At 58.7% G+C, this 57671-nt stretch carries 44 protein-coding genes (1 of these 44 running past the window's edge); 29 read left to right on the top strand and 15 right to left on the bottom strand.

Going from position 1 to position 57671, the window contains the following annotated elements:
* The 8 genes from QZT71_RS02435 to QZT71_RS02400 form a co-directional block, all read left to right on the top strand.
* Positions 1 to 1797, top strand: partial view of a PCMD domain-containing protein gene (locus QZT71_RS02435; RefSeq protein WP_295911933.1) — the 3' portion only. 636 nt of this gene lie to the left of the window's left edge; the window shows 1797 of its 2433 coding nt (coding positions 637-2433); its start codon lies beyond the left edge, outside the window; its stop codon occupies positions 1795 to 1797.
* A 264-nt stretch (positions 1798 to 2061) separates the two neighbouring features.
* On the top strand, positions 2062 to 2232 hold the full coding sequence (locus QZT71_RS02430; protein WP_295911931.1) for a hypothetical protein: 171 nt from the start codon (positions 2062 to 2064) through the stop codon (positions 2230 to 2232).
* Between the two features lie 12 nt (positions 2233 to 2244).
* The gene (locus QZT71_RS02425) at positions 2245 to 4689 is read left to right on the top strand and encodes a PCMD domain-containing protein (RefSeq protein ID WP_295911929.1); all 2445 of its coding nucleotides are present in this window, start codon (positions 2245 to 2247) and stop codon (positions 4687 to 4689) included.
* A gap of 300 nt (positions 4690 to 4989) precedes the next feature.
* Positions 4990 to 6159 (top strand): DUF4493 domain-containing protein, encoded by a 1170-nt coding sequence (locus QZT71_RS02420; protein ID WP_295911927.1) that lies wholly within the window; start codon positions 4990 to 4992, stop codon positions 6157 to 6159.
* Between the two features lie 26 nt (positions 6160 to 6185).
* Positions 6186 to 8603, top strand: a complete 2418-nt coding sequence (locus QZT71_RS02415) for a PCMD domain-containing protein (RefSeq protein ID WP_295911923.1) — start codon at positions 6186 to 6188, stop codon at positions 8601 to 8603.
* Between the two features lie 23 nt (positions 8604 to 8626).
* Positions 8627 to 9430 (top strand): hypothetical protein, encoded by an 804-nt coding sequence (locus QZT71_RS02410; protein ID WP_295911920.1) that lies wholly within the window; start codon positions 8627 to 8629, stop codon positions 9428 to 9430.
* A gap of 14 nt (positions 9431 to 9444) precedes the next feature.
* A complete protein-coding gene (locus QZT71_RS02405) occupies positions 9445 to 10446 on the top strand; it encodes a hypothetical protein (protein WP_295911918.1) in 1002 nt (333 codons plus the stop codon).
* A 3-nt stretch (positions 10447 to 10449) separates the two neighbouring features.
* Positions 10450 to 12138, top strand: coding sequence for a PCMD domain-containing protein (locus QZT71_RS02400; RefSeq protein ID WP_295911916.1), 1689 nt, complete (start codon positions 10450 to 10452; stop codon positions 12136 to 12138).
* Positions 12139 to 12349: 211 nt separating this feature from the next.
* On the opposite strand, the gene QZT71_RS02395 is transcribed toward QZT71_RS02400, so the two are convergent.
* The 3 genes from QZT71_RS02395 to QZT71_RS02385 all read right to left on the bottom strand — a co-directional run bounded on the left by QZT71_RS02395 (position 12350) and on the right by QZT71_RS02385 (position 16020).
* Complete coding sequence (locus QZT71_RS02395) at positions 12350 to 13045, bottom strand: transglycosylase SLT domain-containing protein (protein WP_295911913.1); 696 nt, start codon at positions 13043 to 13045, stop codon at positions 12350 to 12352.
* Between the two features lie 44 nt (positions 13046 to 13089).
* Complete coding sequence (locus QZT71_RS02390; protein ID WP_363150320.1) at positions 13090 to 15201, bottom strand: putative porin; 2112 nt, start codon at positions 15199 to 15201, stop codon at positions 13090 to 13092.
* An 84-nt stretch (positions 15202 to 15285) separates the two neighbouring features.
* The gene (locus tag QZT71_RS02385; RefSeq protein WP_295911908.1) at positions 15286 to 16020 is read right to left on the bottom strand and encodes a CDP-alcohol phosphatidyltransferase family protein; all 735 of its coding nucleotides are present in this window, start codon (positions 16018 to 16020) and stop codon (positions 15286 to 15288) included.
* A gap of 89 nt (positions 16021 to 16109) precedes the next feature.
* Here QZT71_RS02385 and QZT71_RS02380 point away from each other — a divergent pair, with 89 nt between their 5' ends.
* The 12 genes from QZT71_RS02380 (at position 16110) to gdhA (ending at position 31675) form a co-directional block, all read left to right on the top strand.
* Positions 16110 to 17183 carry a mannose-1-phosphate guanylyltransferase gene (locus QZT71_RS02380; protein WP_295911904.1) on the top strand — a complete coding sequence of 358 codons (1074 nt, stop codon included), beginning with the start codon at positions 16110 to 16112 and terminating at the stop codon, positions 17181 to 17183.
* A gap of 7 nt (positions 17184 to 17190) precedes the next feature.
* Entirely contained in the window at positions 17191 to 18252 is a 1062-nt protein-coding gene (locus QZT71_RS02375; RefSeq protein WP_295911901.1) for a glycoside hydrolase family 43 protein, read from the top strand.
* Position 18253: 1 nt separating this feature from the next.
* Positions 18254 to 19498, top strand: a complete 1245-nt coding sequence (gene murF, locus QZT71_RS02370) for a UDP-N-acetylmuramoyl-tripeptide--D-alanyl-D-alanine ligase (protein WP_295911899.1) — start codon at positions 18254 to 18256, stop codon at positions 19496 to 19498.
* A gap of 18 nt (positions 19499 to 19516) precedes the next feature.
* The gene (locus tag QZT71_RS02365; RefSeq protein WP_295911897.1) at positions 19517 to 20446 is read left to right on the top strand and encodes an alpha/beta fold hydrolase; all 930 of its coding nucleotides are present in this window, start codon (positions 19517 to 19519) and stop codon (positions 20444 to 20446) included.
* Positions 20447 to 20450: 4 nt separating this feature from the next.
* A complete protein-coding gene (locus tag QZT71_RS02360; protein ID WP_295911894.1) occupies positions 20451 to 23066 on the top strand; it encodes a 4-alpha-glucanotransferase in 2616 nt (871 codons plus the stop codon).
* Positions 23067 to 23233: 167 nt separating this feature from the next.
* On the top strand, positions 23234 to 23560 hold the full coding sequence (locus QZT71_RS02355; protein WP_117506443.1) for a nucleoside triphosphate pyrophosphohydrolase family protein: 327 nt from the start codon (positions 23234 to 23236) through the stop codon (positions 23558 to 23560).
* An 81-nt stretch (positions 23561 to 23641) separates the two neighbouring features.
* Positions 23642 to 24046 (top strand): hypothetical protein, encoded by a 405-nt coding sequence (locus tag QZT71_RS02350; protein ID WP_295911885.1) that lies wholly within the window; start codon positions 23642 to 23644, stop codon positions 24044 to 24046.
* A 4-nt stretch (positions 24047 to 24050) separates the two neighbouring features.
* Positions 24051 to 26057 carry an OPT family oligopeptide transporter gene (locus QZT71_RS02345; RefSeq protein ID WP_295911882.1) on the top strand — a complete coding sequence of 669 codons (2007 nt, stop codon included), beginning with the start codon at positions 24051 to 24053 and terminating at the stop codon, positions 26055 to 26057.
* 19 nt (positions 26058 to 26076) lie between these two features.
* The gene (pepT, locus tag QZT71_RS02340; RefSeq protein WP_295911879.1) at positions 26077 to 27294 is read left to right on the top strand and encodes a peptidase T; all 1218 of its coding nucleotides are present in this window, start codon (positions 26077 to 26079) and stop codon (positions 27292 to 27294) included.
* Between the two features lie 215 nt (positions 27295 to 27509).
* Positions 27510 to 29435 carry an NAD(+) synthase gene (locus QZT71_RS02335; RefSeq protein ID WP_295911878.1) on the top strand — a complete coding sequence of 642 codons (1926 nt, stop codon included), beginning with the start codon at positions 27510 to 27512 and terminating at the stop codon, positions 29433 to 29435.
* 10 nt (positions 29436 to 29445) lie between these two features.
* On the top strand, positions 29446 to 30081 hold the full coding sequence (locus QZT71_RS02330) for a DUF4923 family protein (RefSeq protein WP_295911874.1): 636 nt from the start codon (positions 29446 to 29448) through the stop codon (positions 30079 to 30081).
* A gap of 238 nt (positions 30082 to 30319) precedes the next feature.
* The gene (gene gdhA, locus QZT71_RS02325) at positions 30320 to 31675 is read left to right on the top strand and encodes an NADP-specific glutamate dehydrogenase (RefSeq protein WP_295911871.1); all 1356 of its coding nucleotides are present in this window, start codon (positions 30320 to 30322) and stop codon (positions 31673 to 31675) included.
* A 76-nt stretch (positions 31676 to 31751) separates the two neighbouring features.
* Here the strand turns inward: gdhA and QZT71_RS02320 are convergent, their stop codons facing one another.
* The 3 genes from QZT71_RS02320 to asnS all read right to left on the bottom strand — a co-directional run bounded on the left by QZT71_RS02320 (position 31752) and on the right by asnS (position 35482).
* Entirely contained in the window at positions 31752 to 32360 is a 609-nt protein-coding gene (locus QZT71_RS02320; protein ID WP_295943552.1) for a hypothetical protein, read from the bottom strand.
* A gap of 119 nt (positions 32361 to 32479) precedes the next feature.
* Entirely contained in the window at positions 32480 to 33901 is a 1422-nt protein-coding gene (rpoN, locus tag QZT71_RS02315) for an RNA polymerase factor sigma-54 (protein WP_295911869.1), read from the bottom strand.
* Between the two features lie 192 nt (positions 33902 to 34093).
* Positions 34094 to 35482 (bottom strand): asparagine--tRNA ligase, encoded by a 1389-nt coding sequence (gene asnS, locus QZT71_RS02310; RefSeq protein WP_295911865.1) that lies wholly within the window; start codon positions 35480 to 35482, stop codon positions 34094 to 34096.
* 114 nt (positions 35483 to 35596) lie between these two features.
* Between asnS and QZT71_RS02305 the strand changes: the two genes are divergently transcribed.
* From QZT71_RS02305 to QZT71_RS02265, 9 genes are all read left to right on the top strand, one after another.
* The gene (locus tag QZT71_RS02305; protein WP_295911862.1) at positions 35597 to 36955 is read left to right on the top strand and encodes a glycoside hydrolase family 2 TIM barrel-domain containing protein; all 1359 of its coding nucleotides are present in this window, start codon (positions 35597 to 35599) and stop codon (positions 36953 to 36955) included.
* Positions 36956 to 37031: 76 nt separating this feature from the next.
* Complete coding sequence (rlmH, locus tag QZT71_RS02300) at positions 37032 to 37505, top strand: 23S rRNA (pseudouridine(1915)-N(3))-methyltransferase RlmH (RefSeq protein ID WP_295911859.1); 474 nt, start codon at positions 37032 to 37034, stop codon at positions 37503 to 37505.
* Between the two features lie 4 nt (positions 37506 to 37509).
* A complete protein-coding gene (locus tag QZT71_RS02295) occupies positions 37510 to 38100 on the top strand; it encodes a helix-turn-helix transcriptional regulator (protein WP_295911856.1) in 591 nt (196 codons plus the stop codon).
* A gap of 74 nt (positions 38101 to 38174) precedes the next feature.
* Positions 38175 to 40493 (top strand): TonB-dependent receptor, encoded by a 2319-nt coding sequence (locus QZT71_RS02290; protein ID WP_295911854.1) that lies wholly within the window; start codon positions 38175 to 38177, stop codon positions 40491 to 40493.
* A gap of 11 nt (positions 40494 to 40504) precedes the next feature.
* Positions 40505 to 40999, top strand: coding sequence for a hypothetical protein (locus QZT71_RS02285; protein ID WP_295911851.1), 495 nt, complete (start codon positions 40505 to 40507; stop codon positions 40997 to 40999).
* A gap of 24 nt (positions 41000 to 41023) precedes the next feature.
* Complete coding sequence (nadC, locus tag QZT71_RS02280; RefSeq protein ID WP_295911849.1) at positions 41024 to 41878, top strand: carboxylating nicotinate-nucleotide diphosphorylase; 855 nt, start codon at positions 41024 to 41026, stop codon at positions 41876 to 41878.
* Positions 41879 to 42030: 152 nt separating this feature from the next.
* Complete coding sequence (locus tag QZT71_RS02275; RefSeq protein WP_295911845.1) at positions 42031 to 43950, top strand: LTA synthase family protein; 1920 nt, start codon at positions 42031 to 42033, stop codon at positions 43948 to 43950.
* Complete coding sequence (locus tag QZT71_RS02270; RefSeq protein ID WP_295911842.1) at positions 43943 to 45328, top strand: GNAT family N-acetyltransferase; 1386 nt, start codon at positions 43943 to 43945, stop codon at positions 45326 to 45328. The genes QZT71_RS02275 and QZT71_RS02270 overlap by 8 nt, the downstream gene beginning before the upstream one ends.
* 445 nt (positions 45329 to 45773) lie before the next feature.
* Positions 45774 to 46364 (top strand): outer membrane beta-barrel protein, encoded by a 591-nt coding sequence (locus QZT71_RS02265; RefSeq protein ID WP_295911839.1) that lies wholly within the window; start codon positions 45774 to 45776, stop codon positions 46362 to 46364.
* A gap of 70 nt (positions 46365 to 46434) precedes the next feature.
* Here the strand turns inward: QZT71_RS02265 and folD are convergent, their stop codons facing one another.
* The 9 genes from folD to QZT71_RS02220 all read right to left on the bottom strand — a co-directional run.
* Positions 46435 to 47283 (bottom strand): bifunctional methylenetetrahydrofolate dehydrogenase/methenyltetrahydrofolate cyclohydrolase FolD, encoded by an 849-nt coding sequence (gene folD, locus QZT71_RS02260; RefSeq protein ID WP_295911835.1) that lies wholly within the window; start codon positions 47281 to 47283, stop codon positions 46435 to 46437.
* 12 nt (positions 47284 to 47295) lie between these two features.
* On the bottom strand, positions 47296 to 48543 hold the full coding sequence (gene purD, locus QZT71_RS02255; protein ID WP_295911832.1) for a phosphoribosylamine--glycine ligase: 1248 nt from the start codon (positions 48541 to 48543) through the stop codon (positions 47296 to 47298).
* A 105-nt stretch (positions 48544 to 48648) separates the two neighbouring features.
* Positions 48649 to 50178 (bottom strand): bifunctional phosphoribosylaminoimidazolecarboxamide formyltransferase/IMP cyclohydrolase, encoded by a 1530-nt coding sequence (gene purH, locus QZT71_RS02250; protein ID WP_295911828.1) that lies wholly within the window; start codon positions 50176 to 50178, stop codon positions 48649 to 48651.
* 4 nt (positions 50179 to 50182) lie between these two features.
* Positions 50183 to 50749 (bottom strand): phosphoribosylglycinamide formyltransferase, encoded by a 567-nt coding sequence (gene purN / locus QZT71_RS02245; RefSeq protein WP_295911826.1) that lies wholly within the window; start codon positions 50747 to 50749, stop codon positions 50183 to 50185.
* 4 nt (positions 50750 to 50753) lie between these two features.
* Positions 50754 to 51779 (bottom strand): phosphoribosylformylglycinamidine cyclo-ligase, encoded by a 1026-nt coding sequence (purM, locus tag QZT71_RS02240; protein WP_295911823.1) that lies wholly within the window; start codon positions 51777 to 51779, stop codon positions 50754 to 50756.
* Positions 51780 to 51801: 22 nt separating this feature from the next.
* Positions 51802 to 53220 (bottom strand): amidophosphoribosyltransferase, encoded by a 1419-nt coding sequence (gene purF / locus QZT71_RS02235; protein WP_295911821.1) that lies wholly within the window; start codon positions 53218 to 53220, stop codon positions 51802 to 51804.
* Between the two features lie 2 nt (positions 53221 to 53222).
* Positions 53223 to 53939 (bottom strand): phosphoribosylaminoimidazolesuccinocarboxamide synthase, encoded by a 717-nt coding sequence (gene purC / locus QZT71_RS02230; protein WP_295911818.1) that lies wholly within the window; start codon positions 53937 to 53939, stop codon positions 53223 to 53225.
* A 37-nt stretch (positions 53940 to 53976) separates the two neighbouring features.
* Complete coding sequence (locus tag QZT71_RS02225) at positions 53977 to 54939, bottom strand: endonuclease/exonuclease/phosphatase family protein (protein WP_295911815.1); 963 nt, start codon at positions 54937 to 54939, stop codon at positions 53977 to 53979.
* 24 nt (positions 54940 to 54963) lie between these two features.
* Positions 54964 to 57671, bottom strand: a 2708-nt coding sequence (locus QZT71_RS02220; protein WP_295911812.1) for a phosphoribosylformylglycinamidine synthase, incomplete at its 5' end; no start/stop codon positions are given.

The raw sequence follows: 57671 nt of genomic DNA, 5'->3' as shown, positions 1-57671 counted from the left end.
GATTTCGACCTGCTGCAGGCCGGTGCGGACGCAGCCCTCACCACGACGGACGCCACGAACGTCATCGCACTCGGATTCGAATCCGGCAGCGCACCGGCAGCCAATGCCCTCGACGCATTCTTCAACATCATGCCGGGCAATTACGACAAACTGACGTTCGACGTAATCACCGAGGCCAAACAGATCGGCACGGCATCCTTTACGCGCAACGACCCCGACCGGAAGCTCGTTGCAGGCAAACTCTACCAGCTGTCGACCGGGCTGCAATTCTCCGATATCGCGCAACCGACGTTCGTATGGCCCGGCGAGGACGGTAAAGCCATCGACGAAGTACACGAAATCACCACCGACGAGAGCGGGACGAGCCTCGACTACTCCGCCGCCGTCACCATCGACGTGCCGGGCGGCATCGCCGGGCTCGAAGTGCGGATTACATCGGCGGCACTGAATGGGAACGGACTCGACCTCGAGCTGCTCAACCTGTTCAACGACGAATTGGAACTGCCCGGCATGAGCAGCGGCAAAGCCATTCAGTACCAGAAGAGCACGGTCTTCGACATCACGCAGCTCGTTCCCCTTATCATGATTCTCCCGGGAGCCGACCCCGGCAGCGACCACATTTTCGAGGTCACCGTGACCGACCTGGCGGGAAACACCGCACTGACGACGCTGACATTCCGCGTTCCCGGGGGCACACCGTCCGCGCCTGCCGCAACCTATAACAACGACGCAAACCTGTGGAAGAATACGGCATCGCTGACAATCACCAACGTTACCGCCGGTACGCAGCCGGTACTGGAGTACCGAATCGACGGGACGCAAGCGTGGAAAGAGGCAACCGTCACGGCAGGGAGCGACGACAGCCATACGGCCACGATAGCCCCGGACTGGACGGAAGACGTAAATCCGAGCGGACTGACGATTCACACGGTCGATCCGACGACGGGCATCTTCGCCAAAAACACCTATGAGTACCGGCTCAAGGTAAACGACGAAGTAGTGGATTCAGGAAAATTCACACCCGCGGACAACAGCGGGGATTCGATTGAAAACGGCGACATGGAAGGATGGGGCACCAAAGCGGCCCCGGACAACGCATCCAAGACGATTCCCGATCCGAACGCAGCGGGCAACACGTTCTGGGCCAGCGGCAACAACACGTACATGGCGACACTCACAGGCGGCAAAGCGGCGAAATTATGCCTGCAGAATACGGACAAAGCGGGCCGGGGCAGCACTTCCTGCGCCGAGCTCTCCGCACAGAACGTATTCTCCGTATTCGCTGCGGGCAACCTGTTCACGGGAGATTTCACCATGGACGGTTCGGTAGGCTATGCCCAGTTCGGCCAGAAATACGATTATTCCGCCCGACCGACCGGACTGAAACTGAAATATGCGGCGACCATCAACAAAATCGACAAGGTAGCCAACAGTGCACCGGCGACCAAGGATGACATCGACAAAGCCCGCATTTTCGTCTGCATCATCGACTGGAGCGCCCGGCATTCGGTAAAATCAGGTACTTCAATCGATGTGAACACGTTCTGGGACCCGGAAACAGCAAGCAGCCAGCCCGAAGGCGAAATCATCGGCTACGGCTCCTATTACGTGACCGAAAGCACGGGCGACAGCATGGAGGAACTCCATATCCCGATTCAGTACTACCAACGCACGGACGCACCCCCGACAGGCAACTACACGATGATTATCTCCTGTGCCACCAGCTACCTCGGGGATTACCTGACGGGCTCCTATACGAATAAACTCTGGGTCGACGATTTCGAATGGGTATATTAGCCTTATTCCGACATCCGTTACAAAAAATCTATACGTTATCCCGAACCTCCCTGCAACTGCGGGAGGTTTTTTTGTCGTATCCGGCAAACGCACAGGTGATTGTACACGATTGACAATCCATTCCGGAACCGGCCGGCACACCGGTACGGAAAATGATAAAAACCGGGGTTTTCGTGATTGAAATACCGGAGTTTATTGAATTTATTTTCACGTCGGCCCCTTCCCGCTTACATTTGTATTGTCACTTTTAAACTTTTGCATACCATGGGAATTGTATCAACCACGAAAGGGGGGGGGAAATTTTATGTATCGCCCCACATTGAAGTAATTTTAGTTCAGGCTGAAAAGGGATTTGCAGTAACAGGCGATAATTCCAATCCAGGGGGGCCGGTATCACCGATGAGTTACGACGAAATTTATTCGGACGAATATTAAAACCTGCCTGCCATGAAAAAACTCCTCCACTTTTTTCTATTCTACTCAGTAGCCTTCACGGCACTGACCGGTTGCAGCAAGTTCGATGAAACGGACACCACACCGGAACCCGGAAACGAATCATTCATCAAGGTTTACGCTGCCAACCCCAAAGACAAAGGTACCCGGGCAAATATCAATGTCGGTCAAAATGTTTTCACCGCCGAATGGGAAGCCGGAGATGCACTGGGCATCCTACCTGTCAAAGACGGCGGCACGGCAACGGTTCAAGCCACAGCCTTTTCCTATAACACGACCGATGCCGCATTCGAAAATACGACAATCGACGGTTTCGAACCCGGCAGCGGCAAGTACCATGCATTTTATCCCCATGCAAAGGTAACCGGCACCACGGCAAACATTCCATTCGGGAACCTGCGTACCCAGACCGGCAACATTTTTAACAGCGAATTCGACGCCTTGGTTGCCGAACCGGTCGCATATACCGCCAGCGACACCGAAGCGGGCAAAATCGACAACATACCCGTTACCTTCACCTTGCACCGGCTCACTTCGATCCTTAATTTTTCAGTTACAACACCCGCAGACAAAGTAAAATATCTGCTGCTGACCTCGGGAAAAACGGAGCAGCGACTCTCGGCGTCCAGCCTCGATTTCAGCCTCGAAGACGGTAGCAGCGCTACAGTACCAGCGCTCAACGAAAATGCGTCATCGAACGTCATCGCGCTGCAATATACATCCGGCACAGGCGCTGCCAACACCGTGGAGGCTTTCTTCAATGTTCCTGCCGGCAACTACGACAACCTGACATTCGACGTAATCACCAGCGACAAGCAGATTGGATCCGTCACCGTACGGCGCAACGACGACGCCAATCCGTTCAGGGCAGGCACGCTTTATAAAAAGGAGATTGCCGACATGACATTCTCTGCCATCACCGCCCCATCGCTCATATGGCCGAAAGAAGACGGAAAGGAAATCGGCGACATACACGACATCACATTGGATGAAACAGGCTCGAGCCTTAATTATTCCGCCGCTGTCAATATTGTAGTCCCGGGTGGTATTGGAGAACTGAAAGTCGACATCGACTCGCCGGCCTTAAACGAAATAGGTATTACGACATTGGATATTTTCAACGACACGGAAATTCCTGGCCTGGGTATTTTATATAAAGATTTAGAATTGAGTTGCGCAACAGATGTCCAATACCAGAAGACTTGTATATTCAATATCACGAATCTCGTTCCGCTGATTCTCGTACTCGATCAGATGGGCATCGAGAGCAGTAAAATCTATTGCCAGCATACGTTCAAGGTAACCGTCACCGATCTTGCGGGACAATCCACAAAGCAATCGCTGATTTTCGATGCATCCAAAATCGCTTTGACATCCGCAGACCCATGGGCCAACACGGCGACGTTCACATTGAAGAATATTCCCGCCGATGCCGCGTCAGTAAATGTATATTACAAAAAATCGACATCCACCACATGGCAGACCGCAACCGTCAATGCAGCCAAGACAGCAGCAACGATAGAACCGGAATGGGAAACAGTAGCCGACGCCTCGGTTACGCCGTGTTATCAAATCAATCCGGAGAAAGGCGTGTTCGCAAGCAACACATACGACTATAAATTATCTGTTGACGGCTCTGACTATACAGGGCAATTTACCATGAAACCCGGAATGACGATTGCCAATGGGAATATGGACACGTGGTATTTTAATACTAAAAATGCTTGGTATCCCCATTCAGATGACTCTACAGGCAACCTTTGGGCAACAGGCAATCCGGGAACATCTTTGATTACAGATAATGCGACAAAAACTAAAGTCAACTTAACCGTTCCTATAGATAATGGCACTGGTAAAGCTGCATATCTGAAATCACAACAAATTGACGGTAAATATATTGTATCTATAAATAAATTTGGTGCCGGAAATTTATTTGTAGGCGATTTTGGAAAAATCGTAGTAGTAGGAGGTCAAGGCGCTCAAGTCAAATTCGGAAAAGAATATGAATTTACCGCTCGCCCAACCGGCCTTAAGTTGAAATATAAAAACACGGTCGGCAATATTAATTATATCGGCAGTAAGACCGGTGTAACGGAATCGGACATCGATAAAGCCCGCATTTTCGTCTGCCTGTGCAACTGGTCGGGACAGCACACCGTCGATACAACCAAAGAATCGACCTATTTCGACCCGACAGATCCCGACAGGCAAGCCAGCGAAGGAGAAGTCATCGGGTACGGCGACCTGCAAATCGGCGAAACCCACGCAGAATGGACTGAAGTAACGATTCCTATCGTTTATAACGATAAAGTAAATAAACCGGGACACGATAAGAAATCATATCTGGTTATTTCCTGTGCTGCCAGCATCTATGGTGATTATCTTTGCGGAAGTACAAGCAACGATCTGACCGTAGACGACTTCGAATGGGTTTATTAATCACCTATCGACACCCGTTACACAAAATCTATACGTTATCCCGAACCTCCCTGCGACCGCGGGGAGGCTTTTTTGTCATATGCGCCGGCCGGCCGCATCAAAAACGGAACGGAATCGGACATATCGGAGAGGCAATCGGAGTTTTCATGATGAAATTCCGGTAGTTCGTTGAATTTATTTCTACCTTTTAGGAACTGTCGTTATTTTTGCACAATATTATGGCTATGTACTTTCCCCCAAAAGTCACGGCCAGAAATACCGTTGCGAAAGTAAATTCAAAACATCACTTTAATTATCGATATGAAATTATCCCCCACCCTCTTGGCGGTTCTCCTTGCGGCAAGCCTCCTCCTGACAGGCTGCAAGGACGAAGAACCCAATTACAAAAAGGATAACGGCGAGACTCCCGAACCGCCCCGGACAAGCGGATATGTGGATGTATCGAGCCTGGCCCTGCATATCGTCACCGACACGGAAACGATAACCTCGCAGACCCGCGCGGAGGAGGAAGCCCCGGATACGAATGATTTCTCCATCGCCATCTACGACGCCGCGGACACCAAAGTTCGGGAATTCAGGTACGCTGAAAAGCCCGCAACGGCCATCGAACTGCCGGCCGGCAGCTATACGCTCAAAGCCATCTCCGGCGAGATTCCCGAAGCAGGCTGGGATACGCCCGCCTATGCAGGGGAGCGGTTTGTTGCCATCGAGCGGGAGAAAACGGTATCGGTAACCGACCTCACCTGCACGCTCGCGAACATCAAGGTTTCGGTGGAATACCCCGCGGAGATCTCCGGCCAGCTCGGTGAAGACACCAAAGCCGAAGTCACCATCGGGGCGAACACGCTGACCATCGCCAAAGACGAAACGCGCGCCGCCTATTTCAAGGCACCGGCCCTTACCAACTCCCTGTCCCTGAAAATCACCGGCTCTTTAGGCCAGACCCCTATCGACATACAGGAAACGATCGAAGGGGTCAAAGCGGGCCAATGGCGAAAAATATGCCCGGACATCGTCATCGAGTCCCAGCCCGAAATCGTATGGAAAGACTATGACATCGACCAGCGTTACGACGTCGTCGAGAACATGGTAATCGAGGTTTCCATCACGGCCGGCAGCGGCATCAGCGGCCTGACCGTGGACATTACCGGCACCCCCGAATTCATCCAGGCCCTGGAAGATATGCAGCTCGGACAGCACCTCGATCTGGTCAATCCCGGAACTACGGAGGAGATGCTGAAAACCCTGGGCTTCCCCACCGGCGAGGATGCCAAACAGAAGAGCGTATCTTTCGATATCTCCGAATTCATTCCGCTGTTGAGCATGTTCGGCGACGGCGACTATGATTTCAAAATCACCGTCACCGACAACAGCAACAACACGACAATCAAAACACTGATGTTCCGCGTAGGCGCCACGCCTCCCGATCCGGGCACCGATTTCCCCGGCGGCGACATCGAAGATTTTTAAGTTATTAAGCACAAAACCACGCTACTATGAATTATCTCCATAAGGCAACCCTGCTCATCGCCGCCTCTGCATCAGCGTTCGTGAGCTGTACGGACGACGTCGAAGGGCCCACGACCTGCCCCGCCGACAAAACCCGGGTATCGTTCTATGCCGAAATCCCGGACGAAGAACTGACCCGTTCGAGCATTGAAATCGGAATCGACAAATTTACGGGCAAGTGGGATACGTCGGACAATATCGGCGTCAATGCGACCGCCCCGGACAAGGAGGAGGGACTTCTGAAATTCGCCTATGACGGCAATGCATTTTCCGGCAGCCTGACCTCGTCGGCCAAAGGCGCATGGAAATACCGGGCGTTCTACCCCTATTTCGACGGTACGGAAAGCGGCACAACAATGGCCTACGTTCCTTTCGGCGGCGCACGCACCCAAAACGGCAACGACTTCAACGGAGCCTACGATGCGATGGTAGCCGACATGCTCGAATACACCGACGCCGAGCCGGGCATGGACAACGCCGGCAACGCGGTACGGTTCTCCATGCACCGCCTGACTTCGATCGTCTACCTGGACCTGTCGACGGAAGATGCGGCTGTCAAATCGGAGAAAGTCACTTCGGTAACCCTCTCTGCGGACAGGAGTATCGCCGCGAGCAGCCTTATGTTCAAATACAACCTCGAGGGTAAGTTCGACCCGGCAGAAGCCGGCGCGAAACTTTCGGACGCCTCGGACGCATGGCCGTCGAATACGATCACCACGAGCTACGAAGCCGGGAGCGAACCTTCGGCCGCCGATTTCAAAGCGTTTTTCAACATCCTCCCCGGCGAATACGGCGTATTTACGGTTACGGCAAGAACCGAAAACCACAAGGCGTCGTTCACGGTAGACCGTACGGGCAAACCGCTCGAAACCGGTAAACTGTATAAAAAGGAGAATGCCCTGACCGGATGGGAAGAGCTGGCCGGGCCGTCGGCGCTGTGGATCGGCGACGACATCGACAAAGTGCATGAGATCAAAGACCAGATGGACGTACGTATCAGGATACTCGCTGACCGGGGCATCAAGCAATTCAAGGTCAAAATCGAATCGGCAGCCCTGACCGAGCCTATCGGGGGGGGGAAGAGTTTGCTGGAAGAAGTCGGATTGGCTGCTGAAATGGATTTGGTTAATCCCGCAACCGAGCAGATGGCATCGGTATTATCCGGTTTCGGATTTCCGGTCGGCGACAGGGTCGTCAACCAGCCGGAGGCCACGGTCGACATTTCGACGCTGGTTCCGCTGATTCTGCTGGTGTCCGAGAAGCCGTCCGAGAACCACACGTTCACACTCGAGGTGACGGACAACGCCGACAATGTGGTTACGCAGCCGATAAGATTCCACAGTTCACGCCTGAACGCGATTGCCTACAACGAGGACGCCGACCTGTGGAAAAACACGGCGACGCTGACCGCCGCCGTGGCCGCTTCGGATTTCGCCGATACGAAAGTGCAATACCGCATAAAAGGCAGCGCCGGCTGGAAAGACGCCGATTTGAGCGCACCGGATGCCGACGGCATGTTTACCGCGACCATCAACCCGGCTTGGACTGCCGGCCAGAATGCCGCCGGTATCGCAATCCACAACGTCGACCCGGCAACGGGAGTTTTCGCACGGAAAACCTACGAGTACCAACTCCTGATAAATTCGGGCACCGTGGCCTCGGGCGAATTCAGCACCGGCGAAGGGGATATTATCCCGAACGGCGATATGGAAGATGCGGCCCTGCCCTGTTTCACAGAAAACGGCAGCAAAACGACGACCTTCTGGGGCAGCGGCAATAACTCGCTGACCAAATCCCTTTGCACACAAGGTGCGGCCGGTGACAACCACTATGCCCTGATGCAGTCGTCGAAGCAGTTCGTGACAATCGCAGCAGGCAACCTGTTTACCGGAACTTTCAACTATGCAAGTATGACGGGTACGGTAAAATTCGGACAGAATTACACATATACCGCCCGTCCGCGCATGATGCGTGTGAAATACCATGCAAAAGTTGGAACTGTCGATTACAACAATGCAGGCGGGCCGCTGCAAAAGGGGGAACAGGATAAAGCGCGTATATTCGTAGCCATCGTCGATTGGGACAGCCAACATACGGTAGCGTCCAAATTCGGTTTCTCCGGCTCGAGTTGCACCGGCTCGTGGGATCCCGAGCAAGGGCCCGACGTCGTAACCGAAGGAAAAATACTCGGTTATGCATCGATGTGGCTCACGGAAACGACTGCGGGCGATGAGTTGGTTTCGTCGGACGACGCACTGGAAATCCATTGGTACGATACGGAAGCCCCGGCTCCCACCGGCAGCTACACAATCGTAATTTCCTGCGCGGCGAACGCCTACGGAGATTTCTTCAACGGATGCACGACCAATCATCTCTACGCCGATGATTTCGAATGGGTTTATTAATGATTAAACGAAAAGCATATCTTATGCACAAACTCAAACTATCGATGTTGTTCCTGACGTTGTGGGCAGCCATTCCGGTCTGCGCACAGCAGGCGGAAACGACAGTCCAGAATGCGGATACGCTCGTCCGTGCGAAAACTATCAACGAAATGCGGCAGGAACGCGGCCTGACCGATACGCACAACCTCTTCGTGCCGCGCGGACAGTGGATTTTCGGAGGTACGGCCTCCTATTCGACCCACTCGAACGAAACCTACCGGTTCCTCGTGGTCGAGGGAATCGACTCCAAAGGCTACACGTTCCGCGTCAGCCCGATGATCGCCTATGCTTTCCGCGACAACATGGCGCTCGGAGGACGTTTCATCTATTCGCGCTCGCTGCTCAAGCTCGACAAGGCAGACCTGAACCTCGGCGGCGAGGATTCCGACCTCAACTTCGCGGTGAACGACTATTACTCGCTGCGCCACAGCTACTCGGTGGCCGTTATCTGGCGGCAATACATTCCGCTGGGCCGCAACAAACGTTTCGCGCTCTTCAACGAGATGCAGCTGGCGGGCGGAGGCACGCAGGCCAGCTTCGCCAAGGATTCCCCGGTGAAAGGCACCTATGAAACAGGGTATACCCTGTCGCTGGGCATTTCGCCCGGCATCATCGCCTTCGCGACGAACAACATGGCCGTCGAGGTCAACGTCGGCGTAATGGGCATCACGTACACCCATACCAAACAGGTGCACAACCAGGTGATTGTCGGCAAACGCGACGTCAGCATGATGAACTTCAAGGTCAATATCTTCTCGATAGGCCTCGGCATGGCATTCTATCTCTAAAAAACGGCACGCACATGAAACGAATTATACTTCCCATCTTATCGGTATTCATCACGCTCGGTGCCGCTGCGGAAACCGGACACGCCCTTCCCGCCGCACGGCAGGCCGGAACGGCGGCCAGCGAAGAAATACGGCCTGCGGCGGACGAAACCGCAGCCGCACGACAGGAACAGGCCGCAAAGGACGACGAAACCGCGGCTGAAAAAAGCAGGCCGGCCAACGAAGCGTATATGATTCCCGCTTCGGCGAGCGTCACCCCGAAAAAGCAGAAGCAGCCCCGTGTGGAGCGCTTCCTGCCTACGCGCAAACGCATGGACCGTGAAATCAACAAGCTCAAGTTCGCCTACAAGGGCGAAGTAATGGTCGGACTGACCGCCTCGTACGGCACGCTTTCGAGCGACGACACGGACATCATGCTCATCCTGGACAATATCAACGCCGACGGCAGCGTCGCTACGGTCAAGCCCTTCATCGGCTATTTCTACCGCGACAACAACTGCATCGGCGTCCGCTTCGGCTACCGCCACATGGGCGGAACGCTCGACAACTCCTATTTCGACGCAGGCGAGGGCAACGACCTCTCGGGGCAGCTGCCCTACATCGACCTTTCGAGCGACAACTACTCGTTCGGCATCTTCCACCGCTCGTATGCGGGACTCGACCCCAAGGGGCGTTTCGGGCTCTTCGCCGAATTCGAACTAGCCCTCTCGACAGGTACCTCGAACTTCGCCTACGACCCCGACCACAAAGAGGGCGGAGCGCCGAATCGTACGTACAGTGACAATACGCAGGTAAAACTTTCGTTTAATCCGGGAGCAGCCGTCTATATCTTCCCCAACGTGTGCGCGACGATTTCGTTCGGGTTGGGAGGCATACAGTACAGCAGCGTAACGCAGAAAGACGCCGACGGCAACAAGGTCGGCTCGCGCAAAGCCTCGAACATGCGTTTCCGGCTCAACGTCGCAGCCATCAATTTCGGCATGACGATACATTTGTGGGACAAGAAAAAGCAGTAAACCATGAGATACTTACGCATACTCTTTTCAGCCGCAGCGCTTCTTTTCGCCGCTTCGTGCATCGAAAACGACGTACCGTACCCTACCGTCGAGCTTAAAATCGCGAACGTCGAGGGACAGGGTTTCACCGTGTCGGGCATCAGCCTCGTCAACCGCACCGTCACGCTCGCGCTGGACGAAAAGACCGATATCCGCAAGGTCAGCATCGACAAGGTGACTTTCGACACCGACACCTCCAATCCGATGATGAACGACCGGGAAAAATTCACCGACCAAATCCGGACTTCACAGCCGCTGACCGGCGAGTTCGATTTGCGCTCCCCGCTCTACGTCACGCTCTCGCTCTACCAGGATTACCAATGGACAATCCGGGCCGAACAGCAAATCGAACGGTCGTTCACGGTCGTAGGACAGATCGGCTCGACAGAAATCGACACCGAAAACCGCACGGCCACGGTACTCGTAGCCGAGGGCACCGACCTGAAAGCCATTACGGTCAGCAGCCTCAAGCTGGGGCCTGCCGACATCACCGACTATTCGCCCACGGCCGAGGAGCTCTCCGCGACAGGTTTCGAAACGGTACGCCTGGTCGACGTCACCTGCCACGGCATCACGGAACGCTGGATGCTCCACGTCGAAACGACGAATGAGAAAATCGGCATCCGGGAAATCGACCTCTGGCACAACACCGCAGTCATTACGGCCGTAGTGACCCCGGAGGAGTACCGCGACGCCGAAATCCAGTACCGCCTGAAAGGCACGGACGAATGGCTGGCAACGCAAAAGGGCGCGCTGAACGAAAGCAACATCTTTACGGCCGCAGTCGCCCCCGAATGGACGAGCCTGACCAACGAGGCGGGCATACCCGTCAAGCGTCTGGTAAACACCAAAGGCATCTACGCCGGCAAGACCTACGAAATCCGCCTGCTCATCGCAGGCGAGCAGAGTAGCATCACCGAATACCAGATTCCCGCGGGCGACACCATTCCGGACAGCGGCATGGAAGACCCTGCACTCTCGTGTTTCACGATGAGAAATGAGAATGCGGAATTCTGGGCCAGCGGCAACAACACATTCGCGGAAAAACTCTGCACACAAGGGACTTTCAACGGAATGGGCGGCAGCCACTGCGCCATGCTGAAAGCCGCAAGCCCCGCTATCGTCGACCTTGCCGCAGGCAACCTGATGTCGGGCATATTTTACAAGGACGGCCTGACGACGGGCGTCGTGGAGTTCGGACAGCCTTACAACTGGACGGCACGCCCCACGGGCATGAAAGTGAAATACCACGCAACGCTCGGCATCGTCAATGCCAGCAAGCATGCCGGGGCTCCTATCGGCAAAGGTGACCCGGACAAAGCCCGCATTTTCGTCGCCATCATCGACTGGAACGCCCGGCACCGGGTCGCTTCGGGCACCAAAGCCCCCACGGGCACCTGGGATCCGGCCGCAACCACGGCGACCGACGAGGGCAAACTCATCGCCTACGGTTCGCTGTTCATCGACAAGTCGACCGAGGGCGACCGGATGACGGAAGTTACGCTGCCGCTCAATTTCTACGATTCCGATGCGGCGCGTCCCACGGGTAAATACGGCATTATCATCTCCTGCTCCACGAGCGCCTACGGGGACTTCATGGTCGGATGTACGACCAACGTGCTGTACGTGGACGATTTCGAATGGGTCTACTAAACCGCATTGCGGCGGGCTGCGCACCGGGTTTCGCTCCGGCAGCCGTAGATTACTGGCGGGCAAGGCGAAACAGTCGCCGCAAAGCGCCCCGGAACGCCGCTAAACCCGACCGACCGGCAGGATGCCCGACCGGTATAAACAGAAAAGGCTGAACCCGACGGGGGTTCAGCCTTTTCTGTTTTCGAATTCTTATTTTTCCTGCCGACAGGGATTACCTCACGGCAATCCGGCAGTATTTGTCGTAGCGTCCTATCACGTCGTTCACATAGGCCAGCGTCTGCCGGCTGCCGGTGAAGCGTCCGCATTTGACCACTTCGCTTTCGTAGTATTCGGGGTCGGCCTTGAGTTGCAGGTAACGGGCGACCACCTCCCACGAGTTAGGGTTCTCACCATTGAGCCGCGCCAGGCGACGTGCATCGTTCACATGGCCGATACCGCTGTTATACGAGGCCAGGATGATACTCATGCGATCTTTGTCGGAAGTTCCGGCAGGGAACCGGAGCGTGCTCATAATCTTCGACATCAATTTGTTGGCCAGCCAGATATTGGTTTCCGGATTGGCAATCCGTTCGGCGGGAACGTCGAACTGGCGTGCTACCGAGGGCATGATCTGCATCAGTCCGCGTGCCCCGCTGCGCGAGGTGATGTCGGGCGTGAAGCGCGATTCATGATAGGCGATGGCACTCATCAGGCGCCAGTCGTGCCCCTCCTTTTCGCTGATGTTGCGAATGATGTTGTCGTAGGCCGAAATCACGTAATCGCCGTCGCGAAGCAGCGAATTGGCGTAACCGGCCGAATTGTCCAGCAGCATGTCGTCCGTCACGGGTGCGCTGAACTGGGCGTTAAAGCCGTAGAAAGTCGTCAGAATTGTTAAGAACGCAAAAGTTAAAACTGTCTTTTTTAACATAAACGGTTGTTTTGCGGGCAGTTCACACCGCGCAGAACAGGACGCTAATCATAGAAACCCCATGAGATACCGATCTTAAACATGCCCGGATTGAGCGGATAGTCCGCCACGGAGAAATACTCCCCGTTGCCGAGCAGGCCCTTGTTTACATGCTGATATTTCAGGAATATCCGCATTCTCTTCCACTTTCCCATAACGAAAGCATCCATGTAGGGGTAATTCCCCACTTCGATCTCACGCTGGTTGTAATAGGCCGACAGTGCGGGATTGTAACCGGGCGCATAATAACGCGAGTTATAACGTCCGTCCAATCCGATCTGAAGGCGAAGCACATTGCGCACGACCCAGAATTCGTAATAATACGAGAGGAAGGCGCTAAAAAGCGGAACGGGTGCAACTTCTTGATTCGTACTCCACTGCAACAATACCCTGTTGTCCAAATGAAGTCCGCCGAGGCGGAAATCTTTGCGAGCGTACACACTCGTGAGGCTTACGCTTCCGTTGTGCTGGGCGATGTTGCTGTCCGAACCGTAATAAATCTTGTCGTTGACAATGCCCTGCCATGCTCCCGCTTCAAATGCATAATCGGGAACCGAAAACTTCGCCTCGAAGCGAGTTTCATTCTCCTTACTCAAAGGAGTGGACCACACAAAGTGGTTCGAGAAAAGATTCTCCTGCCAGTAGTTGGGCGAACGCCGGTCCATCGAGAACCGGCCTTCGAGAATCAGGGGGTGTCCGCGGAGATAGCCCGTCAGCGCCAGATGGGCGCCTATGGTGAGATCCCCGCCTCTGTATCCCGACGGGTAGAACTTGAGGTTCGCATCCCAGTCGACATATTTTTTTATTTTGCCTCCGACGGAGCCGTATGCGAAGTAACTGGTTTTGTTGACTTTCGTATACTTTCCCGTCAGGTAGTCGTTCATTTCGAACTGCGAGTAGGTATGCATGTCGATACCGATACCAGCATCAATCGTGCCGACCACCCCGTTGCGATCCCAGGGCTGCGCCTGGACGAAGAAGCGGTTCGAGATGACGCGCTCGTAAATCGAGTCGCGGGTCTGGGTCGGGTTGATATACCAGTTCTGGTAATACTGCATCGTATCCGCCACGAAATTGCCCTGGTCGTCGCGGTGGCCGCGCTCGTTGATGTATTCGGCATACTTGTCGGTATAGACCTTGCTCCAGGAACTGTACTGGAACGAGTGGCCTATGAAGACCGTCGAGAGGTCTGCCAGCGAAAAGTCCTCGTCGGTAACCCGCTGCAACGGAAGCGCATAGGACTGCGTGATGAAAAACGCGTTGTTGCGGTAGGTATTCTGCGCCTCGGCATCCGAGAGCTTCATCGGCACGCCCGAGGGCATCTGGAACGTCGTGTCGGCAATGGCCCACAGCCCGACCACACCGCCGTTCTCCTGCTGTTCGATATGGTTGTTGTAATAGGCGGCATGCACCGAATAACGTTTGCCCGTATGGTTGAAAGCCACCGCGAGGTTGTGGTTTTTGGTACGCGACCAGATATACTGTCCGCGCGTTCCCCGCGCCTTGTAATCGACATTGAAGCCCGTCGAGGGAGAAATGTTCTGCGCATGCATGATGTTGAAGTTCTCCTCGCGGAAGCGTTTCTGCCCGGACTCGATGTAGGTCATGCGGATAATCGGCCGCTTGGAGTTGTAGAACCACACGTTCTCCATGTCGTAAATGTAGGCGTAATAGGGACTCGCAAAACTGAAGTCAAAGAACTGCGGCCGCCGGAAATAGTTCATCGGAAGCGACGTCTGTCCCAGGGCCCCCTGCGCCATGTCGCCCACCTCTTCACGGTAGAACGGGTAGTCGATGCGCCAGTCGGTCAGCGTGGTGTCGAGCGGGCCGATTTCCACGCGGTTGTATTCGCGCTTGACGTTCCAGCGGAAGTTGTTCAGGGCGCGCACCGAATCGCTGAAAAAATAGGATTCGAGCGGCTTGCGAATACGGCGCTCTTTCTTGGTCGTATCCTGCGGCTGTTCCTGGCCCTCTTCCCCCTCCTCGCCGGTCTGCTCATAGGGATTGGTTCCGTACATGCTTCCCGTCTGTCCGCGCTGCTGGGCGCGCATCAGCGTCTTGGCATCGAAACCCTGCGAACGGACAATGCCGGGGACTGCGAGAAACAGACCGAGCAAAGCTGTCAGCAATATTCTATTCGGCAACTTCGTCATAGAACGCAAATCCGCGGCAAATATAATTAAAAATTTTAAAATACACAACTATTCTTCGGCACAAGCGCCTGAACGACGGTTCCTTAACATCAGCATCCACCTTACGGTCGACATGACGATATAGAGCAGGATGATAATGGGGACAGCCGGGATGCCCAAGGCAACCAACAGGACAACAGACAGGGCAATAAAAATATAACGGATCTCGTTGCCTTTAAAGGCAAAACTCTGAAACTTGAAAGCGAACATCCGAACAGGCGAAATAAGCAGCCACGACATGGCCGGCACCATCAGCAGCACCCAGCCCCCTTGGTTGAAACCCGTCTTGGCGTCCATCCAGCCCAACGCAACGAAAAACAGCGCATTGGCGGGGGTCGGAAGGCCGCAAAACTCGGTATGCTGCGTTTCGTCGATATTGAACTTCGCCAGCCTCAGCGCCGAGAAAGCCGTTACGAGGAAACAGAGGGCGCTGCCGCCGTAACGCGACCAGGCATCGGCATCCGCAGGCAAGGAATTGTTCCACAGGACGAAAAGTACAGCCGCCGGGGCGAACCCGAACGAAACCATGTCGGAGAGCGAGTCAAGTTGTACACCGACGGCGGACGGGCACTTAAGCAGCCGGGCGACGAAACCGTCGGAATAGTCGAAAACACCCGCGGCGATCGTGAGCCAGAATGCCAGCGCAAGGTCGCCGTAAACCAGTGCCGAAACCACTGCGAACGAGCCGCAAAGCAGGCTCGAGAGGGTCAGCAGATTGGGTATGGTGAAGAGTCTTATTTTCATTCCGGATGAAAAAATTTTATTCCTAACAATAGGCGGCAAAGTTACAAAATATTTTTATCTTTGTGTCACTTAACTCCATATTATAACTTATGAGCAGCAATAAATATTGCGTGATAATGGCCGGCGGCATCGGTTCGCGTTTCTGGCCCAAGAGCAGGCAGACGATGCCCAAGCAGTTCCTCGACATTCTGGGAACCGGAAAATCGTTCATCCGCCACACTTACGAGCGCTTTGCAAAAATCGTCCCCGCCGGGAATTTTCTCGTCGTGACCAACCATAAATACAAAGACCTGGTACTGGAGCACATCCCCGAAATCGGCGAAAGCCAGGTACTCTGCGAGCCGATCGGCCGTAATACGGCGCCCTGCATCGCCTACGCGGCTTACACGCTGCTCAAGCAGAACCCCGACGCCGAGATGATTGTCACGCCGGCCGACCACCTGATCCTCAACGAGGACGATTTCCGGGAAATCATAGGCGAATGCCTCGACTTCGCCGACCGTCACGACGCACTGCTGACCGTGGGCATCAAGCCTACGCGCCCCGACACGGGTTACGGCTACATCCAGGTTTCGGACACCAACGTCATCAGCAAAGTCAAGTGCTTCACCGAGAAGCCCGACCTCGAACTGGCGCAGACGTTCCTCCAGACCGGCGAATTCTTCTGGAACTCGGGTATCTTCATCTGGAAAGTGCAGACAATCATCGAAGCATTCAAAAAATACCTGCCCGAGCACCACGCCATGTTCAGCGGCCTGATGAAGGTGCTGGGCACCGATTCGGAAAAAGCCATCGTCGAAATGGTCTTTTCGGAGTGCCGCGCCATTTCGATCGACTACGGCATCATGGAGAAAGCCGACAACGTATACGTCCGCTGCGGCGACTTCGGCTGGAGCGACGTGGGCACCTGGGGCTCGGTCTACCAGCATTCGCGCAAAGACCGCTACGCCAACGCCGTACCCGAAGAGGGGTGCTACCTCTACGACACGCGCAGCTGCATCGTTTCGCTGCCCAAGGACAAGGTGGCGGTCATCAGCGGCCTGAAAGAGTATATCGTCGTCGACACCGACGACGTGCTGATGATTTGTCCCCGCGCCGAGGAGCAGAACATCAAAAAATTCATTGACGAGGTGAAATTCCACAACGGGGAGAAACATATCTGACGCAGCCATGAAACGCACGTCATTCCATACCACAGCCTTGCTGCGAAGATTCGCGGCAGGCTGTTTTTTAGTGGCGGGGATGCTCTCGTGCTCCGCGCCGCAGGCCACTTTCACCAACCCGCTGCGCGACGGCGCCGACCCGTGGATTATCAAACACGAGGGCCGCTACTACACCTGTTTCAAGTCGGGGCGCGGCATCGCCGTGAGCGAATCGGACGACATGACGCGCTTCGAGCGCGAGCGCGTCGTCTGGCAGCCCGCCGACAGCGGCGCATGGAACAGCTTCAACATCTGGGCTCCCGAGCTGCACCACATCCGCGGCAAGTGGTACATCTACTACGCCGCTGCAGCCGTCCCGGGCAGCCCGTTCGTCGGACAGCGCACGGGTGTTTTGGAGGGCGACACGCCGCTGGGCGACTACCGCGACTGCGGCATGCTCTACACGGGCGACAATCCCGACGGGCAGACCGACAACATCTGGGCCATCGACATGACGGTTTTCGAACACCGGGGACAACTCTACGCCGTCTGGTCGGGCTGGGAGCGCCAGCGCGACACCGACGCCACGGATCAGTTGCTCTACATCGCCCGCATGGAATCGCCGACCGAAATCGGCCCGCGCATCCTGCTGTCGCGCCCCGACCAGCCCTGGGAGCAGGGCGACCATATAGCCCTGCAGGAGGGCCCGTCGGCCCTGCGGCACGGCGACGACCTGCTGATTGTCTACTCCACGCGCGGCTCGTGGTCGCGCCACTACAAACTCGGGCAACTGCGGTTGCGCACACCCGACAGCGACCCGCTCGACCCCGCGTCGTGGGTAAAGAGCGGCCCAGTATTCGCGGGTAACGACCGCATACACGGCGTCGGGCACGCCAGCTTCACCACCTCGCCCGACGACAGCGAATACTGGATTTACTACCATTCGAAAAAAGACACGGTACACAACTGGGGACGCGACATAAGGCTGCAGCGCTTCGATTTCGACGCCGCAGGCAACCCCCGCTTCGGGGAGCCCGTGGAGCCGGGCCCGTATCCCCTGCCGTCCGGAACACCGAAACACCGAAACTGACATGTCCGGACTGTACGATATTTTCAGGGAACACCCGCGCATCTCCACCGACACGCGCCGCATTGTGCCGGATTCCGTTTTCTTCGCACTCCGCGGCGCGACGTTCGACGGCAACCGCTTTGCCGCCGACGCCCTGGCCAAAGGTGCGGCATATGCCGTCGTGGACGACCCGGCTGTCGTCACCGACGAGCGGATGATCGTGGTGGACAATACGCTGGAAGCCCTGCAGGAGCTGGCGCGCGAACACCGCCGAGCGCTGGCGATTCCGATTCTTGCCATTTCGGGCAGCAACGGCAAGACCACGACCAAGGAGCTGGTGAGCCGCGTGCTGGCCGAACGCTTCGAGGTCTATGCCACGCACGGCAACCTCAACAACCACATCGGCGTACCGCTGACGCTGCTCGCCATGACCCGCGACACGCAGTTCGGAGTCGTGGAGATGGGGGCCAGCGCCTGCGGCGAAATCGCCCTGCTGTCTTCCATCGCCGAGCCCAACTACGGCATCCTGACCAACATCGGCCGCGCACACCTCGAGGGATTCGGCGGCCCGGAGGGAGTTCGGCGCGGCAAGGGGGAGCTGTTCGACTATCTCGCGGAAAACGGAGGACACGCTTTCGTCCCGACCGAGGACGAAACGCTGACCACCATGGCCGCGGAACGGGACGGACTGGCGGCGGAATACTACAGCCTGGCGCTTGCCGACGGTATCGAAAGCCACCTCGAGGGGGATTACAACCGGTTCAACATCGCGGCGGCCGTAGCCGTGGGCCGCTATTTCGACGTGGCCGATGAACGCATCCGCCACGCCATCGGCAGCTACATGCCGGACAACCACCGCTCGCAGCGCACCGAAACGGCGCGCAATACGCTGATTGTGGATTGCTACAACGCCAACCCGTCGAGCATGCGGGCCTCGGTCGCGAATTTCCTCGCCGAACCGGCCGGCATCCGCACCCGCCGCCTGCTGATTCTGGGCGACATGCTCGAATTGGGCGCATGGTCGGAGCAGGAGCATGCCGGAATCATCCGCCTCGCGGCGCAGTCGCCCGATGCGGAACTGATGCTCGTCGGAGGGGAATTCGCCCGCGCATACGCGGGGCTGGAAACCCTGCCCGCAGGCATTACGCTCTACCCCACGCGCGAAGAGTTGGCCGCAGCGCTCCGCAAACGCCCTATCGAGAATGCACTGGTGCTCGTCAAGGGATCGCACGGCATCGGACTGGAAAAAGCACTGGAAGAACTTTAGCGAATAAAACGGAACACGATGAAACGATTGCTGGCCGCCATCCTGCTGCTGGCTGCGGCGAATGCCGCCGCCGGGGAGAAAAGCGTTTCGCTCGAACGCGATTTCGGCACCCTCCGCGGTACGCTCCTCACACCCGAGGCAGGAAGCGGAACGGCAGCGCTCATCATTGCCGGCTCGGGCCCTACGCCCCGCAACGGCAATGCGAACAACTACCTCTACCTGGCGCAGACGCTCGAAAAGGCGGGTGTCGCCTCGCTGCGCTACGACAAGCGCGGCATCGGAGCCAGCCGGTTCGACGACCCAGCGAAGATGTCCGACGCCGTGCTGGAAGACTTTATCGGCGATGCCGCGGCGTGGGCCGAATTCCTCGCCGGGGAGGGCTTCCGCCGCATTGTCCTGATCGGCCACAGCGAAGGGGCGCTAATCGCCTTTTGCGCGGCGCAGCAAGCCCCGGAGGTCGACGCGGTAATATCGCTGGCCGGGGCAGGCTATCCGCTCGACGAGGTGCTCCAACTGCAGCTGGCCGCACAGCTCGCGCCGGACAATATGGCCCTGTTGTTGCAGGCCAACGCGATTACCGCCTCCCTGAAACGGGGCGAGCGCGTCGAGTCGTACCCGCCGCAGCTGGAAGCGCTGTTCCACCCCTCGGTACAAACATTCTGGATTTCGTCGCTCCGCTACGACCCGCGGACCGAAATCCGTAAAGTGACGGTACCCGTACTGCTCGTCAACGGCGACAACGACCTGCAGGTACCGCCCGACAACGCCGAGGCGCTGGCCAAAGCGCAGCCCCGGGCCCGGAAAATCATCATCCGGGGAATGACCCACCCGCTCAAAAAAGCGGCGGGACGCACGCCGGCGGATCAGATGGCGGCTTACGGCGACAGCACGCTGCCGCTCGACCCGGATTTGGCGGCCGCCGTAACGGAATTCATCGAAAGCCTGTAACCGCATGACACTCTGCATAAGCATCGAATACCGTACCCGCTGGGGCGAACAACTCGTACTGCACCTCGGCAAACGGCGCATCGCCCTGCAATATACCGACGGCGGAATCTGGAGAGCCACCGTCGAACAGGACATCCCCCCGCAGCCGGTCGAATACGGCTACGAAGTCGAGCGCGACGGCATCTGCGTCCGCCGCGAATGGCGGCCGCACATCCTGCGCATACCCGGCGGCAGGACACCCCGCACGCTTCGCATCCGCGACCGCTGGCTCGACATGCCCGCCGACACGCCCTTCTATTCATCGGCATTTACCCGGGGCATATTCGGCCGCGGGGAGCCGGCAGAAGCTGAAGAGGCTGCGCCGGCAAACACCCCGGCAAACGCCATCCTGCGCGTCGCCCAGCCAGCCCTGCGGCCGAACGAAGTCCTCGCCGTCGCCGGCAGCGGCACGGAACTGGGCGGCTGGCAACGGATTGTGCCGATGGACGACGCGCACTTCCCGGAGTGGGAGCTCTTGCTGCAGGCCGCCGAGGGCTTCGAATACAAATTCCTGCTGGCCGACCGCCAGACCCTCGAACCCATCGCATGGGAGGAGGGAGCCAACCGTATATGGAGCGAAATACCCGGCGACGGCGAATGCCTCGTCGACGCCGCGGCAGTGCCCCGGTTTCCCGAACGCAGGTGGCGCGGGGCAGGCACGGCCATTCCCGTCTTTTCGCTGCGCTCGGAGGAAGATTTCGGCGTCGGGGAGTTTCGCGACCTGAAACGCCTGGCCGACTGGGCCGCGGCGACCGGACAGCGCGTGCTCCAACTGCTTCCGGTCAACGACACCTCGATGAGCGGAACGTGGGAGGACTCCTACCCCTATAACGCCAATTCGACATTCGCCCTGCATCCGCAATTTCTCCACCTGCCCGATGCAGGCGTCGAGCAGAACGATGAATACCGCCGCCTGCGCGACGAACTGAACGCCCTGCCGGAGGTCGACTACAAACGGGTCAACGACCACAAACTGCGCCTGCTGCGACGCGGTTTCGAACGCCACGGCGCACACATCGCCGCACGCCGCGACTACACGGATTTCATGGAGACCAACACGCACTGGCTCCTGCCCTATGCGGTATTCTGCACGCTGCGCGACCAAACCGGCACGGCCGACTTCACCCGCTGGGGCGATTATGCCCGGTACGATGCCGAAGCCGTCGAAAAATACCGCCGCAGCCACAGCCGCGACATCGCATTCCACTGCTACCTCCAGTACCACCTGCACCGGCAGTTGTCGGAGGCCTGCGCCTACGCCCGCAGCCGCGGGGTCATCCTCAAGGGCGACCTGCCGATAGGCGTCAGCCGCACGAGCGTCGACGCATGGCGCCACCCCCGCCTGTTCCACATGGATGCGCAGGCCGGAGCCCCGCCCGACGCATTCTCGGCCGTGGGACAGAACTGGGGTTTCCCGACCTACGACTGGGAGCGCATGGCGCAGGACGGATACAAATGGTGGAAAGCCCGGCTGGCAAAGATGGCGGAATATTTCGACGCATTCCGTATCGACCACATCCTCGGGTTCTTCCGCATCTGGGAAATTCCCACGCATGCCGTACACGGGCTGCTGGGGTATTTCAACCCGGCCCTGCCTTACACGGCCGACGAACTGCGCGACATGGGCTTCGACACCGCACAGGGGCGCTACACGACACCCGCGCCCGACGAGCGGATGCTCGTCGACCTGTTCGGCGACCTTGCCGGCGAAGTGCGCTCGGCCTGCATGCAAGAGGGCAGGCTGCTGCCGGATTACGCGACACAGCGCCAAGTCGCAGCACGCTTCCCGGGCTGCGATGCACGGCAAACCCGCCTGCGGGAGGGACTGATGACGCTTCTGGACGACGTGCTGTTCATCGAAGACCCGCGCCGCAAAGGATACTTCCACCCCCGCATCGCCGCACATGCGACCTATGCCTACCGTGCACTCGACCCATCGCGGCAGGAGGCATTCGACCGCCTTCACGAAGATTTCTTCTACCGCCGCCACAACCGGTTCTGGAAAGAGTCGGCCCTGCGCAAGCTCCCCGTACTCCAATCGGCCACACCGATGCTGGCCTGCGGCGAAGACCTCGGCATGATTCCCGCCAGCGTACCCGAAACGATGCGCGAACTGCAGATACTATCGCTCGAAGTGCAGCGGATGCCCAAATCCCTCGGCGAAACGTTCGCCGACCCGGCACGCTACCCCTATCTTTCGGTCTGCACCACCTCGACCCACGACATGAATCCCCTGCGGGCATGGTGGGAGGAAGACCGGCAAACCACGGAACAGTTTTACCACGAAGTGCTCGGCATCGCTGGCGACGCGCCCGCCGACTGCGAACCGTGGATATGCAGGCGTATCGTCGCCATGCACCTCGCATCCCCGGCAATGCTCGCCATCCTGCCGCTGCAGGACTGGCTATCGGTCGACGGCCGCCTGCGCGCCCCCGACCCGGCGAAAGAGCGCATCAACATCCCGGCCATCGCCCGCTACAACTGGCGCTACCGGATGCACCTCACACTCGAAGAACTGCTCCGGCAGGAGGAGTTCAACCGCTCCCTGCGGGAGATGATCGCCTCCGGCGGACGCTGCTGATTGCCGCGCCGTACCGGAAGGGAGGGTGCGAAAACCCCGTTGCCCTGCAAGGCGCAATTCTTTGGCCTTTGTTCCGCAGGAACAGGGGCTTTTTTATATGTATTTTTAAATTATTTTGTTATTTTTGCCATCAATAGTACCCAATATTCATACTCAAATTCAAAACCATGACTCTCAACGAATACCAGCAACACGCCCTCGAAACGGCAATCTATCCCGAAAACCGCCGCATCATCTACCCCACGCTCGGGCTCACGGGCGAAGCGGGCGAGGTGGCCGACAAGGTCAAAAAAGTCATCCGCGACGGCCACGAGGAGTTCACGGACGAGAAACGGCTGGAAATCGTCAAGGAAATCGGCGACGTGCTGTGGTATTGCGCGACGCTCGCCCGCGATTTGGGCTACGAACTGGACGACGTGGCGCAGATGAACGTCGACAAGCTCCGCTCGCGCATGCAGCGCCACATCATTTCGGGCAGCGGCGACAACCGCTGACGGGCGAGGTGCGACAGGGACAGGCAGGCACGCCGCCCCGGCCTCCGCACACCACATACAGCCATCCAAAACAGCGAATGAATGGAAGATTACATTTTGAGGGAAATCAACCGAATCGGGGAGCTGCTCGCCGCCCTGCTGGACAAAATCGGACTTCTGAAACGGTCGGGCACCCCGGAGCGGATACGCACGGCTGCCAAGACGGAACTGGCGGAAACGCTGGACATCGACATCGACACGCTGCTCTGCGGCCCGGATTTCATCGGCCGGCTTACGGACGAATACGGGTTCAGCGACGAAAACCTCGAAAAGTTCGCCGAACTGCTCTTCGACATGGTCGCGGCGACGGATGATAGCGACGAGCGCCTGCGGCTCGCAGCGGGTGTCGGGGCGATATACAGCCACCTCGACGCCAAGAAGGCCCCGGCCTCGCTCAACCGTTACTACATACTCAAGGATTTGGACAAATACATCAAAGAACCTTAAATAAATGGAACAGGAGAAACAACTTACATCGCTGCCCGAAAATGCCTACCGGGAGCTGAAACCGGGTGAAGAGTACACGCCCATCATGCCCGCGTCGTCATCGCCCAGAGAGGTGACGCCCTATTCGGTCACGATGGGTATCGTCATGGCCGTCATCTTCTCGGCAGCCGCCGCATTCCTCGGGCTGAAAGTCGGACAGGTGTTCGAGGCGGCAATCCCCATTGCCATCATCGCCGTCGGCATGGGCAACGTGCTGGGCAAAAAGAACATGCTGGGACAGAACGTCATCATCCAGTCGATCGGCGCCTGCTCGGGCGTAATCGTCGCAGGCGCCATTTTCACCCTGCCGGCGCTTTACATCCTCGGGCTCGACGCGGCATTCTACCAGGTGTTCCTCTCGTCGCTCTTCGGCGGACTGCTGGGTATCGTACTGCTGATTCCGTTCCGCAAATACTTCGTCAAGGAGATGCACGGCAAGTATCCGTTCCCCGAGGCTACGGCCACCACCGAGGTGCTGATTTCGGGCGAAAAGGGCGGCAACCAGGCCAAACTGCTGGCCGTAGCCGGGCTTATCGGCGGCCTTTACGACTTCGTGGTCGGTACGTTCGGCATGTGGACGGAGGCCGTTTCGACGCGCATCTGCGCATGGGGCGCCGTGGCCGCCGACAAGTTCAAGGTGGTCTTCTCGCTCAACACCTCGGCCGCCGTACTCGGCCTGGGCTACATCATCGGACTGAAATACGCCATGATTATCACCGCCGGTTCGTGTCTGGTGTGGTTCCTGGTCGTGCCGCTCGTAGGTTCGCTGGCCGGCTCGATCGACCCCGCGGCGCTGGCGGCCCTGCTGGGCGTAACGCGTGCCGACATCCTGGCCGACCCGCAAAGCATCTTCACGGCAGAAAACCTCTTCGCCTTCATCGGCAAGCCGCTCGGTATCGGAGGCATCGCCATGGCGGGCATCATCGGCATCGTCAAACAGTCGAAAATCATCCGCCAGGCCGTAGGGCTGGCCGTATCGGAATTGGGGGGGGGTACCAAAACCGCCCCGGCTGCGGTAGAGCGCACACAGCGCGACCTGACGATGAAGCGCATCCTGACCATACTGGTCGCAGCGCTCATCTCGATTTTCGTGTTCTTCCACTTCGGACTGCTGGACGGCTGGGTACAGTCCGTCACGGCGATTCTGATCGTCTTCATCATCTCGTTCCTCTTCACCACCGTGGCGGCCAACGCCATTGCCATCGTCGGCACGAACCCCGTGTCGGGCATGACGCTCATGACGCTGATTCTCTCGTCGCTCATACTCGTAAGCGTAGGCTTGAGCGGCACGACGGGCATGACGGCGGCACTGATCATCGGCGGCGTGGTCTGCACGGCGCTTTCGATGGCCGGCGGCTTCATCACCGACCTCAAAATCGGTTACTGGCTCGGAACGACGCCCCGCAAGCAGGAGGCGTGGAAATTCCTCGGCACGTTCGTTGCTGCGGCGACCGTGGCGGGCGTGATGATTATCCTCAACAAATCGTACGGTTTCGTCGGTGAGGGCGCCCTCGTAGCTCCGCAGGCCAATGCCATGGCGGCGGTAATCCAGCCCCTGATGACCGGCGGGCAAACCCCGTGGATGCTCTATTTCTGTGGCGCGGCGCTGGCGCTGGTGCTGACCTCCATCGGTGTTCCGGCACTCGCATTCGCACTGGGTATGTTCATCCCCATGGAACTGAATGCCCCGCTGGTGGTCGGCGGACTGGTGGCGTGGTTCGTTTCGAACCGCTCGAAGGACGAGGCGCTCAACAAGGCGCGTTTCGACCGCGGCACGCTCATCGCTTCGGGCTTTATCGCCGGCGGCGCACTGATGGGCGTGGTGAGCGCCCTCTTGAAATTCGCCGAGGTAGATTGGTTCATGAGCAGCTGGGCCGCATCGAACGCCGCCGAATGGACGGGACTGGCGATGTATCTCGTGCTGATCGGCTATTTCGGCTGGCACACCCTGCGGGCAAAAAAGGAGGAATAAACATTTAAATCGCAATACCATGGATCTGAAAGAGAGATTTCTGAAATACGTCGCATACGACACCCAATCGTCGGAGGAAAGCACGACGTTCCCCTCGACCGAAAAACAGAAAGTGCTGCTGGCCGCCCTGCGCGACGAGATGCAGGCGCTGGGCATGACCGAAGTCACGATGGACAAGTACGGTTACGTGATGGGCACCGTCCCCGCGACGCCGGGATGTGAAAACGCCCCCGTCATCGGCTTCATCGCCCACGTGGACACCTCGCCCGACATGAGCGGCAAGGAGGTGAAGCCGCGCGTTGTCGAGGAGTACGACGGCGGCGACATCGCGCTGAACGGGCAACTCACGATGCGGGTGGCGGATTTCCCCGAACTGGAGTTCTTCAAGGGACACACGCTGATTCACACCGACGGCACGACCCTCTTGGGAGCCGACGACAAGGCCGGTGTGGCGGAAATCATGACCGCCGCCGAGTACCTGCTCGCGCATCCGGAAATCAGGCACGGCAAAATCCGCATCGGCTTTACGCCCGACGAAGAGGTGGGCCGTGGCGTCGACTTCTTCGACGTCAAGGCGTTCGGCGCCGACTTCGCCTACACCGTCGACGGCGGCATGGAGGGCGAACTGGAATATGAGAACTTCAATGCCGCAAGCGCCAAAATCGAAATCCAGGGCCGCAACGTCCACCCGGGCTATGCCAAGGACAAGATGATAAACGCCATCGACGTGGCATGCGAACTGCAAAACCTGCTGCCCGCAGCCGAGCGCCCGCAGTACACCGAGGGCTACGAAGGATTCTACCATTGCGTAGGAGTGAACGGCACGGTCGAAAAGGCCTCGATCAGCTACATCATCCGCGACCACGACGCCGAAAAATTCGAGCGGAAGAAAGTGTTCATGTGGGCGTGCGTCGACCTGCTGAAGAAGAAATACGGCGACGAGGTGCTGACCCTCACGCTCAAAGACCAGTATTTCAACATGCGCAAAATGGTCGAGCCGCACCCGCAGGTCATCGACAAGGCACTCAAAGCGATGGAAACGGCCGGCGTGACGCCGCTCGTGCGGCCCATCCGCGGCGGTACGGACGGAGCGCGCCTCTCGTTCATGGGACTGCCCTGCCCCAACCTCTTCACGGGCGGCATGAACTTCCACGGCAAATTCGAGTATTGCTCGCTCACCACGATGCGCAAGGCCCAGCAGGTGATTCTGAACCTCGCGCAACTATGGGCGGAATAACGACGGAATAACAAAACACGGCAACTTCCCTTAACAACGGGGAGGCCACAAGGGATTCGATATGAAAGCGGCATCTCCGGTGCCGCAATCCGGTCTCGCTACCGGCCCCATGCCGGAGCCGGAACGGCTGCCGGATTGCAAATACGGCAGGGACTGCAGCCGTTGTAGCCGCAAATCCCTGCCGAGCGACAAACAAGACGAATAACAGTTCGCATATGGATAATTTCGGTTTTCTGAAAGTAGCGGCCGCGGTGCCGCACGTACGGGTCGGCGACTGCGATTTCAACGCAGAGCGGATAGCCGCCATGGCCGACGAGGCCGCACAGCGGGGCGTCGAAATCGTCGCGTTCCCCGAACTGGCCCTGACGGCCTACACGTGCGGCGACCTGCTGCTGCAACCGGCGCTGCTCGATGCGGCCGACGAAGCCTTTGCCCGGCTGGTGCGCGATACGCGCAAGCTGCCCCTGACCCTGATTGCGGGCATGCCGCTGCGCCACGGTGCGGCCCTGTACAACTGTGCCGTGATCTTTACGCAGGGACGCGTGCTGGGCGTCGTTCCCAAAACCTACATCCCCGACTACACCGAATTCTACGAGAACCGCTGGTTCGCCTCGGGCGCCGGCATATCGGAGGAAACGATTGCCGTGGGGGAACAAAGGGCCGATTTCGGCGCCGGCCTCACATTCGAAGTCAACGGCACGGAGTTCGGGGTCGAAATCTGCGAAGACCTGTGGACGGCCATACCGCCCTCGTCGCACCTCGCGCTCAACGGCGCCAAGGTCATTTTCAACCTCTCGGCTTCGCCCGAAGCGGTCGGCAAGCACGCCTACCTGCGGCAGCTCGTGGCACAGCAGTCGGCACGCACCCTCGCGGGCTACGTCTACTGCTCGGCGGGATTCGGCGAATCGTCGACCGACCTTGTCTTCGCCGGGAACGGCATCATCGCCGAAAACGGCCGGATACTGCGCTCTTCGAAACGGTTCCAGCTCGAAGAGCAACTGACGGTAGCCGACCTCGACATCCAGCGGCTGGAATTCGAACGCCGCCGCAACACGTCGTTCCGCATGAACGAGGATGCGACGGAGAATACCGTAATCGAGATGGAAATTCCCGAAGGGCTGCGGGCCGCGGCGCTCGACCGCGACATCGACCCCATGCCGTTCGTACCGCAGGACGAGGCGCACCGCAGCGAGCGCTGCGAGGAGATATTCCAAATCCAGTCGCACGGACTTGCCAAGCGGCTGGTGCATACCCGCTGCGAAAAGGCCGTCATCGGTATCTCGGGCGGGCTCGACTCGACACTGGCCCTGCTGGTGACGGTACGCACGTTCGACAAACTGTCGCTCGGCCGCGAGGGTATCATCGGTATCACGATGCCCGGATTCGGAACCACGGACCGTACCTACAACAATGCGCTGGAGCTGATGCGCAGCCTGGGGGTCACGGTGCGCGAAATTCCGATCCGCGATGCCTGCATGCAGCATTTCAAGGATATAGGCCTCGCACCGGAGGATCGGTCGGCCGCCTACGAAAACAGCCAGGCGCGCGAGCGCACGCAGATACTGATGGACGTCGCCAACATGGAGGGCGGACTCGTCGTCGGCACGGGCGACCTGAGCGAACTGGCGCTGGGCTGGGCGACCTACAACGGCGACCAGATGTCGATGTACGGCGTGAACGCTTCTGTTCCGAAGACGCTGGTGCGCCACCTGGTGAAATGGGTCGCCGACACCGAATCCGATGCGGCGACGCGCGCCACGCTGCTCGACATCATCGACACGCCCGTCAGTCCCGAGCTGCTGCCCGCAGACAACCAGGGGCGGATTGCACAAAAGACCGAAGACCTCGTTGGGCCTTACGAACTGCACGACTTCTTCCTCTATAACTTCATCCGTGCGGGATACGGCCCGGCGAAAATACTGTTCCTTGCCGAACAGGCGTTCCACGGCAGCTACGAACGTGCCGCCATCCTGAAATGGCTGACCGTCTTTTTCCGCCGTTTCTTCTCGCAGCAGTTCAAACGGTCGGCCATGCCCGACGGCCCGAAAGTCGGCTCGGCGGCCCTCTCGCCCCGCGGCGACTGGCGCATGCCCTCGGATGCATCGGCGGCCGTCTGGCTCAAAGAACTGGAATCACTGTAAAGACACGATAATGAAGAGAACTTTTTTACTGATAACGGCTTTCCTGCTGCTGGCAGGCGGCCGGGCGGCAGCGCAGGACTGGAAAGAAGCACTGAAAAAAGCCGCCACGGAGGCCGCCGACAAAGCGACCGACGGAAAACTGACGCAGTATGCGCTGGTCGGGACATGGAACTATACCTCGCCGGGCGTGAAATTCGAGGGCAACGACCTCTTGAGCCAGCTCGGCGGGTCGGCGCTCGAAGGCACCGTCAAAAACCAGCTGGGCAAAATCTACCAGACAGTCGGCATCACCCCCGGTGCGGGCTCGGTCACCTTCGGCAAGGACGGCGCATTCAGCACCCAGATGGGCGGCTACAAGCTGTCGGGCACCTACGAATTCGACGCTTCGACCCATGTGGCCGCGCTGCTGTTCGCCAAGGAGAAAATCGGCAAGGAGAAGATCGACCTGGGCTCGGTGCCGGCGCACGCCTACCTCAACGGCACGGAACTGATACTGGTCTTTCCCGTCAGCAAGCTCATCGACATAATCAAGACATACGGCAGCAAAGTGTCGTCGATGGAAACCATCGTCGCCCTGCTCGAACAGTACAAAAATGTCTACATCGGCTTCGAATTCAGCCGGGAACCGGGGCAAAGCGCAAAATAATTGAAAAAAATCATAATTTTTTTCACATGACAGATTCGCTATGAATCTGTCTTTTTTTATTACGGATTTTCACCGATGTTCCCTGCCTGTTCCCGGACAGTAAGCGCAGAGGCGCCTGAAGTCCCGGAAGGCATAAGTAAAATATTTTAGCAAATTCTTAAAGAACTTGCAAAACTCCGAGAGATACATTATTTTTACCACCGAACAGAATCAATAACCCTCAAAACACAGATTGATTATGACCGAGCAAGCACAAAAGTATGTCGATGATTTCATGGCGCAACTGGCCCAGCGCAATCCCAACGAGCCGGAATTCCACCAGGCTGTCCGCGAAGTGGCCGAATCGCTGGCACCGCACATCGTGGCGAGCCCCGTATTGCAGAAGATGAAAATCCTGGAACGCATCGCCGAACCCGAGCGTGTGATTATCTTCCGGGTTCCCTGGCTCAACGACAAGGGTGAAATCGAAATCAACCGCGGTTACCGCGTACAGATGAACAGCGCCATCGGCCCCTACAAGGGCGGTATTCGCTTCCACCCCTCGGTCAACCTCTCGATTCTCAAATTCCTCGCTTTCGAGCAGACGTTCAAGAACAGCCTCACGACGCTGCCGATGGGCGGCGGAAAGGGCGGTTCGGACTTCAACCCCAAAGGCCGTTCGGACAACGAAGTGATGAAATTCTGCCAGTCGTTCATGACCGAACTGCAACGCCACATCGGACAGGATACCGACGTGCCCGCGGGCGACATCGGCGTCGGAGGCCGTGAAATCGGCTTCATGTTCGGCCAGTACAAACGCCTGCGCGACGAATTCACGGGCACGCTCACCGGCAAGGGCCGCGATTGGGGCGGCAGTCCGCTGCGTCCCGAAGCCACCGGCTACGGCACCTGCTACTTCGCACAGGAGATGCTCGCCACGCGCAACGAAACGTTCGAAGGCAAGACCGTCTGCATCTCGGGTTCGGGCAACGTGGCCCAGTACGCCTGCCAGAAAGCCACACAGCTCGGCGCCAAAGTCGTCACCCTCTCCGACTCGTCGGGTTACATCCACGATCCCGAGGGCATCGATGCCGCGAAACTGGAGTATGTAATGGAATTGAAAAATATCTTCCGCGGCCGCATCAAGGAGTATGCCGACCGCTATCCATCGGCAACCTACTACCCCGGCCAGCGTCCGTGGAGCGTGAAGTGCGACATCGCCATGCCGTGCGCCACGCAGAACGAACTGAACGGCGACGAAGCGCAGGCGCTCGTCGACAACGGCTGCATGTGCGTAGCCGAGGGGGCCAACATGCCCTCGACGCCGGACGCCATCCGCATCTTCCAGCAGAACAAACTGCTGTATGCCCCGGGCAAGGCCGCCAATGCGGGCGGCGTGGCTACGTCGGGCCTCGAGATGACGCAGAACTCGATGCGCATCACCTGGGCTCCCGAAGAAGTAGACGCCAAACTGCGCTCGATCATGCAGAACATCCACTCGGTGTGCGTGCAGTACGGTACGCAGGAGGACGGCTATATCAACTATGTCGTAGGAGCCAACATCGGCGGTTTCATGAAAGTCGCCAACGCCATGCTCGCACAGGGCTGCGTATAGGCACCGCAAAGTATTTAAAGTATGCAAAATCCCGGACTTCTTGCGAAGCCCGGGATTTTCATGTGAAACCGGCCCGTCAGAGGAACAGCACCGCCAGCGTCGCCACGGCGAAACCGCCGCAGAACCCCGCGAGCACCTGCCTCCCGTTATGGCAGCCGAGGTACAGGCGGGCCGAAGCCAGCGCACCGGCACAAAGGACGGCGACCATCAGCGGCACCATCATATTCCCCACCCCGGCGACATTCATCACCACCAGCAGGGCCACGGCGGCTCCCATGGCCGTAAGGTGCAGGCTGATTTTCCAGTAAAACGACACCACGAAGCAGAGCATCTCGCAGCAGGCGGCGGCAATCATGAACTTGCGGAGGAAGATTGCCGAAGGTATCTTGGCGATCGTGATAGCGCAAAGTACGTAGCAAATCGCCCCGACCAGCAGCGGCAGCAGCCGCTCGCGCCGGTCGTCGACCCTGAAATCGGAAATCCGGCCCAGCGAGCGCAGCACGCCCAGGGCCAGCAGGGGAATAATCATCGCATAAAGCACGACCACCCACAGCAGGTAAAATTTCACGTTGGCGGGATAGTGCGCGAAGACGGTGAGCGTCAGCAGCACGACGACGAGGTAGAGGGGCAGCAGGAATGGGTGCAATGCCCACGATATGCCGTTCGAAAGTTTCTTATACATCATTCAAATTTATCACGCGTCCTCCCAGTATGGCGGGCCGCCAATTGTCCGGCCGGCGGGAAAACGCCTATTCCAGTCAACAAGGCCGCCCCGGAAAGGTACGCCGGGCCGTCAATCTTTCGCTATATCTGTTTGCGGAGCCGGGCGACCGGGATTCCGAGCATTTCGCGGTATTTGGCCACCGTACGCCGGGCGATGCGGTATCCTTTGGCATTGAGAATATCCATCAGCGTTTCGTCCGTCAGCGGGTGGCGCTTGTCCTCCTCGTCGATGCACTCCTGCAGAATATTCTTGATCTCGTAGCTCGACACCTCCTCGCCGCTCTCGGTCTGCATCGCCTCCGAGAAGAGCGACTTCAGCAGGATGATGCCGAACTGCGTCTGCACGTACTTGCTGTTCACCACACGCGAGATGGTCGACACGTCCAGTCCCGTACGGTCGGCGATGTCCTTGAGAATCATCGGCCGCAGTTTCGACTTGTCGCCGTCCTTGAAGTACTCCTGCTGGTAGTCCAGGATGGTTTGCATCGTGCGCATCAGCGTATCGTGGCGCTGTTTGATGGCCGAAATAAACCATTTCGCCGAGTCGATTTTGTTCTTCACGAACTGAATCGCCTCCTTGTCCTTTTCGCGCACCGTGCCGTCGGAGCCCACCATTTCGCGAATCATGTCCATATAGCGGCGGTTGACGCGCACTTCCGGCACGTTGTAGGAGTTGAGCGACAACTGGAAATGACCGTCCTGATAATCGAGGATGAAATCCGGGATGATATAGGGCGTCGTATCGGTGCCGCCCTCGGCATAAAGGTTGCCGGGTTTGGGCGACAGGCGCTTGATTTCGGCGATAGCCTCGCGGAAATCGTCCTCCGAAACCTGCAGGCGCGACATCAGCTTTTCGTAATGCTTCTTGACGAACTCCTCGAAATAGTTGGTGAGTATCTTGCGGGCGAGCCGGCGCGGCCGCGAATTGATCGGAATCTGCGCCATCTGCAACAGCAGGCACTCCTGCAGGTTGCGGGCGCCGATGCCTGCGGGCTCCAGCTCGTGAAGGATACCCAACAGCCGTTCGAGTTCCTCGGCCGAAGTTTCGATACCCACCGTAAAGGCGATGTCGTCGGCCACCGACTCCAGGTCGCGGCGCAGGTAACCGTCCTCGTCGATACTTCCGACGAGGTATACCGCCAGGCGCATGTCGCGCTCCGAGAGGTTGCGGAAGCCCAACTGCTCGATCAGGTATTCGGGCAGCGAGCGGCCCTCGGTAAGGAATATCGGGCGCTGCTTGTCGTCTTTCGAATAGTTGTTGATACGGCTTTTGTACGACGGGGTGTCGTCCTCGCGCAGGTACTCGTCGACGGAGATTTGCTGGGGTTGTTCTTCATCTTCCGCTGCATGTTCCTCTTCCTCCAGCACGATGTTGTCCTCAATCTCCTGTTTGATGCGCTGTTCGAGCTGCACGGTGGGGAGCTCCAGCAATTTGATCATCTGAATCTGCTGGGGAGAGAGCTTCTGCTGAAGCGATAGTACCTGTTTCTGATTAATAGCCATACTTTTCCAAATTAAGAATTAAACACATTCTGAATTTGGTTTCTTCTTCGGGGTTAGTAACTACAATACAAACGGCCGCAAACGGCAAATCGTATGAAAAAGAGATGATTTCGGAACCGGCGTAGCAGTCCCCGGACAGGAATGTGCGTGTTCGGGTTATGCAGTCAGTGCGAAACAGCCTTCCCAGGCGATTTAAAATTCGGCGTTCTTCGGCGTACGCGGGAACGGCTGCACGTCACGGATATTGGTCATACCCGTCACGAAAAGCAGCAGCCGGTCGAAGCCCAGTCCGAAACCCGAATGCGGGGCCGAGCCCCAGCGGCGGGTGTCGAGATACCACCAAAGTTCCTTCTCGTTCATACCGAGCTCCTGCACCCTTGCACGAAGCTTGCCATAATCGGCCTCACGCTCCGAACCGCCGATAATTTCGCCGATTCCGGGGAACAATACGTCCATAGCGCGTACCGTCTTGCCGTCGTCGTTCTGTTTCATGTAGAACGCCTTGATGTCCTTCGGGTAGTTAATCAGGATGACCGGGCGCTTGAAATGCTCCTCCACGAGGTAACGCTCGTGCTCGGACTGCAAATCGCAGCCCCAATCGCAGGGGAACTCGAACTTGCGACCCGAAGCCTTCAGGATTTCGATGCCCTCGGTGTAGTCGAGGCGCTTGAAGTCGTTGTGCAGCACGAAGTTCAACCGCTCCAGCAGCCCCTTGTCCCACATCTTGTTCATGAACTCGAGGTCTTCGGCGCAGTTGTCCAGCGCATATTGAATCAGGTACTTGAGGAAATCCTCTGCAAGTTCCATGTTGTCTTCCAGTTCGTAGAAAGCGGCTTCGGGCTCGATCATCCAGAACTCCGACGCATGGCGCGGGGTGTTGGAGTTCTCGGCACGGAAGGTGGGGCCGAAGGTGTAGATGCGCCCCAGCGACAATGCACCCAGCTCGCCTTCGAGCTGCCCCGACACGGTCAGGTTGCAGGCCTTGCCGAAGAAGTCCTGCGAAAAGTCGACCGCGCCTTCGTCGGTCTTCGGAATATCGTTCAGGTCGAGCGTCGTCACCTGGAACATGGCGCCTGCACCCTCGCAGTCCGAAGCCGTGATGAGCGGCGTATGGAAATAGTAAAAGCCCTGTTTGTTGAAATACTCGTGAATGGCATAAGCCATGGCGTGGCGGATACGCAGCACCGCGCCGAACGTATTGGTTCGCGGACGCAGGTAGGCAATCTCGCGCAGGAACTCCAGCGAGTGTCCTTTCTTCTGCAGGGGATAGGTTTCGGGATCGGCCGTGCCGTAAACCTCGATTTTCGAGGCCTGCACCTCGACCCGCTGGCCCGAGCCGAGCGACTCCACCAGCCGTCCGTCGACGCGGATGCAGGCCCCCGTGGTAATCGGCTTGAGCTGCTCCTCGTCGAATTTCGAAAGGTCGACGACCACCTGTATATTCGCAACGCACGATCCGTCGTTCAGGGCGATGAACGCCACGTTCTTGTTTCCGCGCTTGGTGCGCACCCAGCCTTTGACGACGATGTCGGTGTCCACGACACCCGACTTCAGAATTTCTACGATTCTCTGCGTTTTCATGTGATTCATTTTTTCTGTGCTCTTAACAGTTCTTTTCGAACTTACAAAGATACCCATTATTTGCGATTTGGCAAAAAAAAAGTACCTTTGCCTAACCTATATAAGAATACGCACATGAAACGCACGATACTGCTGACGGCCTTGCTCCTTTGCGCCGCAGGCACCCGGGCACAGGATCTTTACAACGTCAAGGAGCCCCCCACCACGGAAATCCTCTCACGCCCCGTCGAGGCGGGACGCATCCACCGCACCGAAGTCGTCCCGTACGACAAGCGCCACGACGCCGATGCACGCAACCTGGCGGGCGTCGAGGCCTACATGGCCTACACCCCCGAACCGTTCGCCGCCTCGGGTGACGCCGTAGCCGTGGGACAGGTGGTCGACATCCCCTACGTATGGACGGACGGCGTGGTTTACCTCCACCTCGAAAACGTCGGGACGGCCTACACCCTGACGGTCAACGACAGCAAAGTCGCCGAGGTCGAGGACTCCTCGACACCCGCCGAATTCGCCCTGACACCCTATATCCGTCAGGGAAAGAACGCCGTCGTGCTGACCCTGCGCCGCAGCGCCGCCGATGAAATCAATGCGGCGCCCGCATCGCGCAAGGCATTCGAAAACAGCTATCTGTACACGCAGAACAAACGTTCGATCCGGGATTTCGAGATTGCGCTCGTGCCCGACTCGACCCGCAGGTTCGGCGTACTGGAACTGGCAATCGTCGCCCAGAACGCATTCAACTACGACGAACCCGTAACCGTGGGTTACGACATCTATTCGCCGCAGGGCAAACTGCTCGAATTCAACATGCAGGAAATCGTAATTCCGGGCCGCATGACCGATACCGTGCGTTTCACGCCCTTCATCTACGGCACCAACGCCAACAAATGGGAGCCGGGGGCCAAGAACCCGCCGCTCTACAAGGTAATGCTCTTCACGCGTCGCGATGGGGCTTACCGCGAATACATGCCGATGAAAATCGGCTTCGGCAAGACCGAGCTAATCGACGGCCGCCTCACGCGCTTCGACAAAGAGCTGAAACTCGTGAAAGCCGACTACAATGCCGCCGCAGACCGCAAAACGACCCTTGCCGACCTGAAATCCCTGAAAGCCAAAGGCAACAACACGATTTGCCCCGACTACCCGCAGCCGGCATGGTTCTACGACCTATGCGACGAGTTGGGGCTTTACGTCATCGACTGCGCCAATATCAACGCGCCCGAAAAGCGCGACGACCGCCGGATAGGCGGCACGCCGTCGAACGCCCCGTCGCTGGCGGACGAATACCTCGAACGCGTCAAGGCGATGTACTACCGCTCGCGCAACCATTCGTGCGTCATCGCATTCTCGCTGGGCGGCGAATCGGGCAACGGGTACAACATGTACAAGGCCTACGAATGGCTCAAGTCGGTCGAGAAGTCGCGTCCGGTGATTTACGCGGACGCCGACGGCGAATGGAATTCGGATTTATAACCAACGGGCCGGCCTGATAATCCGGCACAGGCACACTCCCGGAACCGCCCTTTTCGAGGGGCGCCCCGCATGAATAATGGGCATCGAACTGATAGTCATAGGAAAAACCGATTCGAAAGAGATCGAAGCATTGGTCGGCATGTACGTCCGGCGCGTGAATTTCTACTGCAAATTCGCCGTCACGATTCTGCCCGACATCCGCAACACCAAAAACCTCACCGCAAAGCAGCAGCGCACGGCCGAGGGCGAGGCGCTCCTGCGCCAGTTCGCGGAGGGCGACTACGTCGTCCTGCTCGACGAGCGGGGCGAGCAGATGCGCTCGGTGGAATTCGCCTACTGGCTCCAGAAACGCATGAACAGCGGCATAAAACGCCTCGTGCTGGTAATCGGCGGACCTTACGGTTTTTCGGAAGAGGTCTACAAACGGGCCCAGGCCAAACTGTCGCTTTCGCGCATGACCTTCTCGCACCAAATCGTGCGGGCCATCTTCGCCGAACAGATATACCGGGCGTTCACCATCCTCAACAACGAACCCTACCACCACGAATAAGCAGATGCAGCAACGCCCCGCCATAGCCGTCGTCACCCCGAATATCCTGATGGGCATCGGGATGAAAGCCATCCTCGAGAAGATTATCCCGGTGGCCGACGTCGAGTTGTTCGGCGACTTCGAATCGTTCGCAGAGTCAGGCCCGGAGCGTTTTTTCCACTACTTCGTTGCGGCGCAGCTTTTCGTGACCCACGGCACGTTCTTCCGCGGCTCCCGGCGGCACAAGACAATCCTGCTTTGCAGCGGGCAGCCCCAGCCCGCCTACGCGGGCATGCACCTGCTCGACGTCTGCACCAACGAGGAGGCGATCGTGCGCGACATCCTGCGCATGCACCACGGCGCGCACCACCACGAGCACGGGCTTGCGGAGGGCATGCAGCCTGCCGCCGCACCGCTCTCGGGGCGCGAAGCCGAAGTGCTTGCGCTGATTGCCCGCGGTTACATGAACAAGCAAATCGCCGACACCCTGCAAATCGGGCTGACGACGGTGATTTCCCACCGCCGCAACATCATGGAGAAGCTGGGAATCCGCTCGGTGGCGGGGCTGGCCATCTACGCCATGACGGCCGGGTATGTCGACGCCGACGAGCTCTGACGGCCTCCTCATAAATTAGGATTGCAGCTTCCGAAATAATTCCTTTACTTTGCACCTGAATCAAACGCCCTGTCGTGCACCGCAAACAATTCGCCATACTGCTCATGCTGCTGCCGCTCCTGACGGCCGCCGCAGACCGGCATTCGCCCGGCCCGCACACGGCAGCGGCCGCAGAGCGGGCAACTGCGGCGGAGGAAGAACCGTCGGCCGTCGATACGGTAATCGTCGTGGACAAGGTGCAGGTGACGGCCATCAAACAGGGCATGGTGCTGCGCTCGCAGCCGGTAGCGGCATCGATCATCGGCAGCCGCGCCATCGAACGGGGGCACGTCGACGCACTGAAAGACCTTTCGCAAAGCGTTCCCAACTTCCACATTCCGGACTACGGTTCGCGCATGACCTCGTCGATTTATGTCCGGGGCCTCGGCGCACGCATCGACCAGCCCGTCATGGGGCTCAACATCGACAACGTGCCGGTGCTGAACAAGGACAACTACGACATGGAACTGGCCGACGCAGAGCGCATCGAGGTGCTGCGGGGCCCGCAGTCGACGCTTTACGGGCGCAATACGATGGGCGGCGTGGTCAACGTCTACACCCTCTCGCCGCTCACGTACGAAGGCGTGCGTTTGAGCGCCGAATACGGCAGCGGCGACAGCTATAAATTCCGTGCTTCGTCCTACTACAAGCTCAATCCCGATTTGGGCATGGCCGTAACGGGCTACTATACGCATACGGGCGGCTTCTTCGAAAACCTCGCTACGGGCCGCAAATGCGACTGGGAACGGCTGGGCGGCGGACGGTGGAAAACCCAGTGGCGCAACCTATCGGGACTGCGCATCGACAATACGCTCTCGTTTTCGGTACTCGAACAGGGCGGTTACCCCTATGCATACGCCGGAACCGACATCCTCGGCGACGACGGGAAACCCGTTATCCGCCACGGCGAAATCCGTTACAACGACCCCTGCTCCTACCGCCGCACGACCGTCAGCGACGGGCTCACCATCCGCTACGACGCCGGCAGTTTCACCGTGGCGTCCATCACCAGTTACCAGTATTCCGACGACGAAATGCTCCTCGACCAGGACTTCCTGCCCGTGTCGTACTTCACGCTCAAGCAGGCCCGCACGGAGCACGCCGTGACCGAGGACGTAGTTTTCCGCTCGCATGAAAAAGGAGCCTACCGCTGGCTGTTCGGCGCGTTCGGCTTCTACCGTAGCGGCGTAATGAACGCCCCGGTGCTCTTCAAGCAGACCGGCATCGAAGAACTGATTCTCAAAAACGCCAACGAGCACGACCCGCAGTACACATACGACGCCTGGGACGACAACGAACTGCTGCTGGGCAGCCGCTTCCGCAACCCCTCGGCAGGCGGGGCGATCTACCACGAATCGAACTACACGGTGGGACGCTGGCGCTTCACGGCGGGCCTGCGCTTCGACTTCGAGCACGCGCGCCTGCACTACCGCAGCAATACGGAAACCGGCTACACGGCGACCGACCGCAACAGCGGCACCTCCGGGCACTATCCGCTCGCAATCGACATCCGCAGTACGCTCAAGCAGAGTTTCACGGAGGTGCTGCCCAAATTCTCGGTACTCTACGCTTTCGACGAAATACACAACCTCTATGTTTCGGTCGCCAAAGGCTACAAGGCCGGCGGTTTCAACACCCAGATGTTCTCCGACGTACTCCAGCAGGAGATGATGCGCGAAATGGGATTCGGTGCGGCCTACGACGTCGACAAGGTCGTGAGCTACAAACCCGAATACAGCTGGAACTACGAGTTCGGCGGACACTTCTCCTGCATGGACGGCGCCGTGCGGGGCGACTTCGCGCTTTTCTGGATCGACTGCCGCGACCAGCAGCTCACCGTCTTCCCCGAGGGCACGACCACGGGCCGCATGATGACCAACGCCGGTCGCACGCGCAGCCTCGGGGGCGAGTTGTCGCTGCAAATTTCGCCGTGGCGGAACCTCGACATAAACGCGGCCTACGGTTATACCGACGCCCGCTTCGTCCGCTACAACGACGGCAAGCAGGATTTCAAGGACAACCGCCTCCCCTATGCCCCGCAGCATACGCTCGGGGCAGGGGCCGCATGGACTGTCCCGACCGGCGTATCGTGGCTGGGGAACATCGTCCTGCGGGCCGGGGTGCGCTGCGCGGGCCGCATCTGGTGGAACGAGGAGAACACGCTTTCGCAGCCTTTCTACGCCCTGGCCGAAGCGTCGGTGCGTTTCGAACAGAAGCACTACTCGGTAGACATCTGGGGCCGCAACCTCGGCGGCGAAAAGTACGACGTTTTCTACTTCAAGTCGATTGGCAACGAATTCGTACAGCGCGGCCGGCCGCGCACGTTCGGCATTACACTGAATATTAATCTATAACGATAACGACAATGAAAAAATTCCTGCTCCTGCTCGCCCTTGCGGCCAGCGTCGCCTGCAACACCGAAGACGAAAAAGACTCCAGGCAATCGGCCGATTTCGGGGGTACGCTCACCGTCACCAGCAACCGGACCCCCGAAGCCGAACCGTTCGTGGCGTCCGACGTGACGTTCGAACTCACCGAGGACAATAACGGCCTGTTCAAACTCACGATGCACGAAATCCGTTTCGCGGCGTCCATGCCGATGAAACTGACAATCGTCATCCCCGAACTGAAATACGAAGATGCCAACGGCGACGGAATCTACGAACTGACGAGCACCGCCGACCCGATTGTGCCTTACATCGGCGGAAAACCCTACAGTAAATTTAAAATCCCGGTATTCACCGGAAGAGTCGCCAACGGCGGTCTGGAAGTCATTTTCACGTGCGTCAATCCGCAAATTCCCGTCGGCGGAGAGACACTCGACCACAAAGCCGTGTTCCGCGGAACGATTCTTTTGTAACTTTGCACTGAAAAACGTAAAGACATGAAACCCGAATACAAACCTTTCGTAGACGAGCTCATCGAGCTCTGCATCAAAGAAGATATCGGCGACGGCGACCACACGTCGCTTTCGTGCATCCCCTCCGACGAACACGGCCGCATGCGCCTGCTGTGCAAGCAGGAGGGAATCATCGCCGGCATCGAAATCGCGCAGATCGTTTTCCACCGCCTCGACCCGGAGATGAAGTTCGAACAGATACTTCACGACGGCGACCGCGTGAAGCCCGGCGACGTGGCATTCTACGTTTCGGGGCGCCTGCGTTCGCTGCTGCAGGCCGAACGCATCATCCTCAACATCATGCAGCGCATGAGCGGCGTGGCGACACAGACCGCGGTCTACGTCGGCAACCTCGAAGGACTGCACACCAAAGTCCTCGACACGCGCAAAACCACGCCCGGCATGCGCGTACTGGACAAGATGGCCGTGAAAATCGGCGGCGGCGAGAACCACCGCATGGGACTTTTCGACATGATTCTCCTGAAAGACAACCACATCGATTTCGCGGGCGGCATCCGTGCGGCGATTACCGGAGCCAAAGCGTACCTCGAAGCCAAAGGAAAGAATATTCCGATCGAGTGCGAAGTGCGCTCGCTGGAGGACATCGACGAGGTATTCGCCGCAGGCGGCGTAGACCGTATCATGTTCGACAACTTCACGCCCGCCATGACGCGCGAGGCGGTCGAAAAAGTCGCCGGACGCTGCGAAACCGAATCGAGCGGCGGCATTACGTTCGACACGATGCGCGACTATGCCGAATGCGGCGTGGACTTCATCTCGGTAGGCGCCCTGACGCACCAAATCAAATCGCTCGACATGTCGCTCAAGGCCTGCGAATAACCCGGGCGCCCGGCCGGTTTTGCCACGCGCCGGGTTTCCTGCGGGGAAAATAAAAGGTAGGGCCTATCTCAAACGCAGCCGCCGGCTGCGGCAGAAACCGCCCCGTATAAATGAGTCGAACTTAACGGAATCGCCCGAACAACGGTTAATTCGTGAAACGCCTGTTGCATACCCCTGTCGCCCTGCTGTTGCGGCGCATCGCACTGCTATATGTCGTGCTGATGCTCTGCCGTGCGGTATTTTACCTCTACAACGCACGACTGCTGGGGCCGCTGGCATGGGGCGAGCTGGGACAGCTGCTCGCCGGGACGCTCAAATTCGACACGGCGTCGGTAGTTTACGCCGACGGGGTGTTCGTCCTGCTGTCGCTCTTACCGCTGCACGTGCGCGAGCGCGGGTGGTACCGCCAACTGCTCTTCTGGTATTACGTCGCCGTCAACGCCGTGCTGGTCGTGGCAATCAACATGGCCGACTGCGTTTATTTCCGCTATACGCAGAAACGCTTCACAGCCGACGAGGTATTCTTCGCCGACAACAGCAATTCCGCACAGCTCGTCGGCAAATTCATGGCCGAGAACTGGTACCTGGTGCTCGCCGCCGCCGGACTCGTGGCGCTGCTGGCATGGGGCTACGGCCGCAAAATCCGCGAAGAGAGCCTTCTGAAACGGGGATGGGCCTATTACGCCGGAAGCACCCTGCTCTTCGCGGCAGGCGCCGGGCTCTGCATCGCAGGCATGCGCGGGGGCATGACCCGCATGACGCGGCCGATTACCCTCTCGAACGCCATGCTCTACACCTCGGACAGCGGCAAAGCCAACCTGATATTGAGCAATCCGTTCTGCATCCTGCGCACCATCGGCAGTGCGGGAACCGTCAAATACCGGAAATATTTCACACCGGAGGAGCTGTCCCGCCATTTCACGCCCGTCCACCAGCCTGCAGACAGCACGGCCGTGAACCTCGCGGGCCGCAACGTCGTGATTTTCATCATGGAGAGCATGTCGGCCGAACATTCGGCGCACCTGATGCCGGAGGCCTATGCAGGCCGCGACACGAAAGGCTTCACGCCGTTCCTCGACTCGCTGATGCGCAGCGGGTTGTGTTTCAACCGCATGTACGCCAACGGCACCCGGTCGATACAGGCCATGCCCTCGGTACTGGGCAGCATCCCGTCGTTCAAGACACCGTTCGTGCTGATGCCGCAGTCGCTGGGCGAAAGCCGGCAGCTGCCGGCCATGCTTCGCGGCAAAGGCTATTCGACGGCGTTCTTCTGCGGCTCGGAACACGGTTCGATGGGCTTCGGGGCTTACGCCCGCTCGGCAGGCGTCGAGCGGCTCGTCAGCCGCGAAGACTACGAGGCGAAGCACGGCACGGACGATTTCGACGGCTACTGGGGCATCTGGGACGAACCGTTCCTGCAATTCATGGGCGAGGAGCTCTCCGAAACGCCGGAGCCCTTCTTCGCCACGCTTTTCACCCTCTCGTCGCACCATCCGTTCGTCGTCCCGGCACAATACGAAGAGATACTTCCCGAAGGATACACCAAAATACACAAGGGCGTAGCCTACGACGACAATGCGTTCCGCCTCTTCTTCGAACGCTTCGGCCGCGAACAATGGTTCCGCCGCACGCTGTTCGTATTCGTCGCCGACCATGTTTCGTCCGAAAAGTTCGCCCCCGAAACCCGCACCTATCCGGGCAATTACCACATTATCGGGTTCATGTATACCCCCGACGGCGCCCTGCGCGGCGAAATCGGCGAAGTCGTGCAGCAACTCGACATCATGCCCACCCTGCTGGGCCTGCTGGGCAACACGGAGCCCTATTTCGCTTTCGGCCGCGACATACTGAACGAGCCGCAGCGTCCACGCTGGTCGGTAAGCTGGGACGGCGAGTTCCGCGCCGTGACCGGCGACGGCACGCTCCGCTTCGACGATACGCAGCCCGGGCCGGTGACGGACGCGGCCGGCGGCGATGCAGCAGAGGCCGCAACCCTGCTGCAGGACTTCCGCGCCCTCGTGCAGCAATACTATTCCCACGTCGAAAAAAAGAGTTACACCGTCCATGATTGAATTCAACCCCGTGCGCCTCGAGGACAAACAGACCATCGAGCGCTATACCATGCCCTCGGGCATCTACAACTGCGACCTGGCATTCGCCAACATGTACTGCTGGCAGGCGATGTACCACAGCGCCTGGGCCGAAATCGACGGCTTCCTGGTCATCCGCTTCCACATCGGCGGCGGTGAGAAAATCGGCTATATGCAGCCCGTCGGCAAAGGCGATTTCGCAGGCATCATTCCCGCCCTGCGCGAGGATGCCCATGCCCACGGACAGCGGCTGCGCATCATCGGCCTCACGGACGAAGGTCGCGAAATGATCCGCAACATGCACGTCGGGGAGTTCGCTTTCGAATCCGACCGTGCGCTGGAAGATTATGTCTACAACGCCGACGATTTGCGCAACCTCACGGGCCGGCGTTACCAGCCCAAGCGCAACCACATCAACCGCTTTATGGCCGAATACCCCGATTTCCGCTACGAGGAGCTCACGCGCGACCGTTTCGGTGAATGCATGCAGCTCGAACGCGAATGGCGCCGGGCACACGAGGGGCACACCTCGGAGCTGTGCGCCGAACAGCGGGCGATGATGCGGGCATTCGACCATTTCGAAGAGCTGGAGATGCTCGGAGGCTGCATCTACGTCGGAGACAAGCTCGTGGCGTTCACCTACGGCTCGGCGGTCAACGACCACACGTTCGACACGCACGTCGAAAAAGCCGACACCGACTACGACGGGGCATTTACTGTCATCAACAAACTTTTCGCACAACACCTGCCCGAACGCTTCACGATGATCAACCGCGAGGAAGACCTCGGAATCGAAGGGCTGCGCCAGTCGAAACTCTCCTACCACCCCGCCGTCATCCAGCACAAGTTCGCCGCCATCCACCTGCATCCCGATGAAATCGCCTGCAAAGAACTCTGGACGGCCGCCTTCGGCGACGACGAACAATTCATCGATTCGTTCCTGATGCGCTATTACAGCCGGCGGCGGATGCTGACGGCCGAATGCGACGGCCGTACGGCGGCGATGCTCCACCTCGTGCCGTTCGACAGCGAACTGGGCCGCACGACCTACGTATACGGGGTTGCGACAGCGCCCGAATTCCGCCGCCGCGGACTCGCAGACAAGCTCATGCGCGAAGCGATGCGCCTGATAGCAGAACGGGGCGACGACGCGGCGCTGCTGATTCCGAGCGACGAGTGGCTGCACGGATTCTACCGCAAATACGGCTTCGAGGGGAATATTCCCACGACATTCGCATCGGAAGACGGCTTCGACTTCGGCACGGGCGACGCGGCGAAAGACCTCGCGATGGTCTGGCGGCGCAATCCGTCGGAACCGCAGCCCGAAACGCTCCACTGCACCTACCGCAACGGCCGTTAATACGGGAACCCCTGCGCCGCCCGCTTTGTAGCCGCAGCCGCAAGGCCGAATCCGACAAGACAACATAAGACCGGACAAGCCGGAACTGGACAGCACGAGCGCCTGTGTCCCGCAAATGCCTCACCGGGCGCAGGCAGACCGCACGATGCAGGTTATAACCATCTGAAAATAAACCACATACCATCCACACGCCCAAATACAAACAGGTAATACACTGTAAGACACAAACTTACGCATATCATCCGGAGACTGCAAGAATATTCCTGTTCCTGCAGTTTTCTATTTACTGATTGTCTGCACATTACACATTCCGCACGTAAGATTTTACCGACCCCCGTTATGCGGCTGTTCCAGCAGAATAGCCTACCTTTGCATCGAAACCTGAAGACGGAATCGCCCCGGAATGGGCATACATCCTCAAATCCCGTATAAAACCAGCCTACCGATGAAAAAACTACTCCTTGCCGGCATTGCGCTATTGCTGTCGTCGGGCGTATGCGCCCAGAATTACAACGCCGTAAGACGCATGGAGTACGAGGTCGGCATCGGCCTGAACAAAGGGCACGGTTTATACGGCACAGCCGCAAAACCGAGGATACAGTTGTATGCCGAGATCCGCATGAACATGAAGGACTCGCCGTTCGATATCGGCCTGCAGGGGATGCTCGGCTATTTCGAACGGCAGCGCAGCGCCGGTTATTTCGGCTGGCAGTCCGATTCGGGATGGAGCGAAACGATACGGTCCAAATCGCTGGTCACCTTCGCCGACTACAATTTACGCCGCTGGAAAAACATCGCCCCGTTCGTAGGGCTCGGAATCGGCATGTCGGCCATCGAAGATGAATACGGTGTCGGGGCGGAGTGTCCGGAACGGTATTACGACACCGCTTTCGTGCTCAATCCCCGCATCGGCGCGGAGTTCTTCAACCACCTGCGTATCACGGTCGAATACAAACGGATGCAGCGGGAGTACTCCTTTTTCGGGTTCGACATCGGCGTCGTATTCGGCGGAGGCTATAAAAAACCGAAGAAATAGCGAACACCGGCGGTCAGACAAAAAGGCCGGGGCTGTTGAGCCCCGGCCTTTTCATATTCATTCCGCGCGATTACTCCATGCGGCGCAGGAAACACTCGATGGTATTCTCCATCAGGCAGCAGATCGTCATCGGGCCGACACCGCCCGGCACGGGCGTGATGACCGAAGCCCGGGGTTCGACAGCCGCAAAATCGACATCGCCGCACAGCTTCCCGGTTTCCGGGTCGCGGTTGACACCCACGTCGATTACCACGGCGCCGTCACGCACCATATCCGCCGTGACGAATTTCGGACGGCCGATCGCCACAACCAGAATGTCCGCACGCCGCGTCACCTCCGGCAGGTTGCGCGTGCGGCTGTGGGTCATGGTCACCGTAGCGTTTTCGTCCAGCAGCAGTTTCGAAACGGGAAGTCCCACGATATTGCTGCGGCCGATTACCACGGCTTCCTTGCCTGCAATCTCCACGCCTGCGGCTTTCAGCATCTTGATGATTCCTTTCGGCGTGCAGGGCAGCGTGCATACCTGCTTCTGCCACAAGGCCGCGACGTTCAGGGGATGGAAACCGTCGACATCTTTCGACTTGTCAATTGCGGCGATCACCTTGTCCTCGTCGATATGTTTGGGCAGGGGCAGCTGCACCAGAATACCGTCGACATCCCCGTCGGCGTTCAGTCCGGCGATGATGTCCAAAAGTTCGGCTTCGGAAATCGTATCCGGCTTGCGAATCGTCGTATTGCGGATGCCGACCTCGGCCGAAGCCTTGGCCTTGCCCGTCACATACGAAACACTGCCCGGGTCTTCGCCCACCAGAATCACTACCAGATGCGGCACACGGCCGTATTTCGCGCCGAAGGTCGCCACCTCGGCGGCCATTCCGGCTTTCAGTTTTGCAGAGAGTTCTTTTCCGCTGATAATCATAACTTCTTATATCTATTTTTCAAATGCCCAATGCCCGATGTCGGTGCGGTGGAAGAGGTTGTCACACCCGATGCGCGTCACGTCTTTCAGCGCATTGGCACGCGCCTCGGCCAGCGTGGCGCCTTTTCCCACGACGAACAGCACGCGGCCTCCAGCGGTCAGAATCCGGCCGCCGTCGGCTTTCGTACCCATGTGGTAGACTGCGCTTTCCACCCGGTCGAGGCCCTCGATTTCATGGCCTTTCTCGTAGGCGTCGGGATAGCCTTTCGAGGCGAGGACGATGCCCAGCGTGGCGAAATCGTGCCATTCGAGCTGCGTATCGCCGCCGTCGGCCACGGCACAGAAAATGTCGACGATGTCGCTTTTCAGGCGCGGCAGCACCACTTCGGTTTCGGGGTCGCCGAAACGGGCGTTGAACTCGATGACCTTGATACCCTGCGGCGTCTTCATCAGGCCGCCGTACAGTACGCCCTCGAACGGGCATCCCTCGGCCACCATCGCATCGGCCGTCGGCTGCAAGACCTTTTCCAGGGTATACCGTTCGTCTTCGGCCGTGATGAACGGCAGCGGCGAATAAGCGCCCATACCGCCCGTATTGGGCCCCTTGTCGCCGTCGAAAGCCCGCTTGTGATCCTGCGCCAGCGCCATCGGCCACACCCGGCGGCCCGACACGAAGCACATGAACGAAAATTCGGGCCCCGTGAGGAAATCCTCGACCACGACCTTGCCTTCTCCGAACTTGTCGTCGAGCAGCATGTCTTTCAGCGCCGCATCGGCCTCCTCCGGCGTTTCGGCAATCACCACGCCCTTGCCGGCGGCCAGTCCGTCGTATTTCAGCACAGCGGGCAGCGGACGCGACGCCACATAGGCTTTCGCCGCAGCATAATCCGTGAAAGCCCGGTAACCGGCTGTCGGAATGGCATATTTGGCCATCAGGTCTTTGGCGAACTCCTTGCTCGACTCGATACGCGCCGCCGCCTTCGTCGGGCCGAAAATCCGCAGCCCGGCAGCCTTGAACACATCGACGACGCCCGCCGCCAGCGCCACCTCGGGACCGACGACCGTAAGGCCGATACCGTTCTCCGCCGCAAAGTCGCGCAGCCGCTCCACCTCGGTTTCCCGGATGGCGACGCACTCGGCCTGCGCGGCAATTCCCGCATTCCCGGGTGCACAGAATATCTTTTCGACCTGCGGTGAACGCGCGAGTGCATCCACCACGGCATGTTCACGGCCTCCGCCGCCAATAACCAAAACTTTCATATTCGCTTCGTATTGTTTTACCCGAAGTCCCCCTCCTACAAAGGGGGATTCAGGGAAATTGTCAATATAGTAATGCCGCATAATCAGGCATAAAGCCTTTCGGGCCTAATGCTTGAAATGCCGCTCGCCCGTAAATACCATGGCAATCCCCATCTCGTCGGCTTTTTTAATCGAATCTTCGTCACGCACCGATCCGCCCGGCTGGACGATGGCCGTCACGCCGTATCCGGCAGCCAGCGTCACGCAGTCGTCGAAGGGGAAGAAGCCGTCCGAAGCCAGCACGAGTCCCTCGGTAACGCCGGCGGCGTGCGCCTGTTTCAGTGCGATTTCAGCCGAACCGATACGGTTCATCTGTCCCGCGCCGACACCCAGCGTGCGGCCGTCTTTCACGGCGACGATGGCGTTCGACTTGACGTGCTTGACGATGTGCCAGCCGAAATTCAGGTCGTCCATCTGCGCCGCCGCAGGCTTCGCTTTCGTGACGCACATATCGGCCGTAACGGGTTTCGTCGCCACGTCGAGATCCTGCACGAGCAGGCCGCCGTTGACGCTGACGTATTGTTTGGGGTCGACGGAGCCTTTCTCCATATTTACCTCCAGCAGGCGCAGGTTTTTCTTCGTGCAGAGCACCTCGAGCGCCCCTTCGTCGAATTTCGGAGCCATGATAATCTCGAGGAAAATCGGCTTCATCAATTCGGCCGCCTCGCGCGTAACGGTGCAGTTGGTCGCCACGATACCGCCGAAAATCGACACTTTGTCGGCCTCGTAAGCCTTCGTCCAGGCATCCACGACATCCCGGCCCACCGCAGCGCCGCAGGGATTCATATGCTTCAGCCCCACGCAGAAAGGCTTGTCGAACTCGCGGACGATGCACAGCGCAGCGTTCGCATCCTGGATATTGTTGTACGACAGTTCCTTGCCGTTGAGCTGCCGGGCAAATGCCAGCGAATAGGGCACCTCTTTCTCCTCGCGGTAGAATTTGGCCGACTGGTGCGGGTTCTCGCCGTATCGCAGCGACTGCACGAGGTCGAATTCGAGGAACAGCTTCTCATTCAGTCCGGCCTGGGCACGCATGTAGGAGGCAATCATCGCGTCGTACTCGGCCGTGTGGGTATAGGCCTTGGCCGAGAGTTTCAGGCGCGTCGCCTTTTCCGTATTGCCGCCGGCACGGATTTCACCGAGTACCTGCTCATAATCCGCAGGATCGCAAACCACCGTGACGTCGGCCCAGTTCTTGGCCGCCGAACGCAGCATCGAGGGGCCGCCGATGTCGATATTCTCGATGGCATCCTCCATCTTCACATCGGGTTTGGCAATGGTCTGGCGGAACGGATAGAGGTTCACACAGACCATGTCGATAAATTCGATATTGTTATCTTTCAGCGCTTTCAGGTGTTCGGGATCGTCGCGGCGCGCCAGCAGGCCGCCGTGTACGTTGGGATGCAGCGTCTTGACGCGGCCGTCGCAGATTTCAGGGAAGCCCGTCACATCGCTGATGTTGATGACTTCCACGCCGCTGTCTGAGAGCAGTTTCATCGTACCGCCCGTGGCGATGACCTCCCAACCAAGGGCACGCAAACCCTTTGCAAAGTCAACGACGCCCGTTTTGTCGCTGACACTGATTAATGCACGCATATCGCTATTTTTTCTTTAATAATTTATTGATCGTTTCGATATAAAGCGGATATTCCACCGCATGTATCATCGGCTCCAGCTCTTCGATATTGCCGCCGCCGTATTCGAACGCGCGCTGGGCGATAATCCGCCCGCCGTCGAGCGTCGCGTCGACATAGTGAATCGTCACCCCGAAGACCTTGACGCCGTATTCCAGCGCCTGCTCGATGGCATGCGCGCCGCGAAACGCCGGCAGCAGCGAGGGATGGATGTTGACAATCCGTCCGCCGTAAGCTTCCAGCAGCACGTCGCCGATGATGCGCATGTACCCCGCCAGGCAGACCAGCTCCACACCCGCGGCATCGAGCCGCCGCACGATTTCCCGCTCGAAATCCGCTTTCGAAGCATACTCCTTCGGCGCAAAGACGAATGCCTCCACGCCGTGCTCCGCAGCGCGTTCCACGACGCGGGCGCCGGGTTTGTCGCAGACCATGAGCACCACTTCCGCCGGAATCGCCCCCTGCTCGCAGGCTGTGGCTATCGCCTCGAAATTGGTACCGCTGCCGCTGGCAAAGACTGCAATGCGCCGCATCGTCCTAACGGATTACGACACCCTCCGTGTCCGTTACCCGGCCTATCACCGATGCTTTTTCACCCTGCTCCGCAAGGAGCGCGATGGCTTTCTCCGCCTCCGAGGCATCGAGGGCGATGACCATGCCGATGCCCATGTTGAAGATGTTGAACATCTCGCGGTGGGCCACCTTGCCGTACTTCTCCAAAAAGCGGAACACAGGCAGTATTTCCCACGTACCCTCCTCGATCTCGAGGCCCTGGCCTTCGTGCAGGATGCGGGGAATATTCTCGTCGAAACCGCCGCCCGTAATATGGCTGATACCGTGCACATCGCAGTTGCGAATCACCTCCAGCACCTGCCGGACATAGATTCTCGTCGGGGTCAGCAATACTTCGCCCAGCAGCTTGTTCGACAGCTCGGGATAGACCTTGTGCAAATCCATGAAGTTGTCCGCCAGGATTTTGCGCACGAGGCTGAAACCGTTGGAGTGGACTCCGCTCGAAGCGATGCCCACCAAGACGTCGCCGGCCTTGACTTTCGAACCGTCGATCAGTTTCGACTTCTCGACCACGCCCACCGTGAAGCCCGCGATGTCGTACTCGCCCTCGGCGTACATACCCGGCATCTCGGCCGTTTCGCCGCCTACCAGCGCGCAGCCCGCCTGACGGCAGCCTTCGGCGACACCGCTCACGATCGCTTCGATTTTCTGCGGTTCGTTGTGGCCCACGGCCACATAATCGAGGAATACCAGCGGCTCGGCACCCTGCGCCAGCACGTCGTTGACGCACATGGCCACGGCGTCGATACCGATGGTATCGTGCTTGTCCATTTCGAACGCCAGCTTGAGCTTGGTGCCCACGCCGTCGGTGCCGCTCACCAGCACCGGTTCCTTCACGTTGAGCGCCGAGAGGTCGAACATCCCTCCGAATGCGCCGATATTGCCCATCACGCCCAGGCGCGAGGTCGATGCCACGTGTTTCTTGATGCGCCGCACCACTTCGTATCCGGCCTCGAGGTTCACGCCGGCCTTCTCATAACTCTGTGCCATTATAATCTTACTTTAACAGTCCTTAACATTTTACGTTTTTGTTCGCCTCGTCGACCGACTGGTACAACGCCGTGGGGTAATGTCCCGTGAAGCAGGCCATGCAAAGTTCCTTGCGGTTGCCTGCCTTGAGCAGCGCTTCCGGCGAAAGGAACGCCAGCGAATCGGCGCATATCTCGTCCCGGACGCCGTCCACCTCCTTGCGCGCCGAAATCAGCTCGTCGCGCGTCGAGGTATCCACCCCGTAGAAGCAGGGGTTTGTCATCGGGGGGCTGGCGATGCGCACGTGCACCTCGGTGGCACCCGCCTCCTTGAGCATCGTGACGATACGGCGCGAGGTGGTGCCGCGCACAATCGAGTCGTCGACCAGCACCACGCGCTTGCCCTTGACAATCGACCGGACGGCCGAGAGTTTCATCCGCACGCCTTTCTCACGCAGCTCCTGCGAAGGCTGGATAAACGTACGGCCGATATACTTGTTCTTGATCAGGCCCATTTCATAGGGCAGGCCGCTGGCCTCGGCATACCCCATCGCGGCGCTCAAACTCGAGTCGGGAACGCCGACCACGATGTCCGCATCGGCGGGCGCCTCCCCGAAAAGCAGGCGTCCCGACTCCTTGCGGTAGGCGTGGACGTTGCACCCCTCGATGTCACTGTCCGGGCGTGCGAAGTAGATATACTCCATCGAGCACATCTCGCAGCGTTTGTACATCGAATAGTCGCGGCTGCGGATACCCATCTCGTCGATGGTCACGATTTCGCCCGGCTCGACGTCGCGCACGAACTCCGCACCCAGCACGTCGAATGCGCACGTTTCGCTCGACACGACGTAACCGTCGCCCAGTTTACCGATAGAAAGCGGCCGCAGGCCGTATTTGTCCCGGCAGGCATAGATGCGGTTGGCGGTCATAATCAGGAACGCGAACGCCCCCTCGAGCATGTTCAGCGCGTCGATAATCGAGAAGATGCGGGGACGGTCGTGGTACTTGGTTTCCTTCTTGATGAGGTGGGCCAGGATTTCGCTGTCCGACGTCGACTGGAACAGGCTGCCCTTGTTCTCGAGGTAGTCGCGCAGCAGCGACGAGTTGACGATGTTGCCGTTATGCGCCAACGCGAAATCGCCCGTATTGTGGCGGAACAGGAACGGCTGGATATTCTCCACACCCCCGCCGCCGGCAGTGGTATACCGCACGTGGCCGATGGCCATATCGCCCTTGAGGGCGGCCAGTTTGGGCTCGTCGAATACTTCGGTCACAAGTCCGCTGCCCTTCGTACGGTAAAATGCACCGTTGTCGACGGACACGATACCCGCTCCCTCCTGCCCACGGTGCTGCAAGGCATGCAGTCCGTAGTAGGTCAGCGACGCAGCCCCGGGCACCCGGAAAACCCCGAACACCCCACACTCCTCATGCAACTCACGGTCGCTAATCTGTCCCATCGCCATAATTATCCGACGATTTTCTGCAGACGTGCCAGAATCTCCTCGTAAGCCTCGCGCACCTTGCCCAAATCACGGCGGAAACGGTCTTTGTCGAGTTTCTCGTTGGTCGTCATGTCCCACAGGCGGCAGGTATCGGGCGACACCTCGTCGGCCAGGACAATCTCGCCGTCCGACGTGCGGCCGAACTCGATCTTGAAGTCCACGAGGTTGATGTTCATCTTGGCGAACAGGTTACGCAGCACCTCGTTGATACGCGAGGTCATGGCGTAAATCAAATCCAGTTCGTCGTAAGTCACGGCACCCAGCGCCACGGCGTGGTGGTCGTTGATCAGCGGGTCGCCCAGCTCGTCTTTCTTGTAGCAGATGTCGTAGATGATGTTCGACGGCTGCGTACCCTCTTCGATGCCGAGGCGCTGCGCCATCGAACCCGCGATGGTGTTGCGTACGATCACCTCCAGCGGAATGATCGTCACCTTGCGGCATATCTGGTCGCGGTCGTTGATCGTTTCGATGTAGTGGGTCTTGATGCCCGCTTTCTGAAGCTCTTTGAAAATCAGGGTCGAGATGGCGTTGTTCAGCACGCCCTTGTTCTCGATCGTGGCTTTCTTGATGTTGTTGAAAGCCGTCGCCGCATCCTTGTAGTGGATGATGATCTTTTCGGGATCGTCGGTGCGGAAAACCTGTTTTGCCTTGCCCTCGTAGAGCATTTCGAGCTGTTTCATGGTGTTTGAGTTTTTTTAGAAGTTATTGATTATCGCATTATTTCATATCAAAATCCACCAGAATGGGCCGGTGGTCGGACGGATGGTAAAAATTCGAAAGCTTCGCCGGGTCGCGTACCGGCTTCGTGAAATCGTCGACCACGACCCGCGCGTGGCTGATCCGCTCGTAAAGCGGCGGCGTGCAATAGACGAAATCGATGCGGCTCTTCCCGGGCATCGTCGCACAAAACTCGCCCGGATACATTTCGGCTATCACGTCGACATAGGGCGTATGTTCCGCAATATAATCGTGCACCAGAAATCGCGTATCGTCGACAGGATATTTGTAGACCCCGTTGTCGCGGCGGGAACGGGAATTGAAGTCGCCCATCATCATCCAGAGTTGCTGTGCGGCGTACGGCTCCGTGGCGACCGTATGCGAGCAGATATACTCGATTTCCACACGGCGGTATTTATCCCCGCCGTGTTCGGCCCGGCTGGCCTCGCGGTCTTCCGCACGGAATGCGTACCCCTGCGGCCAGGTGTGGAGCGTCACGATATTGACCGTCTTGCCGTTTTTCGTGATTCGTGCCCATCCGGCCCCGTGGGAAACGATGCTGTCGGGCGCCTGGCCGACGATTCGCTGCACGTTTTCAATCGGATATTTCGAAGTAACGACCTGCGGGTAGTCGTCCCGGTGTCCCCCCACGTACCAGTATCGGTGGCCGTAACGGGCAGCCAGTTCGCCCCAGTTTTCCGTAAGGTAACGCTCCTCCGGCGCCATTTTGTCCGCCGTGCCCGATTTGTAAATCGACTGGGCCTCGCACCACACGCAGATATCGGGATCGTACTCGCGGACCCATGCCACGAAATTATCGTAGTCGCTGTCCTGATCCGACCACATACCGTTCTGGATGTTCCAGTAAAGCAGGCGCATGTTGCCCGCACGGCCGTCGCACCCGGCAGCCAGCACGGAGGCGAAAAGCAGTATCGCGGCAAAGCGGAAAAAGGAGGTTTTCATGCGCACGGGTCTTTATCGGTTCGGTTACTTCGATTTGCGGAAATAGGCCACGGCGTTCGCAAACAGCGACTGTTGCTTTTCACCGGCGATATTCTTGAAAAGGTTCTCCTCGTAACGCTCCGTGTGCCCCATCTTGCCCAGTATCTGTCCGTCGCGCGAAACGAGGCCCTCGATGGCGTACGACGAACCGTTGGGGTTGTAGGGCGCTCGGGCCGTCACGCGGCCGTCGGCATCGACATACTGGAAAGCCACCTGTCCGTTGGCGAACAGCTCTTCGGCCAGCTCTTGGCTCACGACGAACTTGCCCTCGCCGTGGCTGACGGCAATCGAATGGATGTCGCCCAGCGCGAAACTTGCAAGCCACGGGGAGTTGAGCGTCGAAACACGGGTCGAAACAATCTGCGAGATATGGCGGTTGACGTCATTGCGGAACAGCGTCGGCGACTCCGCGGTCACCATCCCCAGACGGCCGTACGGCAGCAATCCCGATTTGACGAGGGCCTGGAAGCCGTTGCAGATGCCCAAGATCAGGCCGCCGCGGTCGAGCAGCGCGTGGATTTCCTCGCGAATATCCTTGTTATTGAGCACATTGACGATAAACTTCGCACTTCCGTCGGGTTCGTCGCCCGACGAGAAACCGCCGCTCAACACAAAGATGTGGGCGCGGCGTATATGCTCTTTCATCTCGGCAATCGAGCGCAGGATGTCGTCGCCCCCGAGGTTGCACAGCACGCTCATCTCCACCTCGGCCCCGGCCTTGCGGAACGCCTTGGCGGTATCGTAATCGCAGTTCGTACCGGGGAACACGGGGATGTAGACCAGCGGATGCTCGACGGCTTCGCCCTTATAGGCAAAGGTGCGCCGCTCGGGCTGCGAAGTCATCACGTCGGCGTGGTTCTCGCCCTTGTCGGGATAGACCGTCGTGAATTTCGCGGTATTGGCCTCGTACAGAGCGTCGAGCGGCATACGTACGCCGTTGACCGTCAGCGCCTCGTCGGCAACCGTTTCACCCAGCAGCTCGGCGGCAGGGAATGCGAGTTCGACGGCGCTCTCGACCAGAATCGATCCGTAGGCGTACGCGAAAAGCTTCGCCTCGTCCATCTTCACTGCGGCACCGATGCGGTTGCCGAAAGCCATTTTGGCAACTCCCTCGGCCACGCCGCCGAAGCCGACAGACCACGCGGAGAGGATGTTGCCCTTTTCGATATTATCGCTCACGAAGCCGAAATTCTCTTTCAGCTGTGCCGTGTCGGGCATATAATTTTCTTTCGGGGTATGGCGCACGAGGTAGAGGCGGCTGCCGGCCTTTTTGAAGTCGGTGGAGATGACCGTCCCGGCGTCGACCGTCGTGATGCCGAACGCCATCAGCATCGGCGGGACGTTGATATGCTGGAACGTGCCGCTCATCGAGTCCTTGCCGCCGATCGAGGGAAGTCCCAGTTCGACCTGCATCTTCAGCGCGCCGAGCAGCGCACCGAGGGGTTTGCCCCACGACTCGGGATTCCTGGTCATGCGCTCGAAATACTCCTGGTAGGAGTAGCGCATCCTGTCGTAGCGGGCGCCCGCAGCCACGACTTTCGCCGCAGCCTCCACGACGGCATACGCCGCACCGTGGTAAGGGCTCCACGAAGCCACATAGGGATTGTATCCGAACGCCATGATGCTGGCCGTGTCGGTATAACCGTCGGTCGGAAGTTTCTGCACCGAAACCTGTGTTTCGCTGCCCTGCGTACGGCCGCCGAACGGCATCAGCACGGTGGAACGGCCGATAGTCGAATCGAACATCTCCACCAGGCCGCGCTGCGAGAGGACATTGTTGTCACGCAGGTTCTCTTCGAAACGCTCGGCGAGCGTCGCTCCCCCGACCTCGCGTGCAAAGGGGTCGCGGTTCTCAACCTCGCCGATTTTCGCCTCGGCATAGTGCTTCGCCCCGGCGCTGTCGATGAATTCGCGCGCGAGGTCGACCACCTTGCGTCCTTTGTTGAACATCCGCATGCGGGCCGTATCGGTGACGTCGGCCACCTCGACCGCCTCGATGTTCTCCTCACGGCAGTACTCCATGAACCGGGCGACGTCCTTCGCTTCGACGACCACGGCCATACGCTCCTGCGACTCGCTGATTGCCAGCTCCGTGGAGTTCAGGCCGCTGTATTTGGTCTTCACGCGGTCGAGGTAAATATCCAGTCCGTCGGCCAGCTCGCCGATGGCGACGCTGACGCCGCCCGCGCCGAAGTCGTTCGATTTCTTGATAAGCCGCGTCACCTCCGGACGGCGGAACAGGCGCTCCAGCTTGCGCTCCTCGGGAGCGTTGCCTTTCTGCACCTCGCTGCCGCAGGTTTCGAGCGATTTGGTGTTATGCTCTTTCGACGAACCCGTAGCCCCGCCGATACCGTCACGGCCCGTACGACCGCCCAGCATCACGATTTTGTCGCCCGGGGCGGGTTTCTCGCGGCGGACATTCTCCGCCTTGACGGCACCGACCACGGCACCGACCTCGAGGCGTTTGGCGACATAGTCGTCGTGGTATATCTCGCGCACATGGGTCGTCGCCAGTCCGATTTGGTTGCCATAGCTCGAATAGCCGGCGGCGGCCTTTTTCGAAATGACGCTCTGCGGCAGTTTCCCGGCGAGCGTATCGCCCACCTTCTGGTAAATATTTCCGGCACCCGTCACGCGCATGGCCTGATAGACGTAGCTGCGGCCCGACAACGGGTCGCGGATGGCGCCGCCCA

The organism is uncultured Alistipes sp., assembly GCF_902388705.1.
GTDB lineage: Bacteria > Bacteroidota > Bacteroidia > Bacteroidales > Rikenellaceae > Alistipes.
Note: the sequence above shows the minus strand (reverse complement) of the source record. Positions and strands in the feature narration are given on the sequence as shown.

Bases quoted from the DNA above. Each gene is read 5' to 3' on its own strand.
- purF (WP_295911821.1), bottom strand. From the start codon at position 53,220: ATGGCGATGGGACAGATTAGCGACCGTGAGTTGCATGAGGAGTGTGGG.
- QZT71_RS02330 (WP_295911874.1), top strand. From the start codon at position 29,446: ATGAAGAGAACTTTTTTACTGATAACGGCTTTCCTGCTGCTGGCAGGC.
- purC (WP_295911818.1), bottom strand. From the start codon at position 53,939: ATGAAACAGCTCGAAATGCTCTACGAGGGCAAGGCAAAACAGGTTTTC.
- rpoN (WP_295911869.1), bottom strand. From the start codon at position 33,901: ATGGCTATTAATCAGAAACAGGTACTATCGCTTCAGCAGAAGCTCTCT.
- QZT71_RS02270 (WP_295911842.1), top strand. From the start codon at position 43,943: ATGATTGAATTCAACCCCGTGCGCCTCGAGGACAAACAGACCATCGAG.
- QZT71_RS02350 (WP_295911885.1), top strand. From the start codon at position 23,642: ATGGAAGATTACATTTTGAGGGAAATCAACCGAATCGGGGAGCTGCTC.
- murF (WP_295911899.1), top strand. From the start codon at position 18,254: ATGTCCGGACTGTACGATATTTTCAGGGAACACCCGCGCATCTCCACC.
- QZT71_RS02355 (WP_117506443.1), top strand. From the start codon at position 23,234: ATGACTCTCAACGAATACCAGCAACACGCCCTCGAAACGGCAATCTAT.
- QZT71_RS02265 (WP_295911839.1), top strand. From the start codon at position 45,774: ATGAAAAAACTACTCCTTGCCGGCATTGCGCTATTGCTGTCGTCGGGC.
- purH (WP_295911828.1), bottom strand. From the start codon at position 50,178: ATGCGTGCATTAATCAGTGTCAGCGACAAAACGGGCGTCGTTGACTTT.
- QZT71_RS02305 (WP_295911862.1), top strand. From the start codon at position 35,597: ATGAAACGCACGATACTGCTGACGGCCTTGCTCCTTTGCGCCGCAGGC.
- QZT71_RS02420 (WP_295911927.1), top strand. From the start codon at position 4,990: ATGAAATTATCCCCCACCCTCTTGGCGGTTCTCCTTGCGGCAAGCCTC.
- purD (WP_295911832.1), bottom strand. From the start codon at position 48,543: ATGAAAGTTTTGGTTATTGGCGGCGGAGGCCGTGAACATGCCGTGGTG.
- asnS (WP_295911865.1), bottom strand. From the start codon at position 35,482: ATGAAAACGCAGAGAATCGTAGAAATTCTGAAGTCGGGTGTCGTGGAC.
- pepT (WP_295911879.1), top strand. From the start codon at position 26,077: ATGGATCTGAAAGAGAGATTTCTGAAATACGTCGCATACGACACCCAA.
- QZT71_RS02405 (WP_295911918.1), top strand. From the start codon at position 9,445: ATGAAACGAATTATACTTCCCATCTTATCGGTATTCATCACGCTCGGT.
- QZT71_RS02285 (WP_295911851.1), top strand. From the start codon at position 40,505: ATGAAAAAATTCCTGCTCCTGCTCGCCCTTGCGGCCAGCGTCGCCTGC.
- QZT71_RS02225 (WP_295911815.1), bottom strand. From the start codon at position 54,939: ATGAAAACCTCCTTTTTCCGCTTTGCCGCGATACTGCTTTTCGCCTCC.
- folD (WP_295911835.1), bottom strand. From the start codon at position 47,283: ATGATTATCAGCGGAAAAGAACTCTCTGCAAAACTGAAAGCCGGAATG.
- QZT71_RS02360 (WP_295911894.1), top strand. From the start codon at position 20,451: ATGACACTCTGCATAAGCATCGAATACCGTACCCGCTGGGGCGAACAA.
- purN (WP_295911826.1), bottom strand. From the start codon at position 50,749: ATGCGGCGCATTGCAGTCTTTGCCAGCGGCAGCGGTACCAATTTCGAG.
- purM (WP_295911823.1), bottom strand. From the start codon at position 51,779: ATGGCACAGAGTTATGAGAAGGCCGGCGTGAACCTCGAGGCCGGATAC.
- nadC (WP_295911849.1), top strand. From the start codon at position 41,024: ATGAAACCCGAATACAAACCTTTCGTAGACGAGCTCATCGAGCTCTGC.
- QZT71_RS02395 (WP_295911913.1), bottom strand. From the start codon at position 13,045: ATGTTAAAAAAGACAGTTTTAACTTTTGCGTTCTTAACAATTCTGACG.
- gdhA (WP_295911871.1), top strand. From the start codon at position 30,320: ATGACCGAGCAAGCACAAAAGTATGTCGATGATTTCATGGCGCAACTG.
- QZT71_RS02375 (WP_295911901.1), top strand. From the start codon at position 17,191: ATGAAACGCACGTCATTCCATACCACAGCCTTGCTGCGAAGATTCGCG.
- QZT71_RS02385 (WP_295911908.1), bottom strand. From the start codon at position 16,020: ATGAAAATAAGACTCTTCACCATACCCAATCTGCTGACCCTCTCGAGC.
- QZT71_RS02430 (WP_295911931.1), top strand. From the start codon at position 2,062: ATGGGAATTGTATCAACCACGAAAGGGGGGGGGAAATTTTATGTATCG.
- rlmH (WP_295911859.1), top strand. From the start codon at position 37,032: ATGGGCATCGAACTGATAGTCATAGGAAAAACCGATTCGAAAGAGATC.
- QZT71_RS02295 (WP_295911856.1), top strand. From the start codon at position 37,510: ATGCAGCAACGCCCCGCCATAGCCGTCGTCACCCCGAATATCCTGATG.
- QZT71_RS02400 (WP_295911916.1), top strand. From the start codon at position 10,450: ATGAGATACTTACGCATACTCTTTTCAGCCGCAGCGCTTCTTTTCGCC.
- QZT71_RS02380 (WP_295911904.1), top strand. From the start codon at position 16,110: ATGAGCAGCAATAAATATTGCGTGATAATGGCCGGCGGCATCGGTTCG.
- QZT71_RS02320 (WP_295943552.1), bottom strand. From the start codon at position 32,360: ATGATGTATAAGAAACTTTCGAACGGCATATCGTGGGCATTGCACCCA.
- QZT71_RS02410 (WP_295911920.1), top strand. From the start codon at position 8,627: ATGCACAAACTCAAACTATCGATGTTGTTCCTGACGTTGTGGGCAGCC.
- QZT71_RS02415 (WP_295911923.1), top strand. From the start codon at position 6,186: ATGAATTATCTCCATAAGGCAACCCTGCTCATCGCCGCCTCTGCATCA.
- QZT71_RS02425 (WP_295911929.1), top strand. From the start codon at position 2,245: ATGAAAAAACTCCTCCACTTTTTTCTATTCTACTCAGTAGCCTTCACG.
- QZT71_RS02335 (WP_295911878.1), top strand. From the start codon at position 27,510: ATGGATAATTTCGGTTTTCTGAAAGTAGCGGCCGCGGTGCCGCACGTA.
- QZT71_RS02365 (WP_295911897.1), top strand. From the start codon at position 19,517: ATGAAACGATTGCTGGCCGCCATCCTGCTGCTGGCTGCGGCGAATGCC.
- QZT71_RS02345 (WP_295911882.1), top strand. From the start codon at position 24,051: ATGGAACAGGAGAAACAACTTACATCGCTGCCCGAAAATGCCTACCGG.